General features: G+C 56.9%; 56 protein-coding genes and 2 tRNA genes (2 of these 58 only partly in view). 23 read left to right on the forward strand and 35 right to left on the reverse strand.

Features of this window, described 5'->3' with window-relative positions; translation table 11 throughout:
• A protein-coding gene (locus BQ9846_RS12525) for a ribonuclease J (protein WP_075881289.1) crosses the window boundary here: on the forward strand, positions 1-386 show its final stretch. 1,195 nt of this gene lie to the left of the window's left edge; 386 of the gene's 1,581 nt are visible here — the last part of the coding sequence; the start codon falls outside the window, past its left edge; it ends in the stop codon at positions 384-386.
• Between the two features lie 6 nt (positions 387-392).
• Here the strand turns inward: BQ9846_RS12525 and moaE are convergent, their stop codons facing one another.
• The 10 genes from moaE to BQ9846_RS12575 all read right to left on the reverse strand — a co-directional run bounded on the left by moaE (position 393) and on the right by BQ9846_RS12575 (position 8,365).
• On the reverse strand, positions 393-845 hold the full coding sequence (gene moaE / locus BQ9846_RS12530; protein WP_075881290.1) for a molybdopterin synthase catalytic subunit MoaE: 453 nt from the start codon (positions 843-845) through the stop codon (positions 393-395).
• 1 nt (position 846) lies between these two features.
• Positions 847-1,653: a cyclic pyranopterin monophosphate synthase MoaC gene (moaC, locus tag BQ9846_RS12535; protein WP_075881291.1), complete on the reverse strand. Its 807-nt coding sequence runs from the start codon at positions 1,651-1,653 to the stop codon at positions 847-849.
• A 74-nt stretch (positions 1,654-1,727) separates the two neighbouring features.
• Positions 1,728-2,306, reverse strand: coding sequence for a molybdopterin-guanine dinucleotide biosynthesis protein B (gene mobB, locus BQ9846_RS12540; RefSeq protein ID WP_235818960.1), 579 nt, complete (start codon positions 2,304-2,306; stop codon positions 1,728-1,730).
• 48 nt (positions 2,307-2,354) lie between these two features.
• Positions 2,355-3,548 (reverse strand): uracil-xanthine permease family protein, encoded by a 1,194-nt coding sequence (locus BQ9846_RS12545; RefSeq protein ID WP_210433208.1) that lies wholly within the window; start codon positions 3,546-3,548, stop codon positions 2,355-2,357.
• A 156-nt stretch (positions 3,549-3,704) separates the two neighbouring features.
• The gene (gene upp / locus BQ9846_RS12550; RefSeq protein ID WP_075881293.1) at positions 3,705-4,334 is read right to left on the reverse strand and encodes a uracil phosphoribosyltransferase; all 630 of its coding nucleotides are present in this window, start codon (positions 4,332-4,334) and stop codon (positions 3,705-3,707) included.
• A 95-nt stretch (positions 4,335-4,429) separates the two neighbouring features.
• Entirely contained in the window at positions 4,430-5,113 is a 684-nt protein-coding gene (ung, locus tag BQ9846_RS12555) for a uracil-DNA glycosylase (protein WP_075881294.1), read from the reverse strand.
• Between the two features lie 37 nt (positions 5,114-5,150).
• Positions 5,151-5,630 (reverse strand): xanthine phosphoribosyltransferase, encoded by a 480-nt coding sequence (gene gpt, locus BQ9846_RS12560; protein WP_075881295.1) that lies wholly within the window; start codon positions 5,628-5,630, stop codon positions 5,151-5,153.
• 7 nt (positions 5,631-5,637) lie between these two features.
• Positions 5,638-6,183 (reverse strand): adenine phosphoribosyltransferase, encoded by a 546-nt coding sequence (locus BQ9846_RS12565; RefSeq protein ID WP_075881296.1) that lies wholly within the window; start codon positions 6,181-6,183, stop codon positions 5,638-5,640.
• A 33-nt stretch (positions 6,184-6,216) separates the two neighbouring features.
• On the reverse strand, positions 6,217-7,515 hold the full coding sequence (locus BQ9846_RS12570) for an NCS2 family permease (RefSeq protein ID WP_075881297.1): 1,299 nt from the start codon (positions 7,513-7,515) through the stop codon (positions 6,217-6,219).
• Between the two features lie 223 nt (positions 7,516-7,738).
• The gene (locus tag BQ9846_RS12575; RefSeq protein WP_075881298.1) at positions 7,739-8,365 is read right to left on the reverse strand and encodes a riboflavin synthase subunit alpha; all 627 of its coding nucleotides are present in this window, start codon (positions 8,363-8,365) and stop codon (positions 7,739-7,741) included.
• Between the two features lie 493 nt (positions 8,366-8,858).
• On the opposite strand from BQ9846_RS12575, the gene BQ9846_RS12580 reads away from it, so the two are divergent.
• The 4 genes from BQ9846_RS12580 to BQ9846_RS12595 all read left to right on the forward strand — a co-directional run bounded on the left by BQ9846_RS12580 (position 8,859) and on the right by BQ9846_RS12595 (position 12,003).
• Positions 8,859-9,917, forward strand: a complete 1,059-nt coding sequence (locus tag BQ9846_RS12580; RefSeq protein ID WP_075881299.1) for a methionine ABC transporter ATP-binding protein — start codon at positions 8,859-8,861, stop codon at positions 9,915-9,917.
• The gene (locus BQ9846_RS12585) at positions 9,898-10,551 is read left to right on the forward strand and encodes a methionine ABC transporter permease (protein WP_075881300.1); all 654 of its coding nucleotides are present in this window, start codon (positions 9,898-9,900) and stop codon (positions 10,549-10,551) included. Before BQ9846_RS12580 ends, BQ9846_RS12585 begins: the two co-directional genes overlap by 20 nt.
• A 92-nt stretch (positions 10,552-10,643) precedes the next feature.
• Positions 10,644-11,441, forward strand: a complete 798-nt coding sequence (locus BQ9846_RS12590) for a MetQ/NlpA family ABC transporter substrate-binding protein (RefSeq protein ID WP_075881301.1) — start codon at positions 10,644-10,646, stop codon at positions 11,439-11,441.
• 79 nt (positions 11,442-11,520) lie between these two features.
• Positions 11,521-12,003, forward strand: a complete 483-nt coding sequence (locus tag BQ9846_RS12595; protein ID WP_075881302.1) for a GAF domain-containing protein — start codon at positions 11,521-11,523, stop codon at positions 12,001-12,003.
• Positions 12,004-12,085: 82 nt separating this feature from the next.
• Here BQ9846_RS12595 and BQ9846_RS12600 read toward each other — a convergent pair.
• The 3 genes from BQ9846_RS12600 to BQ9846_RS12610 form a co-directional block, all read right to left on the reverse strand.
• A tRNA-Val gene (locus BQ9846_RS12600) sits at positions 12,086-12,162 on the reverse strand.
• Between the two features lie 47 nt (positions 12,163-12,209).
• Positions 12,210-12,286 (reverse strand) — tRNA-Val (locus tag BQ9846_RS12605).
• A 95-nt stretch (positions 12,287-12,381) separates the two neighbouring features.
• Complete coding sequence (locus BQ9846_RS12610; RefSeq protein ID WP_075881303.1) at positions 12,382-13,758, reverse strand: class II fumarate hydratase; 1,377 nt, start codon at positions 13,756-13,758, stop codon at positions 12,382-12,384.
• A 251-nt stretch (positions 13,759-14,009) separates the two neighbouring features.
• Here BQ9846_RS12610 and BQ9846_RS12615 point away from each other — a divergent pair, with 251 nt between their 5' ends.
• The gene (locus BQ9846_RS12615; protein ID WP_075881752.1) at positions 14,010-14,384 is read left to right on the forward strand and encodes a phasin family protein; all 375 of its coding nucleotides are present in this window, start codon (positions 14,010-14,012) and stop codon (positions 14,382-14,384) included.
• 63 nt (positions 14,385-14,447) lie between these two features.
• Here BQ9846_RS12615 and hda read toward each other — a convergent pair whose 3' ends face one another.
• Together hda and BQ9846_RS12625 are read right to left on the reverse strand one after the other, a co-directional pair.
• A complete protein-coding gene (hda, locus tag BQ9846_RS12620; protein ID WP_075881304.1) occupies positions 14,448-15,152 on the reverse strand; it encodes a DnaA regulatory inactivator Hda in 705 nt (234 codons plus the stop codon).
• Positions 15,149-16,267, reverse strand: a complete 1,119-nt coding sequence (locus BQ9846_RS12625) for an AI-2E family transporter (protein WP_075881305.1) — start codon at positions 16,265-16,267, stop codon at positions 15,149-15,151. Before BQ9846_RS12625 ends, hda begins: the two co-directional genes overlap by 4 nt.
• A 216-nt stretch (positions 16,268-16,483) precedes the next feature.
• Between BQ9846_RS12625 and purM the strand changes: the two genes are divergently transcribed.
• Together purM and purN are read left to right on the forward strand one after the other, a co-directional pair.
• Positions 16,484-17,551, forward strand: a complete 1,068-nt coding sequence (purM, locus tag BQ9846_RS12630) for a phosphoribosylformylglycinamidine cyclo-ligase (protein WP_075881306.1) — start codon at positions 16,484-16,486, stop codon at positions 17,549-17,551.
• Entirely contained in the window at positions 17,548-18,294 is a 747-nt protein-coding gene (gene purN, locus BQ9846_RS12635; protein WP_075881307.1) for a phosphoribosylglycinamide formyltransferase, read from the forward strand. Before purM ends, purN begins: the two co-directional genes overlap by 4 nt.
• Positions 18,295-18,381: 87 nt before the next feature.
• Here purN and dcd read toward each other — a convergent pair whose 3' ends face one another.
• From dcd to BQ9846_RS12660, 5 genes are all read right to left on the reverse strand, one after another.
• On the reverse strand, positions 18,382-18,948 hold the full coding sequence (gene dcd, locus BQ9846_RS12640; protein WP_075881308.1) for a dCTP deaminase: 567 nt from the start codon (positions 18,946-18,948) through the stop codon (positions 18,382-18,384).
• 10 nt (positions 18,949-18,958) lie between these two features.
• The gene (gene apbC, locus BQ9846_RS12645; protein ID WP_075881309.1) at positions 18,959-19,759 is read right to left on the reverse strand and encodes an iron-sulfur cluster carrier protein ApbC; all 801 of its coding nucleotides are present in this window, start codon (positions 19,757-19,759) and stop codon (positions 18,959-18,961) included.
• A 99-nt stretch (positions 19,760-19,858) separates the two neighbouring features.
• A complete protein-coding gene (locus BQ9846_RS12650; protein ID WP_075881310.1) occupies positions 19,859-20,665 on the reverse strand; it encodes an enoyl-CoA hydratase-related protein in 807 nt (268 codons plus the stop codon).
• Entirely contained in the window at positions 20,662-22,827 is a 2,166-nt protein-coding gene (locus BQ9846_RS12655) for an acetate--CoA ligase family protein (protein ID WP_075881311.1), read from the reverse strand. The genes BQ9846_RS12650 and BQ9846_RS12655 overlap by 4 nt, the downstream gene beginning before the upstream one ends.
• Before the next feature lie 60 nt (positions 22,828-22,887).
• Positions 22,888-23,733: an enoyl-CoA hydratase/isomerase family protein gene (locus BQ9846_RS12660; RefSeq protein WP_144049421.1), complete on the reverse strand. Its 846-nt coding sequence runs from the start codon at positions 23,731-23,733 to the stop codon at positions 22,888-22,890.
• 284 nt (positions 23,734-24,017) lie between these two features.
• Here BQ9846_RS12660 and BQ9846_RS12665 point away from each other — a divergent pair, with 284 nt between their 5' ends.
• The 3 genes from BQ9846_RS12665 to BQ9846_RS12675 all read left to right on the forward strand — a co-directional run bounded on the left by BQ9846_RS12665 (position 24,018) and on the right by BQ9846_RS12675 (position 28,713).
• Positions 24,018-24,944, forward strand: a complete 927-nt coding sequence (locus BQ9846_RS12665; RefSeq protein WP_075881312.1) for a MurR/RpiR family transcriptional regulator — start codon at positions 24,018-24,020, stop codon at positions 24,942-24,944.
• 230 nt (positions 24,945-25,174) lie between these two features.
• Positions 25,175-26,359 carry a TRAP transporter substrate-binding protein DctP gene (gene dctP, locus BQ9846_RS12670; RefSeq protein ID WP_083651574.1) on the forward strand — a complete coding sequence of 395 codons (1,185 nt, stop codon included), beginning with the start codon at positions 25,175-25,177 and terminating at the stop codon, positions 26,357-26,359.
• 155 nt (positions 26,360-26,514) lie between these two features.
• Positions 26,515-28,713 carry a TRAP transporter large permease subunit gene (locus BQ9846_RS12675; protein ID WP_075881313.1) on the forward strand — a complete coding sequence of 733 codons (2,199 nt, stop codon included), beginning with the start codon at positions 26,515-26,517 and terminating at the stop codon, positions 28,711-28,713.
• Positions 28,714-28,786: 73 nt separating this feature from the next.
• Here BQ9846_RS12675 and BQ9846_RS12680 read toward each other — a convergent pair whose 3' ends face one another.
• Complete coding sequence (locus BQ9846_RS12680; protein ID WP_075881314.1) at positions 28,787-29,764, reverse strand: NADPH:quinone reductase; 978 nt, start codon at positions 29,762-29,764, stop codon at positions 28,787-28,789.
• A gap of 174 nt (positions 29,765-29,938) precedes the next feature.
• Here BQ9846_RS12680 and BQ9846_RS12685 point away from each other — a divergent pair, with 174 nt between their 5' ends.
• From BQ9846_RS12685 to BQ9846_RS12695, 3 genes are all read left to right on the forward strand, one after another.
• Positions 29,939-30,733 (forward strand): glycerophosphodiester phosphodiesterase family protein, encoded by a 795-nt coding sequence (locus tag BQ9846_RS12685; RefSeq protein WP_075881315.1) that lies wholly within the window; start codon positions 29,939-29,941, stop codon positions 30,731-30,733.
• Positions 30,733-31,593: a deoxyribonuclease IV gene (gene nfo / locus BQ9846_RS12690; protein WP_075881316.1), complete on the forward strand. Its 861-nt coding sequence runs from the start codon at positions 30,733-30,735 to the stop codon at positions 31,591-31,593. Before BQ9846_RS12685 ends, nfo begins: the two co-directional genes overlap by 1 nt.
• 103 nt (positions 31,594-31,696) lie before the next feature.
• The gene (locus BQ9846_RS12695) at positions 31,697-33,115 is read left to right on the forward strand and encodes an amidase (RefSeq protein ID WP_075881317.1); all 1,419 of its coding nucleotides are present in this window, start codon (positions 31,697-31,699) and stop codon (positions 33,113-33,115) included.
• A gap of 52 nt (positions 33,116-33,167) precedes the next feature.
• Here BQ9846_RS12695 and BQ9846_RS12700 read toward each other — a convergent pair whose 3' ends face one another.
• The gene (locus tag BQ9846_RS12700) at positions 33,168-33,599 is read right to left on the reverse strand and encodes a hypothetical protein (RefSeq protein ID WP_075881318.1); all 432 of its coding nucleotides are present in this window, start codon (positions 33,597-33,599) and stop codon (positions 33,168-33,170) included.
• Between the two features lie 221 nt (positions 33,600-33,820).
• On the opposite strand from BQ9846_RS12700, the gene BQ9846_RS12705 reads away from it, so the two are divergent.
• Both BQ9846_RS12705 and BQ9846_RS12710 read left to right on the forward strand, forming a co-directional pair.
• On the forward strand, positions 33,821-35,554 hold the full coding sequence (locus tag BQ9846_RS12705; protein WP_075881319.1) for a proline--tRNA ligase: 1,734 nt from the start codon (positions 33,821-33,823) through the stop codon (positions 35,552-35,554).
• Positions 35,523-36,104 carry a transglycosylase SLT domain-containing protein gene (locus BQ9846_RS12710; protein WP_422821886.1) on the forward strand — a complete coding sequence of 194 codons (582 nt, stop codon included), beginning with the start codon at positions 35,523-35,525 and terminating at the stop codon, positions 36,102-36,104. Before BQ9846_RS12705 ends, BQ9846_RS12710 begins: the two co-directional genes overlap by 32 nt.
• A 154-nt stretch (positions 36,105-36,258) precedes the next feature.
• Here BQ9846_RS12710 and ccoM read toward each other — a convergent pair whose 3' ends face one another.
• The gene (gene ccoM / locus BQ9846_RS17160; RefSeq protein WP_328585369.1) at positions 36,259-36,369 is read right to left on the reverse strand and encodes a cytochrome c oxidase subunit CcoM; all 111 of its coding nucleotides are present in this window, start codon (positions 36,367-36,369) and stop codon (positions 36,259-36,261) included.
• 185 nt (positions 36,370-36,554) lie between these two features.
• Entirely contained in the window at positions 36,555-37,070 is a 516-nt protein-coding gene (locus tag BQ9846_RS12715) for an FKBP-type peptidyl-prolyl cis-trans isomerase (RefSeq protein WP_075881320.1), read from the reverse strand.
• 95 nt (positions 37,071-37,165) lie between these two features.
• On the opposite strand from BQ9846_RS12715, the gene BQ9846_RS12720 reads away from it, so the two are divergent.
• Complete coding sequence (locus BQ9846_RS12720) at positions 37,166-38,554, forward strand: AmpG family muropeptide MFS transporter (protein ID WP_075881321.1); 1,389 nt, start codon at positions 37,166-37,168, stop codon at positions 38,552-38,554.
• An 11-nt stretch (positions 38,555-38,565) separates the two neighbouring features.
• On the opposite strand, the gene BQ9846_RS12725 is transcribed toward BQ9846_RS12720, so the two are convergent.
• Both BQ9846_RS12725 and BQ9846_RS12730 read right to left on the reverse strand, forming a co-directional pair.
• Positions 38,566-40,383 (reverse strand): SEC-C metal-binding domain-containing protein, encoded by a 1,818-nt coding sequence (locus BQ9846_RS12725; RefSeq protein ID WP_075881322.1) that lies wholly within the window; start codon positions 40,381-40,383, stop codon positions 38,566-38,568.
• An 80-nt stretch (positions 40,384-40,463) separates the two neighbouring features.
• Positions 40,464-41,711 carry an ABC1 kinase family protein gene (locus tag BQ9846_RS12730; protein ID WP_075881323.1) on the reverse strand — a complete coding sequence of 416 codons (1,248 nt, stop codon included), beginning with the start codon at positions 41,709-41,711 and terminating at the stop codon, positions 40,464-40,466.
• A 145-nt stretch (positions 41,712-41,856) separates the two neighbouring features.
• Between BQ9846_RS12730 and BQ9846_RS12735 the strand changes: the two genes are divergently transcribed.
• Entirely contained in the window at positions 41,857-43,773 is a 1,917-nt protein-coding gene (locus BQ9846_RS12735; RefSeq protein WP_075881324.1) for a DNA topoisomerase III, read from the forward strand.
• Positions 43,774-43,809: 36 nt separating this feature from the next.
• Here the strand turns inward: BQ9846_RS12735 and BQ9846_RS12740 are convergent, their stop codons facing one another.
• Entirely contained in the window at positions 43,810-44,214 is a 405-nt protein-coding gene (locus BQ9846_RS12740; RefSeq protein WP_075881325.1) for a DUF2784 domain-containing protein, read from the reverse strand.
• Between the two features lie 162 nt (positions 44,215-44,376).
• Here BQ9846_RS12740 and BQ9846_RS12745 point away from each other — a divergent pair, with 162 nt between their 5' ends.
• The 3 genes from BQ9846_RS12745 to BQ9846_RS12755 all read left to right on the forward strand — a co-directional run bounded on the left by BQ9846_RS12745 (position 44,377) and on the right by BQ9846_RS12755 (position 46,079).
• Positions 44,377-44,640, forward strand: a complete 264-nt coding sequence (locus BQ9846_RS12745) for a BrnT family toxin (protein WP_075881326.1) — start codon at positions 44,377-44,379, stop codon at positions 44,638-44,640.
• On the forward strand, positions 44,630-44,899 hold the full coding sequence (gene brnA / locus BQ9846_RS12750; protein ID WP_075881327.1) for a type II toxin-antitoxin system BrnA family antitoxin: 270 nt from the start codon (positions 44,630-44,632) through the stop codon (positions 44,897-44,899). Before BQ9846_RS12745 ends, brnA begins: the two co-directional genes overlap by 11 nt.
• Positions 44,900-45,149: 250 nt before the next feature.
• Complete coding sequence (locus tag BQ9846_RS12755) at positions 45,150-46,079, forward strand: ketopantoate reductase family protein (protein WP_075881328.1); 930 nt, start codon at positions 45,150-45,152, stop codon at positions 46,077-46,079.
• Here BQ9846_RS12755 and mmsB read toward each other — a convergent pair.
• The 8 genes from mmsB to BQ9846_RS12795 all read right to left on the reverse strand — a co-directional run bounded on the left by mmsB (position 46,061) and on the right by BQ9846_RS12795 (position 54,414).
• Positions 46,061-46,957 carry a 3-hydroxyisobutyrate dehydrogenase gene (mmsB, locus tag BQ9846_RS12760; RefSeq protein WP_075881329.1) on the reverse strand — a complete coding sequence of 299 codons (897 nt, stop codon included), beginning with the start codon at positions 46,955-46,957 and terminating at the stop codon, positions 46,061-46,063. The two genes, BQ9846_RS12755 and mmsB, sit on opposite strands and share 19 nt — an antisense overlap.
• Positions 46,958-47,010: 53 nt before the next feature.
• Entirely contained in the window at positions 47,011-48,129 is a 1,119-nt protein-coding gene (locus tag BQ9846_RS12765; RefSeq protein WP_075881330.1) for an enoyl-CoA hydratase/isomerase family protein, read from the reverse strand.
• A 34-nt stretch (positions 48,130-48,163) separates the two neighbouring features.
• A complete protein-coding gene (locus BQ9846_RS12770) occupies positions 48,164-49,318 on the reverse strand; it encodes an acyl-CoA dehydrogenase family protein (protein WP_075881331.1) in 1,155 nt (384 codons plus the stop codon).
• A 193-nt stretch (positions 49,319-49,511) separates the two neighbouring features.
• A complete protein-coding gene (locus BQ9846_RS12775; RefSeq protein WP_422821896.1) occupies positions 49,512-50,441 on the reverse strand; it encodes a branched-chain amino acid ABC transporter permease in 930 nt (309 codons plus the stop codon).
• A gap of 89 nt (positions 50,442-50,530) precedes the next feature.
• The gene (locus BQ9846_RS12780; RefSeq protein ID WP_075881333.1) at positions 50,531-51,418 is read right to left on the reverse strand and encodes a branched-chain amino acid ABC transporter permease; all 888 of its coding nucleotides are present in this window, start codon (positions 51,416-51,418) and stop codon (positions 50,531-50,533) included.
• A 90-nt stretch (positions 51,419-51,508) separates the two neighbouring features.
• Entirely contained in the window at positions 51,509-52,732 is a 1,224-nt protein-coding gene (locus BQ9846_RS12785; RefSeq protein WP_075881334.1) for an ABC transporter substrate-binding protein, read from the reverse strand.
• Positions 52,733-52,855: 123 nt separating this feature from the next.
• Positions 52,856-53,611: an ABC transporter ATP-binding protein gene (locus BQ9846_RS12790; protein ID WP_075881335.1), complete on the reverse strand. Its 756-nt coding sequence runs from the start codon at positions 53,609-53,611 to the stop codon at positions 52,856-52,858.
• Positions 53,608-54,414: an ABC transporter ATP-binding protein gene (locus BQ9846_RS12795; protein WP_075881336.1), complete on the reverse strand. Its 807-nt coding sequence runs from the start codon at positions 54,412-54,414 to the stop codon at positions 53,608-53,610. The genes BQ9846_RS12790 and BQ9846_RS12795 overlap by 4 nt, the downstream gene beginning before the upstream one ends.
• 322 nt (positions 54,415-54,736) lie before the next feature.
• Here BQ9846_RS12795 and BQ9846_RS12800 point away from each other — a divergent pair, with 322 nt between their 5' ends.
• The gene (locus BQ9846_RS12800; RefSeq protein ID WP_075881337.1) at positions 54,737-55,201 is read left to right on the forward strand and encodes a MerR family transcriptional regulator; all 465 of its coding nucleotides are present in this window, start codon (positions 54,737-54,739) and stop codon (positions 55,199-55,201) included.
• Positions 55,202-55,230: 29 nt separating this feature from the next.
• Positions 55,231-56,207, forward strand: the 5' portion of a protein-coding gene (locus BQ9846_RS12805) for an isovaleryl-CoA dehydrogenase (RefSeq protein ID WP_075881338.1). 193 nt of this gene lie beyond the right edge of the window; only the first 977 of its 1,170 coding nucleotides appear in the window; its start codon is at positions 55,231-55,233; the stop codon falls past the right edge of the window.

Consider the following 56,207-nt stretch of genomic DNA (forward strand, 5'->3'; position numbering starts at 1 on the left):
ACAGCCGCGGGCTGCAATGCGAAGCGCGCTATCCGCAGCCGCCCTGCATTGTGAACCAAAATAATGTGACACCCCACCCAGGACTTGAGGCACCAAGCCATAACCAGCGGCGCGGCAGCCTTTACCTTGCCCTGCCCGTCACCGCAAGCGAGACGGGGTGGTGGCGTATCGGTCGCTTGATGCTGGATAACGCCGGGGCAAGCCCGCTGGATGAAGACAGTTTTAGCGATTGGTTGGACGAGCAGCTAGAAGAGATTCATGCCGATACGCTTGCAGAGCTGCGCCAAGAATTGCAGCCAAGGATAATTGCGTGGCTTGCTGAGCATATGCAGCACCTGCCCGAGGTGCACTTGCAAATCATGGCGGCAGAAATGCCAACCTCTTGATCCCCCTTACCAGCGGGCGGCATCGAATTGATCAGTGTCACGCTCTTTCACCCAGTAGTCGCCTTGCTTGGCGTGCTCTTTCTTCCAGAATGGCGCCTGGGTTTTTAGGTAATCCATTATAAAATCACAGGCCTCAAACGCATCGCGGCGGTGCGCACTGGCCACGGCAACCCGGACAATCGGGTCACCGGGCGCCAGGTAGCCAATACGGTGGACAATACGTACCCCCTGCAAGGACCAGCGCTGCCACGCTTGCTTGCCGATATCCTCTAGCGTGCTCTCGGTCATGCCTGGGTAGTGCTCAAGGGTCAACCCTGTGACATCGGGAGACTCGTTAAAGTCGCGCACCAATCCGGTAAAACTCACCACAGCGCCTATATCGGTGCGCTGGGCAAGCAAATCGTCATAGCCATACGCCATATCGAACGGCACGGACTGCACAGTGACACGAATATCCATGTTATCCCCCGGTGACAGGCGGAAAAAACGCCACTTCGTCATCGTCGGTGACCGGCGCACTGTCGTTGGCCATTACTTGGTTGACAGCACACAGCGTGCGGCGATCACTCAGCGCGGCAAACACGTCGCTACGCTTCGCCAGCGCCGCTTTGAGGCCACCAATGTCACGCGTCTCCATTTCATCCAAGCCGATCACGGCCTCGCTGACGCCCAAGCGCTCGCGTAGCTCGGCGAGAAATTTCACGCGCACGCACGGTGAGGCGCAGCGCTCGCCAATACTGACTTCCCCTGTGGCACTGGTGCCGGTCACAATGGGAGAAACAGCGTCTTCCACATCGTGGCGACGATAGTCACCGCTTTTCCCACCTTGTTTGCTCTCAAGCTGGACTGCCTCGATGCGCATCGATTTATCCACGGCTTTGCACATGTCGTAAAGGGTCAAACACGCGACCGAGACCGCCGTTAACGCCTCCATCTCAACGCCGGTTTGTCCACTCAAGCGACACATCGCTTCAACGTGAACACACCCATGCTGCTCATCAATCTCGAAATCAATCGCGACTTTGGACAGTGCGAGCGAATGGCACAGCGGAATCAATTCATGGGTGCGCTTAGCCGCTTGAATACCGGCAATACGCGCCGTTGCAATGACGTCGCCCTTCGGCAGCGCCCCTTCCGTCAAGAGCTTGAGCGTTTGCGGCTGCATCAGAATGCGCCCAGATGCCACGGCCTCACGGCGAGTTGCTTGCTTGTCGCCCACATCCACCATATTGGCTTCACCTCGGGCATTAAGATGCGTCAGCTGCATGTAAAGTCACCTTAAATCGCTTTAGCGGATAGCATAACAGGCCCAGTGAATGCTCGGCACCCCACCCACGCTCTTTAAGCGTTTGCTTCTCGCGATGCCAGCGCCCACTGCTTCACCCAGAGAGAAATGGCTTCAATATCGTCAATATCGAGCCGCGTGACACCCTTTCTTAGTATGCGCCCATCTTCCGCTTTAAGCGCTGCGGCTCGCACCCACTCATTATCGAGTATGACCGACTCCCCGACGCCGTCGCGGTAGAGCACCAGCTTTGGCAACGGCCAGTCCTTAAACCCCTCAACGATCACCAAGTCAGGTTCATGCGGCACCATTAGGCTGAGCAAGTGATTAAGGTCGGGCTCCTGCTGACCAGGGGTTTCCCGCATCAGGGCAAACCGCTGATGCGAGGCAACCAACATGGGAGACGCCCCTGCTTGGCGTAGCTCATAGCTATCTTTACCCGGCTTATCGACGTCGAAACGGTGATGGGCGTGTTTCACTACGCCCACATCAAGTCCCGACTCGCGCAAATGTGGCAATAACTGGGTGAGCAGCGTGGTTTTGCCCGTCCCACTCCAGGCGGCAACGCCCAAAACGGGGAAAGGCATAGGCGCCACAGCGGCTATATGGGCGGATGACGAAGATGATAACGACATCGTGGCAGGCTCCTGGGTTACCCTAATCAAATTTTGCCAGATAAATAATTACTTATCCTCGCTAGCACCGGGCAACACCCAATTCAGCACAATACCCACCACGGCTGCAAGGCTTACCCCCTGCAGCGTGAATTGGTTGCCTCCGAACTGCATACCGCCAATACCAAAGACCAGTATCAGCGACACCACCACCAAGTTGCGCGGCGCCGTCAACGAATGCCCAGCGCGAACCAGCGTGTTCATCCCCACTACCGCTATAGAGCCGAACAAAAGCGTCATGATCCCGCCCATTACCGGCCCGGGAATGGTCTGCAAAAGCGCGCCCAACTTAGCGACAAAGGCCAGAAGAATGGCGACAACGGCTGCCACGATCATATACATAGGGTTAAACGCACGGGTTAACGTCACCGCCCCGGTGACTTCCGAGTAGGTGGTATTGGGCGGGCCACCAAATAGGGCCGCCACGGTGGTTGCCAAGCCATCGCCTAAAAGTGTTCGATGCAGCCCCGGTTTCTCCAGGTAGTTATTGCGTGTCACCGAGCCAATCGCGATCATATCGCCGATGTGCTCAACCGCCGGCGCGATGGCGACAGGAATCATGAACAAAATCGCCGCCCAGTGGAACTCCGGTGCGGTGAAGCTAGGTAACGCAATCCAACTGGCTTCTGCAACCGGGGAGAAATCCACCACGCCCATCATCAGCGCCAGGGCATAGCCCGTTACGATCCCGCCCATAATCGGCACCAAGCGCAGCAACCCGCGCCCGAAAACGGCGAGCACCAGTGTCACCAAAAGGCTCATCATCGACAGGACAATCGCCCGTGTATAGTCGATGTTTTCGCTCGTTTCGCCGGTGGCCATATCCACTGCCACCGGCGCAAGCGCAAGGCCAATCACCATAATCACCGGCCCTACCACCACAGGGGGCAACAACCGATGCAACCAGCCGGTACCCTTTAGGCGTACCGCCTGGGAAATCACCACATAAACCAAACCGGCTGCCATCAACCCCCCAAGCGTTGCCGGAATACCAAAGTTGGCGATAGAGCCCTGAATAGGCGCAATAAACGCAAACGAAGAGGCCAAAAACACCGGTACGCTCTGCCTGGTGACGGCATGAAACACGAGCGTGCCCGCCCCGGCGGTAAAAAGCGCCACACTCGGATCAAGGCCGGTTAGCAGTGGCACCAAGACTAGCGCCCCAAAGGCGACAAAAAGCATCTGGGTGCCGGTTAATAACATTTTGGGCCATGAATCGGTTTGCGCTGTCGTATCTGTCACGTGGGGCCTCCTCCGTATCGAGTCCAATTAAATATCAAACCGCGTTAGATCATTATCAGGCGGGCAAAAAAATGCCCCCAACGCACGGGGCGAAAGGGGCAATCGAGCTAGGTGCGCTTACCGCGTACCAAAAATTTTATCGCCGGCGTCGCCAAGGCCGGGGACGATATAGCCGTTCTCGTCGAGTCGCTCGTCAACAGCGGCGGTGTAAATCTCAATATCGGGATAGGACTCCTGCACGCGCTTAATACCTTCGGGTGCGGCCACCAGCACGATCACCTTCATGCTTTCACAACCACGCTCACGCAGCATATCCAATGTCGCGACCATCGACCCTCCCGTCGCCAGCATCGGGTCGATCACGATGGCCATACGCTCTTCAATGTCGTTGGCAAACTTAGCAAAGTAAGGGACCGGCTGTAGCGTTTCCTCATCACGATAGAGGCCCACCACGCTAACACGCGCGCTGGGGATCAAATCCGTTACGCCCTCTAGCATGCCTAAACCGGCACGCAGAATCGGCACGACCGTGACTTTTTTCCCTTTAAGACGCCGCGTGGCGATTGGCTCGCCGTTCCAGCCTTGAATTTCGTGATCTTCGATTTCGAGCCCTTGCGTGGCCTCATAAGTGAGAAGCTTTGCCACTTCGCCGGCTAACTCACGGAAGCTTTTGGTGCTAAGGCCAGCTTCGCGCATCAGCCCCAGTTTATGCTGAACAAGCGGATGATTAATGGCATGAACACTCATGGGACTTCCTCGCTACAGGCATTAATTCAACGACTTTCGTCGTCTCGACACGACTACAAAATTGCGCGCCATTCTACCCACAACCGCCCCTAAGGTTAAGGGGTTTCTGGCAATTGCCACTCAATCTGGTCGCGTCCTTGCGATTTAAGGAATTCATTCGCTTGAGAAAAGTGACGCGAGCCAAAAAACCCCCGGTGCGCCGACAGCGGCGAGGGGTGCGGCGCCTCAAGCACGCAATGACGCTGCCGATCGATCAAGCTTTTCTTCTGTCGCGCATGACCGCCCCACAACATAAAAACGCAAGGGGGGGCTTTTTCACTGACCACTTCTATCACACGGTCGGTGAATCGCTCCCACCCTTTTCCGCGATGCGATGCTGCATTGCCCTGCTCAACGGTCAAGGCTGTGTTAAGCAGCAAAACGCCCTGCTTGGCCCAGGCTTCGAGATTACCGTGTTTAACGGGGTCAAACCCGACATCCGCGGCAAGCTCTTTATAGATATTGGCAAGCGATGGCGGTACCGGCACGCCCGGCTGCACGGAGAAGCAGAGCCCGTGCGCCTGGTTCGGCCCGTGATAGGGGTCCTGGCCTAAAATCACGACCTTGACCGCTTCAAGAGGTGTTAGCTCAAAAGCGCGAAACCAGTTCGATGAGTGCGGGTATATCACCTTTTTCGCCGCTTTCTCATCCGCGAGAAACTGCTTGAGCGAGTGCATATATTCAGCATGAAACTCATCGTCTAGGGCTTCACCCCACTCACCGGGTAACGGGTTCTTCATCGCCTTGCCTTGTTCTCTATGCGCCACGGTTATGAGATTACTTTTTAACCTGATCGACGAGCGGCTCGACGTAGGCCACGCCCATATCCCAGGGGAATTGGATCCAGCACTGCTGAGCCACTTCCGTCAGGTACTGGTCGACAAGCGGCCGCCCTTCTGGCTTGGCGTAAATCGTGACAAAGTGCGCTTTAGGCAGCATTTCCCTCACGGCCTTGGCCGTTTTGCCGGTATCCACCAGGTCATCAACCAGAAGCCAGCCGTCGCCGTCATGGTCGACCCCTTTCAGCACATTCAAGCCACTCTGCTCCATGTGGTCATAGCTTTTAATGCAGACCGTATCGATCAAGCGCACATTCAGCTCGCGGGCGATCAGCGCGGCGGGGATCAATCCTCCACGCGTAATGGCCACAATGCCTTTAAAATCGCGCTCAACCAGCTGATGACACAGTTGGCGAACATCGCGGTGGAGCTGATCCCAGGAAACCGTGAAATGCTGGTGGTAGCGGTGAGAACTCATAGAGGATTTACTCGTCTTCGGTGAAAGAACAGACCGCGAACACACCGAAGCCTGAATCGCGAATTTTTTGCGATCCACCTAATTCAGGCAGATCAATGATGGTGGCAGTTTCCACCATGTGGCCACCGCAGCGCTGGATTAAATTCGCCGCGGCCAGCATCGTGCCACCAGTGGCAATGAGATCGTCCATTAGCAAAATACGATCGCCCTGGTTGAACGCATCGGCGTGCAGCTCGACCTCTGAGTGGCCGTATTCCAGGGTGTAAGTTTCACTGACTGTTTTAAACGGCAGCTTCCCTTTCTTGCGTACGGGCACAAAGCTACAGCCAAGCTCATACGCTAACGGCGCCCCAATGATAAAACCCCGCGCGTCAATCGACGCGATGGCATCTAAGTTCATCTCTTGATAACGGTGCACGAAGCTGTCGATCAGCTTGCGAAAGGCGGCACTGTTTTGCAGTAACGGGGTAATATCGCGAAAATTTACCCCCGGTTCAGGCCAATCCGGCACCGTGCGGATAACGGACTTAATATAGTCGCCGTAGATGCTCATCGCGTCTCTCGTTTGGTCGGTAAATGTCGAGTTTTAGTCTAAGAAGAAGAATTTAGCCACGAACAGCAGCGCCAATAACACCACTGCAATATTCAAATCTTTAAAGCGGCCAGACAGCGCTTTAATCGCCACGTAGCTGATAAAGCCTAGCGCAATGCCTTCGGCGATAGAAAACGTCAGCGGCATGGCCAAGGCCGCAATCAAAACAGGGGCCGCCTCGGTAGCGTCATCCCAGTCAGCGTGGGACAGGCTACCCGCCATCAGTACCGCGACATACAACAGTGCACCGGCAGTGGCATAGGCGGGAATCGAGCCTGCCAGCGGAGCAAAGAAGAGGCTCAATAAAAACAGCGCCCCCACCACAACGGCCGTCAGCCCCGTGCGTCCACCCGAGGCGATGCCTGCCGTGGATTCGATATAGCTGGTCGTGGTTGAGGTCCCCAGCGCTGCGCCCGCCATCGACGCGGTACTATCCGCCATCATCGCGCGGCCAATTCGCGGCAACTTACCGTCCTTGTCCAGCAGCTTGCCCCGTTGCGCGACACCCACCAGCGTGCCGGAAGTGTCGAAAAGATCGACAAACAGAAAGGCAAAAATCACGCTCAGCATGGCGACATCCAACGCACCCACAAGGTCCATCTGCATCAGCGTCGGGGCAATCGACGGCGGCATCGACATGAGGCCGCCGTACTCATTATGCCCCAGTAGCATGGCGACGATTGTCACGCCCAAAATACCGATCATTACCGCACCGGTGACGTTTAGATAGGCCAAGGCGGTGATCACAAAAAAGCCGATCAGCGCATAAATCGCCGACGGCTCGCTAAGATCCCCAAGGGCAACGTAGGTGGCTGGATTTGACACCACGATGCCGGCATTTTTAAGCGCCACCATGGCCAGGAAAAGCCCGATCCCCGCCGCGATGCCTAAACGTAGCGACAGCGGAATCGAGTTGATGATCCATTCGCGAATCTTAAAAATACTCAGCAAAAAGAAGCAAAAGCCCGATAAGAAAACCGCGCCAAGCGCCGCTTCCCAGGTGTATCCCATCCCCAGCACGACACCGTAAGTAAAAAAGGCGTTCAACCCCATACCCGGTGCCTGGGCGATTGGATAGTTGGCCCAAATCCCCATCACCAAACAGCCGATAGCCGCGGCCACACAGGTCGCCACAAAGACGGCACCGTAATCCATTCCCGCCTCGGAAAGGATGCTGGGGTTCACGAAGATGATATAGGCCATCGTCAGGAAGGTCGTAACCCCGGCGATCACCTCGGTTTTGATACTCGTTTTGTGCTCAGTGAGCTTGAAGTGTTTATCAAGAAAGTTCATAGGGTTTCTCTATCCTTCGCGCCAACGCGTCGGATCTCTAGGTGCAAGAAAAGCCGCACATCTTATCGAAAGGCACTTGTTATCGAAAGACAATTTGCGATAAGAGCGCCAAAATGCGGCCGAGCGGTTTGGGCATTTGCCCACTTACTCATGATGAGCAAAGAGTGACTAGCAAACTTTAGGCCATTAACTAACCATTCGGTCAAGAACTTCCCAAAGCTATCTACAGGCGGCTCGCCAAAACGCGCTCCACCGTTTCCACGATCACCTGGGTTTGCGGGTCAATTTCGATGTTGACCTCATCGCCCACTTTACGCTCGCTTAGCACCGTCCGCGTTAACGTCTCAGGGATCAGGTTGACGCTGAACTCCACGCCATCCCCCTCATTCGCGCGGCGCACGTCCCCCACGGTCAGGCTAATACCGTCCACACCAATATAGCCTTTTTCAAAAACAAACCGACTGACGCGTTCCGGTAGCGCAAACCACAGGCGACGGTTGTTGGGCGCTTCTTCTAACTCGACCATCTTAGCCATGCAGATAACATGACCGGACATGGCATGACCGCCAATCTCATCGCCAAAGCGCGCGGCACGCTCTATATTAACGCGCTGCCCGGGTGAAATTGCACCAAGGTTGGTCAACCGAAGTGTTTCCCGCATCAAGTCAAAGCTTACGTTGTCGCCCTCGATTGCCGTCACGGTCAGGCAAACGCCGTTATGAGCCACCGAGGCGCCTATCTCAAGCCCTTCGCGCATCGAAGCCGGCATCTCCACCACGTGAGTACGAAATTTATCCAGTTCGCGCACCGCAACCACAACGGCAGTTCCTTGAACAATCCCAGTAAACATCGCTTTCCCCTAACGGTTTGCAATCAGCAAGTTTTTAAATGACACGCCTTTCTTGCCAACACTCGGCAAAAATCGAGGCTCATTGTGCCACTTTTATGCGCCCTGCACTTCCTCGACAATGCGTGTCTGGGAATTTTTCCCAACAGGTGCCAAAGTAGCCCGCACCCAGCACCAAATGCACCCAGCAAAAGCGTATAAAAAAGAAAATAAACCTATAACAATCCTCAATCACGAAAAATAGCGCTAACAAAATTTGACACGGATCGAAGGGGTCATTAGACTTTTGCCGCACATATAAAGACGCCGATTTGTACCCAGATTGCGGGCGTCTACCTAGCGAGTCGTTGGGTAAAATGCAGCTAAAAGGGTGTGTCCAGCGTTGATGGCCACCCGTTTAGGGTGGCCTTTTTTTGTTTCCCGCCCTACGCTCTCCCCTCGCACTCTATTGTCGGCCCATTGATGTCTTTGGCCTCCCATAAGGCAGACGCGATTTATGATCGAACTTAAAAACGTCAGTAAAACCTACTTTACCAAAGCGCGTGGTAGCGACGCGGGCGTCGTGCATGCACTAAAAAACGCCGACTTGCACATCCCCAAGGGCACCATTCACGGCGTAATCGGCTTGTCGGGCGCCGGTAAATCCACCTTGATACGCTGCGTCAATCTGTTGGAGCGCCCGACGGAAGGCAGCGTCGTGGTCAATGGCCAGGAAATGACGCGTTTGAATGCGCAGGAGCTCAATCAGGCGCGACACCGCATTGGCATGATTTTTCAGCATTTTAACCTGCTCACGACACGCAATGTGTTTGACAACGTCGCCTTGCCACTGGAGTTGATGGGGCGCTCCAAAAGCGCTATTCGTAAGCGCGTCCTGCCGCTTTTAGAGCTTGTAGGCCTTAGCGATAAAACCCGCCAGTTTCCTTCCCAGCTCTCCGGCGGGCAAAAGCAACGCGTCGCCATTGCCCGGGCACTGGCCAGTGAGCCCGCGGTGCTACTTTGTGACGAGGCGACGTCAGCCCTTGACCCCCAAACCACCGGCTCTATTTTGGAGCTGCTGCGCGATATCAATCAAACTCTCGGCATCACCATTTTGTTGATCACGCATGAAATGGAAGTCGTGAAGTCGATCTGTCATCGCGTCAGCCTGATTTCCGGCGGGGAGCTTGTGGAGAACGCAGTGGTCGGCGATTTCTTCACCGCCCCGCGTACACAGCTTGGCCGTGAGTTTTTGAACGACTTTCTCCAGCTCTCGCCGCCCAAAGAGCTGGTGGAGCGGTTAGAGGACACACCGAGCGAGGCGACGCACCCGGTGGTCCGCCTCACCTTTTCCGGCGATGCCGTCTCCACGCCGCTTATTTCTCAGCTCGCGCGCGAGTGCGGCGTTGACGTCAGTATTCTTCAAGCCAAAGTGGAGTCGATTCAGGAGCGCACCCTGGGCCTGATGATTGCTGAGCTACTGGGAACACCGGAACAAACCGAACAGGCGATGAACTATCTTGAATCTCACCAGCTACAAGTAGAGGTATTGGGTCATGTCCAGCGCAATGATTAACCTTATTCTGCAGGCAACGCTGGATACGCTCTATATGGTAGCGGTATCCGGCGTGATCTCGACGCTTCTCGGCATACCACTTGGGGTAATGCTCTATGTCACTCGGCCACAGCAAATCTTGCCTAGGCCGATACTCAATTCCGTGCTTGGGGTGATCACCAATATCGGCCGTTCGATCCCGTTTATCATCCTGATGGTGGCCATCATTCCCTTTACGCGAATGCTGGTGGGCACGTCTATCGGCATTAACGCTGCGGTGGTCCCACTGACCATTGCCGCTATCCCTTTTGTCGCCCGCCTGGTGGAGGGCGCACTCAACGAGCTATCCCCGGGGTTGGTGGAAGCCGCACAGGCGATGGGCGCGACACCCTGGCAGATTATTCGCAAGGTATTACTTCCCGAAGCACGCGGTGGCATTATGACGGGCCTGACGATTACGTTGGTGACGCTAGTCAGCTACTCGGCCATGGCAGGTGCTGTGGGCGGCGGTGGTCTCGGAGACTTGGGCATTCGTTACGGCTACAACCGTTTCAATCCTACTATTATGCTTATTACCGTGGTGATTTTGGTGGTCATGGTGCAAGGCTTCCAAAGCATTGGTGACTACTTGGTGCGCAAAAGTGATCGCAAATAACAATCACCAATATAGCTAAAAAGCATTAGACAGCCTGTTTTTATTACCTCAAAATAACCTTAATGCACAACGCGTTAAATTAGGAGGCACAGATGAAAAAGCTTTTGATCGGCGGTCTTTCCGCTTTTGCGTTAACCCTCAACGTGGCGAATGCGGACTCACCCAGCATTAAAGTGGGTACCGTGGCGGGACCGGAAACCGATGTCATGCAGGTTGCAGCAGAGATTGCCCAGCGCGAGTACGGCCTGACTGTCGAAATCATCGAGTTCACCGACTACGTCACGCCCAACGCGGCACTCGCCGATGGCAGCCTGGACGCCAACGCTTACCAACACGAGCCCTACATGCAGGCCATGGTCAACGACCGCGGCTATGACTTCGCCATCGCCGGCTACACCTTTGTGTACCCGATTGGTGCCTATTCGGAAAAGTACGACAGCATCGACGAATTACCCGAAGGGGCTCAAATCGCGCTACCCAACGACCCTTCCAATGAAGGGCGCGCGCTGATTCTCATGCATAACCAGGGTCTGATTACGCTAGAAGACCCGACAAACCTGGAAGCAACCCCCATTGATATCCTCGCCAACCCCAAAAACTTCCGCTTCCGCGAGATTGAAGCCGCGCAGCTTCCCCGCGTACTGCCGGATGTCGATTTGGCCTTTATCAACAACACCTTTGCTCAGCCGGCAGGACTAAGCCTCGATGACGCGCTGATCCAAGAGGGCCCCGAGTCCCCCTACGTCAACCTGATCGTGGTCCGCGACGGCGACGAGGACCGTGACGAAATTCGTCAACTGGTCAACGCTTACCAAACGGAAGCCGTTGTCGAAAAAGCCTCAGAGCTTTTTGGCGGCGCTGCCGTTCCCGGTTGGGTCGACAAGCAATAAGCCATCGATAAGGCTTCGCTTTCAAGCACGATCACCAGGCCGGCAATGCGCCGGCCTGGTGCGTTTTTCAGGAAACGATATGACACACACCACCGATTACGCCTTACTTAATAAACAGCTCCACGCTCTGCTGGACACCCGCGACTGGCTGACCAATAGCGCTCAGCTTAGCGCGTTCATATTTGAGCAAATTCCTGATCTTAACTGGGTAGGGCTTTATCTACACCGCGAACCAGAAACCCTCTGCCTCGGCCCGTTTCAAGGCAAGCCCGCTTGCCACCCTATTCCCTTTAGTAAAGGCGTTTGCGGTGCGGCGGCACGCAGTAGTCAAACCCAGCGGGTGGGTGACGTTCACGCCGTGGCCGACCACATCGCCTGCGATGCGGATTCACGCTCCGAGCTTGTGATCCCGATCGTGGCGGACGAGACGCTTTGGGGCGTACTCGACCTCGATAGCCCCAAGCTCGAGCGCTTCAGCGCAGCGGATCAAGCAGGGCTTGAGTCCCTCGTGGCTCTTTTTACCCAGCGCACAGAACTTCCGCGTTTTATCGAAGCGCCCTGACTAAGCCATCTACAGCCATCTACAAACAAATGCCCTGTGCAAACACAAACGCCCCAACCGCATAGCGGCTGGGGCGTTATCTTGGTAGGACCAGGCGGATTTGAACCGCCGACCTCCACGATGTCAACGTGGCGCTCTAACCAACTGAGCTATGGTCCTGAAAACGGGTTGCAGCAAAGACTTGCCTGCCAAAGGAGCTATCCTATTGGTAGGACCAGGCGGATTTGAACCGCCGACCTCCACGATGTCAACGTGGCGCTCTAACCAACTGAGCTATGGTCCTGCCGCTCCACAACGGATGCGTATTCTACGGCTTTATGACTGAAATGCAAGCACTTTGCGCTTGGCTTTGTCAGCACTCATCCATGAAAGGCAAGCTCACTCCGGCACGCCCCCTTCGGTCAGTTTTTTCGGGTCGAGTAAGCGCTCAAGCGTAGGCCGGTCAAGGTCCGTCTCCTCCTCGGCGACGTCGATAATCGGGCGTCCGGCTTGATACGCTTTTTTGGCAATCGCCGCCGCCGCGTTATAGCCGATGGTGCTATTGAGCGCAGTGACCAAAATCGGGTTTCGAGCCAACGGCTCACGCAGTTGATCTTCCCGCACGTTAAATGTCGCAATCGCCCGATCCGCCAGCAAGCGCGCCGTATTGCTCATCAGCGTAATGGAGGTCAGCAAATTCGAGGCCACCAACGGTAGCATCACATTGAGCTGAAAATTGCCGCTCTGCCCGGCCACGGTGATCGCCGTATCCAGACCGATCACTTGCGCCGCCGCTTGCGCCGCCGACTCCGGAATCACGGGGTTGACCTTGCCCGGCATAATGGAGCTTCCCGGCTGCAGCGCTTCAAGCTCAATTTCGCCCAGCCCGGCAAGGGGGCCGGAATTCATCCAGCGCAAATCGTTGGCGATCTTCATCACCACACAGGCTAGCCCTTTCAGTTGGCCAGAAAGCTCTACCGCCGCATCCTGCGACGCGAGGCTGGCGAAATAGCTATCATTGGGCACAAAGCGTAATTCGGTCTGTTCGCTCAAATGCTCGGCCATCATGGCACCGAACTCCGCCGGGGCGTTAATACCGGTCCCTACCGCGGTTCCCCCTTGGGCCAAGCGTTGTAGGCGCGTCATGGCGCTCTCGATACGCTCAATCGCTTGGCTTAACTGGCTCACCCAGGCACCCAGCTCCTGAGCCATGGTGAGCGGCATGGCATCCATCAAGTGCGTGCGACCGGTTTTGACCACGTCTTCCAACTCGCTGGCGCGCAGGCCAATTGTCTGGCGTAAATGTGTTAGGGCCGGCAGAAGCTGGTGGTCAAGTGCAATCGCTGCGGATACATGAATCGCCGTCGGAATCACATCGTTGCTCGACTGCCCCATATTGACGTGGTCGTTGGGCAGCACCTCTACGCCCGAGCGGCTCGCGAGATTGGCCACGACCTCATTGACGTTCATGTTGCTTGAGGTGCCGGAGCCTGTTTGAAATACATCCACCGGGAAGTGCTCGTCATGCTTGCCGTCGATGACCTCCTGCGCGGCGTCTTTAATAGCGCTGGCACGCGCCTCATCGAGCAACCCCAGCGCATGGTTGGTGTGGGCCGCCGCGAACTTAATCCGCGCGATGGCATGGATAAACGCGGGCGGCATGGGCTGATGCGATACAGGGAAATTATTCACAGCGCGCTGGGTCTGGGCGCCATAAAGCGCGTCACTGGGAACGCTCAACTCGCCCATACTATCGCGCTCGGTACGTGTCGACATGGTGCACTCCTTTTCCTCAATGAAACGAACAGACGTCACTCTCAGCCTAACGCGCTTACCCCAGTAAGCAAATGTGCCGTGAACCGCTTGGCTCTGCCTCTTATTCGGCGATTTAAGATCACACCGCAAATAATGTTGCACTGCACAAAATAACCCTCTATACTGCAACGCAACATGACGAGGATTGAATGGATCTGCCCATCACAACCTTCGTCTTAACGCCACAAACGATCGCCCTAGGAGGGTTTATCATGCGCACTATTAACACTAACGAAATGACTCAGCAGTTCGACAATATGTTCATGGCCCCGGCTCGCGCTTTCGCTGCCTTGAATGTCGATTTCGCTGAAAAGATGTTCAACGCTCAGCTCGACGCCAGCAAAGCCTACTTTGACAACAGCGTTGCCCAGGCGCGCAGCTTCATGAACGTTAAAGACGCTGAAGGCCTGCGTTCTTACATGGAAGGTCAGCAGAAAGTCGCTAAAGAGCTCGCCGAGCGAGTCAAAAGCGATGCCGATAAAGCCGTCGAACTTCAGCAGGACTTCATTCAGAAGAGCCAGAAGCTGACCGAAGATAACGTCAAGCAAGCGCAGGAAACCGCGAGCAAGATGAGCAAATCCGCTTAATCTTCAAGCCCCGCGCTTCAAAACCGCCAATGGCCCCGCCGTTGGCGGTTTTTTTGTGCTTCCCTACCAGCCAAGTGCTTGCTTCACAAAGGGGATGGTCAGCTTTCGTTTTGCAGACAGCGACGCCTGATCCAGGGTCTCCAGCGCGCGGCACAGCTCGCTGAGCTGGCGCGGGCCGCGGTGTAAAATATAGCGCCCAACATCGTCGGGCAGCTGCATCCCGCGACTTTTCGCCCGCAGTTTGAGCGCCTCCAGGCGCTCGTCGTCGTCCAAGGGGTGAATATGGAACGTCACCCCCCAGGTGAGCCGCGAAGCAAGGTCGGGTAGCACAACCGGTAGCTGGCGCGGTGGCGCATTGGCGGCAATCACTAAGCATTTGCCCGCATCGCGCAAACGATTAAATGCGTGGAACAGCCCCTCTTCCCAACGCTTACGCCCCGCCACACACTCCAAGTCGTCGATCACCACCACATCTAAGCGCTCAATCTCTTCCAACATAAGCGGTGGAAAGTGGCCCAAATCGGCCAGGGGTAAATACAGGGCGCGTTTATCATGATCGGATGCGGCGTGACACGCCGCTTGAAGCAGGTGACTTTTACCGCTGCCGGCACTCCCCCAGAGGTACAGATACGGCTCTCCCTGAGCGTCTACTTGGCTCACTAAGGCTTGAACCAGCGTGGCATTCGGCTCGCTGGTGTAATAGTTCTCGAAGGTCGCATCGTCGCGTAAACCGACGCCCAAGGGTAACTGTGCCGGCGCTCGGCTCATGGTGACTCCCTATCGTCATAAAGATCCTGATTGAGCTTGCGCTTCTCTGATGCCCCGCTTTCAGATACCGCTTTGGCATCATAGAGCGAGCTGCTCATATAGCGGTCATAAGCTTCGCGCAAGAGCACCATAATCACCGCGGCGGCAGGCAGTGCTAACAATACACCGATAAAGCCAAACAGCTCCCCGCCGGTCAGCACGGCAAAGATCACCGCTACGGGATGCAGGCCAATTTTGTCGCCTAGCAGTTTGGGCTGAAGCACAACGCTCTCGATCACCTGACCTATCGAAAACACCACGATGACGCCCAATATCGCCCAAAAAGTACCCATCTGAAAAAGAGCCACGATCAAGGCAATGCTCATCCCGACGATAAAGCCCAAAAACGGCACAATGCTGGCCAACCCGGAAATAAAACCAATCAAAAGGCCAAAGTTTAACCCCATTAAACTCAAACCTAGCGCGTAAATAATGCCCAAACAGAGCATAACCAACAGCTGCCCGCGTAAAAATGCCGAAAGCACTTCATCACAGCGGGCGACCAGTCGGTGGGTATCTTCGACCCATTGGCGGGGAATTAGGTTGGCGATATTATCAATGAGCCGGTCCCAGTCGAGCAGTAGGTAAAACGTCACGACGGGAATCAATGCCACGTACGTGACCCATGAGACAAGCGCCATGCTAGAACGCCCTACCTGCCCTAGCGCCTGGGCGAGATAGCCCCCCGCATCCTGCCAGTTCTGAAGCAGCGTTGCGCGTACATTGGCGATTTCCGTCTGCAAATCGTAGCCCGTCCAGTCGCGCAGTTTAGGGGCTAATACCGTTTCCACCCACGCCAAAATGGAAGGCAGGGCTTCGCCGAGCTGTTTCACCTGCTGAACAATCAGTGGCACCACAATCAGCAAACTTACGAGCAGAATCAGAAAGAGCACGAGAAAGACACTCGTCACGGCCAACGGACGCTTCATCCCCCAACGCTCAAAGCGATTGGCCAATGGGTCGGCGAGATAGGCGAGAATCATGCCAGCGACAAACGGCATGAGAACCGCGTCGAGCAAATAGATCATTCCCGCTATAGCAACTAACAGCAGGACTCCCCACCAAGAATGACGCATGCGTCGACTCCTCCGTGAACAAAAGGCTGATTTAGCCTGGCGCGTAATACGGCTTACGGCGATATGGCTTGCAGCGATGCGGCTTTCGCCACTGGGTGTTACAATCCGCCCCGTTATCGCATCGGCGCTGGCGCTTTGCCGGCATTAGCATGGTGACTTACCTCGCGACGCTCACCACGACTTTCACCGCTAATTATTTGCTCCACAGGACCTGCTATGACCGAGACCTCCTCTTCATCCACCAAGCCCTCGCTAAGCTACAAGGATGCGGGCGTTGATATTGACGCCGGCAATGCCCTTGTTGAGCGTATTAAGCACGTAGCAAAGCGTACCTCACGCCCCGAGGTCATGGGTGGCCTAGGTGGTTTTGGCGCCCTGTGTGAGCTGCCCAAAAACTATAAAGAGCCGGTATTGGTCTCAGGCACCGATGGCGTGGGCACAAAATTACGCCTTGCGATGGACCTTGGCAAACACGACACCATTGGTATCGACCTTGTCGCCATGTGCGTCAACGATCTGATTGTCGCCGGCGCCGAGCCGCTGCTCTTTCTTGACTACTATGCCACGGGAAAGCTCAACGTGGATATCGCCGCCGATGTGGTCGAAGGCATTGGCGCCGGTTGTGAGCAGGCAGGCTGCGCGCTCGTCGGTGGTGAAACCGCCGAAATGCCGGGCATGTACGAAGGCGATGATTACGATCTCGCGGGGTTTTGTGTTGGCGTTGTTGAGAAAGCCAACATCCTGGATGGCAGCCGCGTCAGCGAAGGCGACGTGCTTTTAGGACTTGCCTCTTCGGGCCCCCACTCCAACGGCTACTCGCTGATTCGCAAAATTCTGGATGTCAGCGAGGCACCACTCGACACCGTTGTTGACGGCAAAGCCTTAAGCGATGCCCTGATGGCGCCGACGCGGATCTACGTCAAGCCGCTGCTCTCCTTGATGCGCGAAACAGATACCCCCGTGCACGCCCTCTCGCACATCACCGGCGGCGGGCTTTTGGAAAATATTCCACGCGTGCTTCCCGATCACTTGGCCGCGCATATTGATATCGCCAGCTGGCAACGACCGGCGGTTTTCGACTGGTTGAAGCAACAAGGTAACGTCGACGAAACCGAAATGCACCGCGTGCTTAACTGTGGCATCGGGATGGTGATTGTGGTCCCGCAGGCACACGCTGATAAAGCCCGAGCCCACCTGCAAGCCCAAGGGGAGAGCGTGTATACCTTGGGGCGCATCGTGGCCCGCGAAGGCGAGGCCGTGACGCTGGAGAACCTGCCGGCATGAGCAGCACCGACGACACCAATGACACGCTCAATGCGTTTCAGCCCGAACCCATGGACACTCGCCGCGTTGTCGTGCTGATTTCCGGCAGCGGCAGCAACCTACAAGCGTTGATCGAGGCGCAGTCTCACGACCGCCTGGGCGGCGACATCGTCGCGGTGATCTCCAACGAGCCGGACGCCTTCGGATTAAAGCGCGCCCGCGACGCCGGCATCGATGCGGTGGCGCTACCACACCGCGAATACGATAGCCGCGAGGCTTACGACGGCGCACTCATCAAAGTCATCGAACGCCACGAGCCGGATCTTATCGTGCTGGCGGGCTTTATGCGCATCTTGACCCCCCGCTTTGTGCAGCGCTTTCTCGGGCGGATGCTGAATATCCATCCGTCGCTGCTGCCCGCCTATCAAGGCTTGAACACCCACGCCCGCGCCCTGGCGGACGGTGTTTCAAAGCACGGTTGCAGCGTTCACTTTGTGACCGAAGAGCTCGATGGCGGCCCGGTGGTGATACAGGCTGAACTCAACGTCAGCGCCGACGACAGCGCAGAAACCCTGAAAGAGAAAGTCCACGCCCGTGAACACTTGATACTGCCAATTGCCGTTAACTGGTTTTTAGATGGCCGCCTGCAATATAGCGGCACGGGCGCCACGCTAGATGGCACTCCGCTACCCCCGCAGGGCTTACAGTTAAGTCACGAGGACGCGGCCGAAGAGCTGGATGAACTCAGCGACGAGAGTGAATAACGCGCGCTAACATCAGCGCATAAAAAAAACGGCGCCTATTGTTAATGACATAGGCGCCGTTTTATTTTCACGACTGCTTAGCTTTTCTCAAGTGCGCGGCAACGTCACTCCTAGCTGCCCCATATACTTGCCGCCCCGATCTTTATACGACGTCTCACAAATCTCATCGGACTCCAGAAAGAGCATTTGCGCCACGCCTTCATTGGCGTAGATTTTCGCCGGCAGGTTGGTGGTGTTGGAGAATTCCAGCGTGACATGCCCTTCCCACTCGGGCTCAAGCGGTGTCACATTGACGATGATGCCGCAGCGCGCGTAGGTCGACTTCCCCAAGCAGATGGTCAGCACGCTGCGCGGAATACGAAAATACTCCACCGTCCGCGCCAAGGCGAAGGAGTTGGGCGGAATCACACAAACATCGCCTTTCACATCGACAAAGCTTTTATCGTCGAATCCTTTAGGGTCTACCACCGCCGAGTGAATATTGGTAAATACCTTAAACTCATCGGCGCAGCGCACGTCGTAGCCATAGCTTGATGTACCGTAAGAAATCACCCGCTGGCCGTTAACATAACGCACCTGCTCCGACTCAAAAGGCTCAATCATGGCGTCGCTTGCCGCCATGCGACGAATCCATTTATCCGATTTAATGCTCATTGCTTCGCTATCACTCACTAAAAGAAATCGTCGGGCCCTGCTCGGCGGCGGCATCAACCTGTTTTGCCACCCCTTTAGCAATCTCGGCAAATGCTTGGCTCACCGCGCTGTCCGGCTCGGAAACCACGCTTGGATTGCCGGAATCGGCCAATTCGCGAATCGAAAGGCTCAGCGGCAAACGGCCCAACACCTGTGTTTCGTACTCATCGGCGATGCGTTCCCCACCGCCGGTACCAAAAATAGGCGCTTCGTGACCGCAATTTTCGCAGTGGTAGGTGCTCATGTTCTCGACAATACCCAGCACCGGCACATTGACCTTGCGGAACATCTCGATGCCCTTGCGTGCATCAAGCAGCGCAATATCTTGTGGCGTGGTGACGATCACCGCACCGGAAACCGGTACCCGCTGAGAAAGCGTCAACTGAATATCACCGGTGCCGGGCGGCATATCGATGAGCAGGAAATCCAAGTTATCCCACTTCGTCTGGGTTAATAGCTGCTGGAAAGCCCCCACCACCATGGGGCCGCGCCATACCATGGGTTCCCGGGTGTTGACCAGAAACGCCATCGACATGGCTTGAATGCCGTGGGCCTCAAGGGGGAAAAATGTATCCTCCCCGGCGGCCTGCGGGCGGGCGCCCTCTTTCACGCCGAGCATTTGCGCCTGACTCGGGCCGTGGATATCGGCGTCCAATACGCCCACGCGGTAGCCTTGGGCAGAGAGCGCTAGCGCTAAATTGACCGTTACCGTGGATTTACCCACGCCGCCCTTGCCCGAGGCAACGGCGACGATATGTTTTACCCCTTCCATACGTGGCACTCCTCGTCATTTGGTAAAGCGTTCCACTGCGATGATACGCGCAAGCGGTAGATTCATAAACTACGAACGCGTTTGACGAGGCGGCGGTGGTCAGCGCCGCTTTTTCTCCATGCTCTCCAGCATCTTGTTTACCGCTTCCAAATGCTCCGGCTCGTTATGGCACATGCCTTGGAACGTCGCGCACACATCAAGAAAGGCTTTCAGCTGCATATCGGGCGCCATCTTCATCAGCCGCTTGGTCAAGCGTGTGGCTTTGGGCGGCTGCACGGCAATCCGCTCGGCGTGCGCCATGGCGACATCCATCAGCGCCTCGGGTTCGGCTACCTCCAGCACAATGCCATACGCTTTGGCTTCTTCCGCGTCGATGACACGCCCGGAGAGCGTAAGCTCAAAGGCACGCTGATAGCCGATCAGACGCTGCATGAACCAGGCGCCGCCATCGCCGGGAACAATCCCCAAATTGAGAAATGTTTCGCCAAACTTGGCCTTGGTTGAGGCAACGCGGATATCGGCCATGTTCGCCAAATCAAAGCCCGCTCCAATCGCCGGGCCGTTAACCGCCGCGATGACGGGCACTTCCACCGCCGAAAGCGCCAGCGGCATGCGCTGAATACCGCGCCGGTAGCGCTCGGCTACCTCGGCGACGTTACCGGCAAAGTCACCGCCGCGGTTCGCCATGTCTTTGATATTGCCGCCAGCAGAGAACGCGGACCCCGCGCCGGTGATCACTAACACCGACACATCGTCGCAGCGGTTGACCCACTCGGCCACCGCGACGATATCGTCAACCAGCGCCGTGCCGGTCAAGGCATTACGAACATCGTGACGGTTAAGGGTTAACGTCGCGATACGCCGGTCAAGGGTTAACGTGGCGTCGTGTAACGTTGGCAGGGTCATAAAGGCTCCTCAACAATAATGCGCGCATCCACCACGGCGTAGCCGTCGGGATAGGCAATCACCGGATTCAAATCGAGTTCAGCAATGTGGGGGTAGGCCTCTACGATACGCGAAACGCTCAATAGAAGCGCCACGAGAGCCTCTTTATCGATCGCCGATGCGCCGCGCACGCCCTCGAACACTTTTTTCGCTTTGATCTGCTCCACCATGGAGGCGGCATCAAAGCGGCTCAGCGGCACCGCACGGAAGGCGACGTCTTCAAGAATCTCAACGAACACGCCGCCCAGACCAAACATCAGTACCGGACCAAAAATAGGGTCGCGCATCATGCCGATGATCACCTCAACGCCCTTTTCCGCCATGGGGGTGACCAGTACGCCCTCGATCTCCGCCTGTGGGTCGTAGTCGTGGGCCGACGCCACGATCTGCTCGAAACCCGCTTTCAGCGCCGCCTCTCCCACGAGATTTAGCTTAACGCCGCCCGCGTCGGATTTGTGCAGAATATCCTTGGAGACCACCTTCATCGCCAGCGGCTGTTGACCAAACTCGCGGGCGATGTCGGCTAGCTCCTCGACGCGACGAGCAACACGCTCATCGGGCACGCGAACCCCGTGCTCGGCGAGTAGCGCCTTGGCCTCAAACTCCAGCAAATTGCGCCCCTGGGTTTGCGCTTGAAGCAGGAGCATTCGCCCTTTTTCCGTCGCCTGAACCGGCTCTTTGGCTTCCACGACATCGCATTGCGCTAGATACTCGCCTCGCTCCCCGAGTGCGGCGAGGACGCGTACCGCGTGCTCGATCGAGGCATAAATTGGCAGCCCCGCTTCGTGCAAGCGCCGCAGCGCCGGCGGCTTCACCGGTGCATAGAGGCTATAGACGACCAGCGGTTTCGTCGTTTTATGCGACAGCTCCACCATCGCCTCCGCTCCGCGCATCTCATCACCCAGCAGGGATTCCGCAAAGCGCAGGCTGTAGCCGCCAAACATACCCACGAGGAAAACGCTGTCGACGTTATCGTCGGCGGCGACAGTCTCCATACAGGTGGCAAGTAGCGATGGGTTGGCATCGGACGAGCCCGCCACGTCTACCGGGTTAGCGGTGGCGGCTTGCGGGAGCAGAATTTCGCGCAACTTGGCGCGTGTGTCGTCAGAGAGCTCGGCGAGTGTCAGCCCGGCTTCGGCCAAGCGGTCGGAGGCGATGGTGGCCTGACCGCCGCCGTCGGCAATCACCGCCACGCGCTTGCCGTGGGCTTTCTGCAACAGGCCCAAGCCTTCCGCGACGGGCAGAATTTCATCGGAGTACTGCACGACACTCACGCCCGACTGGCGCAGCAGGTCGACCGTCATTTGATAACTCCCCGCAAGCGCACCGGTATGGGAGCTAGCGGCCTTCTGCCCTTGCTCGGTGGAGCCCGATTTGTACACCACCACCGGCTTCATCGCGGTGACATCGCGGGCGACTTGAAGGAATTTGCGCCCGTCACGGAAACCTTCCACATACAGCGTGGCGACCCGGGTATGCTCATCTTCGCCTAGGTAGCGCAGGTAGTCGTTAAAGCCGATATCGCTCTGGTTACCCGGGCCAATGTAAGTACTAAAGCCCACTTGACCATTGTGCTGCGCCTCTAGCGCCAGCGAGAGCAGCATGTTGCCCGACTGCGAGACAATACCTATATCACCCGGTTTGACATGATCCAGCGCCAGCAAATTGACCCGGTGATGGAGGTTGAATATCCCCGAGGTGTTGGGGCCGATAATGCGCACGCCGTGGGCGCGCGCTTTGGCCATCATTTCCTGCTCAAGGCTCGCCCCGGCCTCTCCCATTTCGCCAAAGCCGCTGGCGAGAATCACCGCTCCTTTAATCCCACGCCGGCCACACTCGGTAATTAACTCCGGCACGCTGGCCGCCGGGGTACAAATCAGCGCAAGTTGCGGATTGCCTGGTATCGCCGCGATCGATGGCCAGGCTTTCACCCCCAAAATCATATCGGCCTTGAGGTTAACCGGGTAAATCTCTCCCCGGTAACCGTCCTTAATCAGCCCCACCATGGCTTTGTAGCCACGTTTTGTGGGGTCGGCGGAGGCCCCCACCACGGCGATACCGGAAGGCGCTAAAATATCGTGAAGCGGACTACGTACGGGAAGATGCCCTTCAATCGGATTCATAACTCACCCTTTTTACCTTGTGCAAACCAGCGTCTCTTTTGGTGTCGCTAACCAAGGGCGCTACTGCCCTTTAAAGCGCGGCTTGCGCTTTTGGGCGAAAGCGTCCACGCCCTCCTGCCAATCATCGGTGGTCGAGCAGGTGAAAACGGCATCTAGCTCCTGCTGTAGATGACTGTCGATATCATTGGCGCTGGCAAGGTTGACCAGCCGCTTGAGCATGGCCATCGATACCGGCGCTTGCTCGGCAAGCCGCGCACCTAGCACATGCGCCTCCTTTAGCAATTGATCCTGGGGGTAAGCGGCTAATGCCAGTGCAATACGCACGGCTTCCACACCGTTAATTTTCTCGCCAGTGAAAAGCAGCCGACGCGCCTGGGTAAGCCCGACAATCTGGGGCAATATCTTGGACACACCGCCACCGACGCAGGTGCCAATGCTGGTTTCGGGAAAGCCGATCAGCGCGTCTTCGGCCATGATGATGAAATCGCAGGCAACGGCCATTTCAGCCCCTGCGCCCAAGGCGTAGCCATTAACCGCTGCCACGACGGGCTTTTTCAGCCGGTAGATCGCTTCACAAACATCGTTGCCTAGCTGCAAATACTCACGACGCTGGTAAAGAGTACGCGCGGCGCCGCCATGCTCTTTCATGTCCGCACCAACGCAGAATGCCCGCCCCTGGCCGGTTAACACCACCGCACGCACGTTTTCTGCCTGCTCGGCCAATCCGAGCGCATCGATCAACTCGGTATAAAAGGTCTCGACCACCGCGTTTAGCCGGTGTGGCCGGTTGAAACGGATTTCGAGCACCTGCTCTTGCAGAGAAACCAGCAGCGTTTCATAGGCGGGAAGTGCTTCAGCCGTTAGCGTAAAGCGGGAAGAGGCAGCGGAGAGGGTCGAACGCGACATGATAGTCATCAAAGCTTGCAACAGATGGGAAAGCGGTAACGTGCGTATAGCGAGCGCACAGCGTTAAAACATTTGTGCCAATAAATATAAAAAATGAGCACATACGTTTTGTACGGATAATAGTTAAGACCTTACTTTACGTCAACACGCCTGTACCGATATTTTCACCATTAAGGAACAAATGTATCAGCTGTATGCAATACGACGCCGCGCTGCCCTCTACCCTGAGCGTAGGTTACAATGCACGCGTTTTCGCATGCTGCTAAAGGAGTGAGGAGCCGTGCATGTCAAACCCTACTCAGCATGATCCGACGGAAACTCCGTCAGAAACGCCCCCGTCTGCCCGCCTCGATGAGATTAATCAACAACTGGCAGAGGCATATCCTGACCTTAGCCCTCAGCTCAAGCTGGCGGCGGGCTATGTACTCGAACACCCGATGGACATTGCCTTTCAATCGATTCGTAAATCCGCGGCGGCGGCAGCGGTTACCCCCTCAACCCTCGTCCGCCTCGCCAAGCGGTTAAACTTTGATAGCTACGAGCTATTTCGCGAAGTGTTTCAGTCGGCGGTACAGGCGGGGCCCGTTGAGCTCTCCGGGCGTGCCAGTAAGTTACGCAATTTGGCAAGCCACACCGATGATCAGGTGTTTCTCGATGTGGGCGATGCGGCTTTCGATAATATTGGCCGCTTGTTCACCGCCGATAATCAGTCGCGCGTTCGCGACGCCGCCAAGATGATTCTGGGCGCGCGTAAAGTCGCGGTAGTGGGGTTTCGCGATACGTTTGCTTGCGCCTACCACTTCGCTTACGTAGGCCGCATCGCCATGCCGGAGATTCATCTCATTCGCGGCTTGGAGGGAGGCCTTTTGACCGAACTTGACCGCTTCGATGAAAACGATGTGGTGGTCGCCTTTGGCTTTGAGCCCTACTGCGGCGAAACGGTCAGAGCCCTTGAAGTCACCCGTGCCAACGGGGTGAAAGCCATCGTTGTCACCGACACCATGCGCTCGCCGCTGGTGCCGGGTGCGCAGATCACCTTCAACGTGGCCAACGCCACGCCCCACTTTTTCCCGTCGATTCTGTCCGCAATTACGCTGATTGAAGCTATTCTGGCGGAGTGCGTCGCCTTCGGGCCGGATAACCTCGTCGACAACGTCTCGCAATTTGAGCAGCGGATGCGCCACATGGGGGCCTATGTCGACGTCGATTAGTCGACGAAAATGCTGGCACTTCTAATGGTGACCTTCGTCATACTATCGTCGAGCGTTGAAAATATTAATTGGCTCTAAACTCAGGACTGGCTAAATTCTGTCTAGGTAAAGCCATGCTTTGGCGTAAAGCATGGCTTTACCTGTGCCACAGGGAATGCCTTAGTGGTGCAATGTCCAATACGGGAATACCAAAAACAATTCGTGGTACCACCACTGCTGGAGCTTCCGAGATGCCCAATAATAAGCACGACATTAATACAGAAACGTCTATTTCCACTTCTACCGAGCTGCCCTCTTCTATTACCAACGCATCTAAGGCCCCCACCTCGCGGCGTAATTTTTTGAAAACCGCCGCTGTCGGTTCAGCCGCTGCGGTTGCCGCTCCGTGGATCGGCAATGTTCAGGCACAGGAAGGTATACGCATCCGGATGCAGTCCTCCTGGCAACCCGGCACGACGGGCTACCGAATTTTTGAGCAGTGGGCGGCGGGCGTTGCCGAGGCAACAGGGGGAGAAGTCAACATTGAGCCCTTCCCCGCCGGTGCGGTCGCGGGCGCTTTTGAAGTGGCCGACGCGGTTCGCAACGGGGTGCTGGACGGCCAAAACTGGTTTACCGTCTATTGGCCAGGCAAAATGCCCGCCGGCGTTTTCCTCACCGCCTACCCCATGGGCCTTTCTGTTCCCCACCAGTGGGACATGATGTTCGGCGCTTACGGTGGCATGGGCATCGCCAAGGATCTCTACCGCAAGCAGGGCCAAGAGCTTCTCGGCTATGTGCATCACGACATGAACCTCATCCACTCCAAAGTACCGTTGCGCAGCTTCGACGACTTCAAGGGCGCAAAGATTCGCATGCCCGGGGGGATTGTGGCCGAAACCTTTGCCTCGATTGGCGCCCAAACCACGCTGCTACCGGGGTCAGAGGTTTACCCGGCACTTGAGAAGGGCACCATAGATGCCGCCGATTACGTTGGTGCCGCCGTTAACTACGAGCTAGGCTTCTGGCAGGTCGCCGACTACATCATCATGGGCCCGCCTTCTACGCCTTGCTTGCACCAAGCGGTCGACCTCATGGATATCTCCGTTAACCGCCGCACCTTCGAGCGTATGTCACCGCAGACCCAAGACTTAATGCACGATTTAGTGGCGGCCTACTCCCGGGAGCACTACGCAGCGATCCAGAAGGCCAACGCCGAAGCGTGGCCTAAGTACCGCGAGAAAGGCGTGGAGATCATCCACCTGTCCGAAGATGACGCGACCCGCTTCCGCGACGCCGCCATTCCGCTGTGGTTCAAGTGGGCCAACAAAGACCCCGACGCCGCACGCCTGTTTAAAGCCCACCTTGATACCATGATGGACCCTGCGGTGGCACTGATCACCGAGGAGGACATTCAGGGTTACGAGCTTAATCTCTAATAAGGCGTAACGCTTGGTATTGCGTGCTCAAAAGCGGGTGTTGCGAGACGAAATCGCAGCACCCGTTTTAGCCAATACTCACTATTTTCCGTATCCCCTCGACTCGATGATCCGGAGCCCTTGCCGTTAGGCGATGGTGTCACGGAGGAGTGTCCATGAACCTGAATATCGATTTTGTTCTTCCCCACTGGCTCTACTGGTCAGTGCTGATCTTTCTGCCCCTGGTGGTGATGTTTTTTGTCGACCGTAGCTTTCGCCGTGGGGCTACCGTAGACGGTGGCGACACCGCCGAAATCCCCGCGGGCGAAGAGAGTGAGGCCGCTTACAAGCCCCCGGGCAATGTATTCACCACCGTTGTTGACCGTATCTCCGGATTTTCCGGCCGCTATGTGGCCTACTGGGCGTTGATCGCCCCCTTCATCTTTGCTTACGAAGTGCTTGTACGCTACGCCTTCAACTCGCCGACTAACTGGGTCCATGAGTCGATGACGTTGATGTTCGGTATGCAATATTTGATTGCCGGCGCCTACGCCCTTCGCGAAGGTGGGCATGTGCGTGTCGACATTCTCTACAGCCGTGCCAAGCCGCTTAACAAAGCCGCACTGGATTTAGTGACCTCAGTTTTCTTCTTTATCTTTACCATCGCGCTACTGTTCACGGGCTGGAAGTTCTTTTCCCAGTCAGTCAGCGACGAGTACTTTTTTGGCGCAAGCTACGCCAACGAGACATCTTTCACCGAGTGGGCCATCCAGTTCTACCCAGTGAAATTCATGCTGTTCTTTGGCGCCTTGCTGCTGCTGTTACAAGGGCTTGGCCAGTTCATTCGCGACGCCCAGGCGTATCGCCATCACTGGCGCACGCATGATGGCAGTCGCACCTTCGCTCGCGTGTTGCTGATCATTGCTGTCCTGCTAGCGGCTTGGGTCGGCTTTGAGATCGTCAACATCGCGGTGACCGACTACGACAGTCTGGCGGGCAGTCTTGAAAACAGCCTTGGCTCGGTCGGTATTGGGGCTTTAACGCTGGTGATGTTTGGCTCTTTGATGGTAGTGCTGGTGGCGGGTTTGCCCCTGGCCTTCGTCACCGGGGGTTTAGGGGTAGCTTTCCTCTACCTCATCGGCGATCAGAACATGCTTAATCTGATGCCGTCGCGCATTTTCCCGATGATGACCAACTACCAGCTATCGGCGATTCCGCTGTTCATCTTCATGGCATCGGTGTTGGAGAAGGCCGGTATCATCGAAGAGCTATTTGACGTCGTCTACAAATGGATGGGCGGTCTCAGAGCGGGGCTGGCCATTGCTACCATTATCGCCTCCACCCTATTGGCCGCCATGGTCGGTGTTATCGGGGCAGCGGTGGTCACCATGGGGTTGATTGCCCTGCCGGCGATGCTCAAGCGCCACTACGACCCGGAGATCGCCATCGGCTCCATCATGGCCGGGGGCACTTTGGGCATCCTGATTCCGCCCTCGATTTTGGCCATCATCTACGGCGTTATCGCTCAGCAGTCGGTGGGCGAGCTGTATCTAGGCTCGTTGATTCCGGGCCTGTTGCTTGCCGCGATGTACGGTTTCTACTGCTGGATGCGCGGCACGCTGAACATCAAAATGGCGCCACCGATGCCGGTCGAGGATCGCGTCAGCATGAAAGAGAAGCTGCGCCTGCTGCGTAACATGCTGGCGCCGATTATCTTGGTCATGCTGGTCCTCGGGATCATCTTCACCGGTATTGCCACTCCCGTAGAGGCAGCCGGTATCGGTACCTTTGGCGCGCTGGTGGTGGCCGCGATGCACAAACGCCTAACATGGCCCAACCTACATGCCGCCTGTATGACCACGCTGGTGGCCTCGGCCATGGTGATGTGGATTATCTTCGGTGCCAGCATCTTCGTCGGCTTCTATATTCTGCAGGGCGGTCAAACCTTCGTGCAGGAGCTGATTTCCGGCGCGGGCCTTGGCCCCTATGCGGTACTGTTGCTGATGATGGTACTGCTGGTCGCGCTAGGGATGTTCCTCGACTGGGTGGGCATCCTACTGCTGGCCGTTCCCATCTTCGTGCCGTTGATCAAAGGAATGACCTTTGATGGCGTACTGGGATTACCCGGGGTGGATCCGACCGATGTCTCGCTTTGGTTCGGTGTGATCTATCTGGTCAATATGCAGATGTCGTTTTTGAGTCCGCCGTTTGGCTATGCCCTCTTCTACATCAAAGGGGTGTGTCCGCCGCATATCACCATGGCGCAGATTTTCCGCTCCTCCTTCCCCTTCCTTGGCATTCAGGCACTGGGGTTACTACTGGTGATACTCTTCCCGGCACTGGTCACATGGCTGCCTAACCTGGCGTACGGCTAGTCACTACTACTGCCTGCCAACCTACCGCCCTCGCTTTGCGAGGGCGGTTTTTTCGTTTTAGGTGAGGCGTACGTTAGGGCAATAACACCGTTGACCCGGTGGTTTTACGGCTTTGCACCGCATCTTGCGCCCTACCCGCCTCGGCAAGAGGATAGCGATTGGCCACGTCGACTTGAATCTTGCCACTCTCCAGCATGGCGAAGAAGTCGTCGCACATCATTTCTAAACGCTCACGGGTATCGGCATAACCATTAAGACTGGGGCGGGTCACAAACAGCGAGCCTTTCTGATTGAGAATACCGATATTCACGCCATCCACGGGGCCGGAGGCGTTGCCAAAGCTGACCATCAAAGCGCGCGGCTTTAGGCAGTCTAGCGACATTTCCCAGGTGTCTTTGCCCACCGAGTCGTAAACCACGTCGCACATTTCCCCATGGGTAAGTTCACGCACGCGCTCAACGACATCCTCTTCGGTGTAGTTAATCGTCGCCCAGGCACCGTTCGCCATAGCCAACTCGGCTTTCTCTTTTGAACTCACGGTACCGATCAGTTTTACACCGAGGGCCTTGGCCCACTGGCAGGCAATCGAACCGACTCCGCCGGCGGCAGCGTGGAACAGGATGGTTTCGCCGCCCTTGAGCGCGTAGGTCTGGCGTAGCAAATACTGCACCGTCAGCCCTTTCAACATACTGGCGGCGGCGGTTTCGAAATCGACGAAATCGGGCAGCAAAACGACTTTTTCCGCAGGCAGCGTATGGTGCTCTGCATAAGCGCCTAACGGGCCTTGGGCATAAGCAACGCGATCCCCCACGTTGAGATGTGTGACATCCTCGCCCACGGCCTCAACCACGCCGGCGCCCTCTGTGCCCAACCCCGAGGGCATGGAAGGCGCGGGATAAAGACCGGTACGAAAGTAGATATCAATAAAGTTAAGCCCCACCGCTTTATTGCGGATAAGCACTTCGCCAGGACCCGGCGCGGAGGGCGCCTCATCGACGATTTCCAGCACCTCTGAACCGCCGGTCTGGGAAAATTGGATACGTTGACTCATCGGGGCACTCCTTTTCGTTGGATATTCTGTTTCGACCGTATCTCGTCTGGTATCCAAACCGCTCAAGGGCAATAAATCAAGCGTCTTATGATGGATAACAACCCGCTGCGTCACGGGCACTGAGCGACCGCTAGCGTGCTAAACTCAATCGTCACAAGGAGCAAAAGCGTCCATATGCATAAAACCCACCCTAACATTACGCTAGCGCCTATCATCGGTCACCGAGGCAACAGCGCCGCTGCGCCAGAAAACACCCAGGCCGCGGTTATAGCCGCGCATGACGCGGGCATTGGTTGGGTAGAACTCGACGTGCAGCTTCTAGGCGATGGCACACCGGTCATTTGGCACGATAAAGACGTCGCGCGCTGTTCGGATGGGAAGGGAAATATAGGCCGTTTACACTGGGCGCAGGCGAGCAAGCTCGATGTAGGGGGCTGGTTTGGTGATGCCTTTCGCGGTGAACGCATGGCCAGTTTGCCCTCCATGCTAACGCTTCTCAACGCGCTCGATATGAGCGTCAATATAGAGCTTAAAATTAACCCAGGCCGCGACGTTAAAGCGCTCGTAGAGCGCGTCATGCCTTTGTTGCGATCAGCGCTCTCCCCTGAGCGGCTGATTGTCTCCTCTTTTGATGCGCAGGCCCTTGCGTACTGCCGCCACTATGGCAACGCAAGGGAGCTTGCACTGGGCAAACTCTTTCGCGCACTGCCCGCCGATTGGCGAACGCAGTGCCAGAGTATTGACGCCTACAGCGTGCACTGCCACTGGCCACGGCTAAAGCGCTATCAGATCAGCGCGGTTCGAGACGCGGGCTATCCACTACTTTGCTACACCGTCAACGACCCGAGTGCATTCCACCCCTACTGGGCATTGGGTGTGTCTAGCGTATTCACCGATGACCCGGTCACTTTTCAGCGTTACTTACTCAACCATTCAAACGAACTCAACCACCCAAACGCGAGGAAATAATGAAATATATTGGAGCTCATGTGAGCGCCGCCGGAGGTCCCGATCAGGCCGTCGCGCGCGCCGTTGAGATTGGCGCCGATGCGTTCGCCCTATTTACCAAAAATCAGCGCCAATGGAAGGGAAAGCCGCTGACCGACGAAGCCATCGAGGCGTTTCGCAAGGCCTGCAAGCAGCATGACTTTCAGCCTCAACAGATTTTACCCCACGATAGCTATCTGATTAACCTAGGCCATCCCGAGAAGGAGGGGTTGAGTAAATCCCGGGCCGCCTTTCTGGATGAAATGCAGCGCTGCGAGATGTTGGGCCTTTCGCAACTCAACTTCCATCCGGGTAGCCATCTGAAAAAAATTAGCGAAAGTGACTGCTTGGCACGCATTGCCGAATCGCTTAACGAAGCGCTCAGCGCGACGCAAGGCGTTACCGCCGTGATTGAAAACACCGCAGGCCAAGGCACCAATCTCGGCTGGCGGTTCGAGCACCTAGCGGAAATTATCGAGCAGGTAGACGACAAAAGCCGTGTCGGCGTGTGTATCGATACCTGCCACGCCTTTGCCGCCGGCTACGACCTTCGCACCGCCGACACAGCGCGTGCCACGCTGGATGAGTTCGAGCGCGTGGTGGGTTTCTCCTACCTGCGCGGCATGCACTTAAACGATGCCAAAAGCGACTTTGCCAGCCGGGTAGACCGCCACCACAGCCTGGGCAAAGGCAATATCGGCTTGGCCGGGTTTACCACTATTATGCAAGACGCACGTATTGACGGTATCCCGTTGATTTTAGAAACGGTCGAACCTGAAATATGGACCGATGAAATCCGCTGGCTGCGCTCCCAAGCGGCAAACGCAACCCCCGATAAGTAAGCAATATGCGTAAAGGCAGCGTCCTTGCACCTATTTTGCAGACCTAGAGGTACTTGCTTAGGCTTATACGCGTAACCTAGTCACGTTGCGCAAGGAGCTAAGAGTGAACAATACCGACTTAGGCGAAATGGATGCCCAATCTCTAAGAAGCGTCTTCAAAGCTCGTGACGCCTCGCCCCTGGAAGCCACCCGCGCCGCGCTTGAGCGCATTGCGCGCTTCAATAAAGAGGTCAATGCGTATGTTTTTGTTGATGAGGAGGGGGCCGAACGCGCTGCCAAGGAGGCCGAAAAACGCTGGCAAAAGGGCTCACCCCTCAGCCCCATCGACGGGGTTCCGGTTTCCCTTAAAGACCTTACCTGGGTAGAGGGCATGCCGTGTCGCAGCGGTTCGCTAACCACATCGGATGAACCCTGTGACACCGATGCGCCTCCCACTCGGCTGCTGCGCGAAGCTGGGGCGGTTATTCTAGGAAAGACCAATACGCCGGAGTTTGGCTGGAAAGGCGTTACCGATAATCGCGTCTTTGGCGCCACCGCCAACCCCTGGGATACCCGCTTAACCCCGGGCGGTTCGTCTGGTGGAGCAGCCGTGGCGGCGGCGCTGAATATGGGCGTGCTTCATCAAGGCGGAGACTCGGGCGGCTCGATTCGTATTCCCGCTGCCTTTACCGGCGTGTTTGGTTTTAAACCGACGTTTGGCTGGACACCACAGTGGCCCCCCTCCACGGAACCCACCCTGTCTCACCTTGGGCCCCTTACCCGCTCCGTAGAAGACGCAGCGGAGATGCTCAACGTCATGGGCCGCTACGACTATCGCGACCCCTACGCGAAACGCGGCCAACCCAACGACTGGGGGGAGGATATCGGCAAGGGCCTGAAGGGGTTGCGCATTGGTTTTTCAGCCGACCTGGGATACGCCGAGGTTGATCCCGAGGTCGCGTCCCTTGTGAGGCAGGCAGCCCATCACCTGGCCCAGCTCGGGGCGGAGATTGTCGACGTGGACCCCGGCTTTGCGTCCCCGCTCGATACCTTTCAGAAGATGTGGTTCACCGCCTCGCTGGAAAAGTGCTCGCAGATGAGTAACGCACAGCACGAGCAGCTCGACCCTGGCATGGTCGACAACGCCAGACGGGCCGAAAATTGGTCGGCACTTGAGCTTTTTCGGGCGCTCAAGAACCGCGCCACCCTCACCCAGCGCCTTGAATACTTTAATCAACAGTACCACTTGTTGATGACCCCTGCGGTCACCATACCCGCCTTTGAGATCAATCATCAGGTGCCGCCCGGCAGCAAAATGCGCGGCTGGGAGGAGTGGGCCTCCTTCAGCTACCCCTTTAACCTGAGTCAGCAACCCGCCGCTTCGGTACCCTGCGGGTTTACCCGGCAAGGCCTACCAGTCGGCTTTCAATTAGCAGGCGGCAGTCACGACGATATCCGTATCCTTCGCGCCAGCCATGCTTATATGCAAGCCCATCCCTCGCGTTTTCCCACCCGATTAAACCCTTCGCAGCGCTCGCAATAAAAAACGCCTCCAGCAGGCAGTCTGCTGGAGGCGTTTTCGCCCGTGCTAGCGTTTACATCGTCGCAAGTTTCTCGTCATCCAGCACGCCGGACATACGCACCAGCGCCATGGCAACATCCAGGTTTTCGACCTCTTCTACCATGAGTAACTCACTGTCCAGTCGTATCGGCTGTCCCGCTTTTTGCGACAGCAGTGTTTCCAGTTCGGCCATGTCGTTCACATCCTCCAGACGCTCCACGTCCAGGGATGCCGAGTCACGGCTAGGAAGGTAGATCGTGCCGTTGGAAAAATCCACGGCATAGGCGATCACGCCCGGCACGATAAAAAACAGCAGCCCCACACCATTGGCGATGGCGACTACCGGATCCACGTTGCCACCTATCTGCCCTTTACGCTCAGGGTAGAGAAGCGTTCCACAGCCGCTTAATGTCACCACAAAGGTGGCGACAACAGCGACCTTCAACCAGCGATACCGCGTTTGCATAGCTTTTTCCTCACCGAGGCAAAACGGTTTAATTAGGGAATTTCGCCAATACGCTTAAAAACGCCAATATACTAGCACAGCCTAACGCACGTTTGAGTTTTGCCGCTGTTAACGCTTCGCCGTACAATGTGCGCATTCGTTCGTTGCCAATCTCACCACGGCAACCCCACCGATCGCCGCTTTACATCCATCGCTAAGAATTTCAAGGGATACTTAACCCCATGCGCGCCAGCCAATTACTGATTGCCACTCTTAAAGAAACCCCGGCCGATGCAGAAGTGATCAGCCACCAGTTGATGCTGCGCTCGGGGATGATCCGCCGCTTAACCTCGGGGCTCTACACTTGGCTGCCACTGGGTTTGCGCACACTGCGTAAAGTTGAAACCATCGTTCGCGAAGAGATGGACCGCGCCGGGGCACAAGAGGTCTTGATGCCGGCAGTGCAACCCGCCGAACTATGGCAGGAATCCGGCCGTTGGGAGCAGTACGGCCCGGAACTTTTGCGCCTCAAAGATCGCCACGAGCGCGACTACTGCGTTGGCCCCACCCACGAAGAGGTTATCACCGATCTGGTGCGCAAGGAGATCGCCAGCTACAAACAGCTGCCGGTCAACTTCTACCAGATCCAGACCAAGTTCCGCGATGAAATCCGCCCGCGTTTCGGCGTGATGCGCTCGCGCGAATTCATCATGAAAGACGCCTATTCGTTCCACTTGGACGAAGCGTCGCTAAAAGCAACTTACCAGGATATGTACGACGCCTACTCGCGAATCTTCACGCGTTTAGGGCTCGACTTCCGTCCGGTCATTGCCGATAACGGCTCCATCGGCGGCACCGGCTCTCACGAGTTTCATGTGCTCGCGGATTCGGGAGAGGATGATATTGTCTTCTCAACGCAGTCCAACTACGCCGCCAACATCGAAAAAGCCGAAGCGCTTGCCGCCCCGCTGGATAGCAACCCAGAGCGCCCAGCCGCCAACGAAGCACTGCGTTTGGTCGACACCCCCAATGCCAAAACCATTGCCGCTCTCGTTGAGCAGTTCAAACTACCGATCGAAAAAACGGTAAAAACGCTGATGGTGCATGCCGCGGAAGGCGGTCTTATTGCGCTGTTGGTGCGCGGTGATCACGAGCTCAACGACGTGAAAGCGGAAAATCACCCGGCCGTTGCCGCCCCGCTGACCATGGCCTCCGAAGAAGAGATACGCGCGGCAATCGGCGCAGGGCCTGGCTCGCTAGGCCCGATCAACCTCAACACGCCGATCATTATCGACCGCAGCGTCGCGCTAATGAGTGACTTTGGCGCCGGCGCCAACGTTGATGATAAGCACTACTTCGGCATCAACTGGGAACGCGACGTCGTGCTGCCGGAAGTGGCCGACCTGCGCAACGTCGTCGAGGGCGACCCCTCTCCCGATGGCAAAGGCACGCTTTCTATCAAGCGCGGCATCGAAGTGGGCCACGTTTTTCAGCTGGGAAAAAAATACTCCGAGGCCATGAACGCCACGGTACTCGGTGACAACGGCAAAACCAGCCACCCCTGGATGGGCTGCTACGGCATCGGTGTCACCCGCGTGGTCGCCGCCGCGATCGAGCAGAACCACGACGAGGCGGGTATCATCTGGCCCAACGCCATTGCCCCTTTCCATGTGGCACTCGTGCCGATGAACGCCCATAAATCGCAGCGCGTACGCGAAGAGTCGGAGCGTCTCTACCATACGTTAACCGCCGCCGGACTCGATGTTCTCCTGGACGACCGCGATACCCGCCCGGGCGTTAAATTTGCCGATCTCGAGCTAATGGGCGTGCCGCACCGGATCGTGATCGGTGACCGCGGCTTGGATAATGGCAAACTTGAGTATAAAGGCCGCCGCGATACTGAGGTAACGATGGTTTCCGCCGAAGACGTTGTCGAGTTTTTACGTGAAAAAGCTGGGCTTGCCACGACGCAATAACGTATGGCCCGTGCTTGCGGCAGCGGGATGTATCAGCCTGGCGCCGCAAGCAGCCGAGCCGGCCGGTGGGGTACTACGCCCCACCTTTGAAGCCGCGTCTAAAGCCACTATCGATGATCGATATCAACAGGCGAGAGAGCGCTGGCTAGCGCTTATGGCGCCTGCTTTGACCCACTTTGTCGCAGACGCGTCTACACGCGATCAACTGCTTAAGCGCATCTATCAGGAGGCCCAGCTCGCGGGTTTACCCCCAGCATTGATACTAGCCTTGATTCAGGTGGAAAGTAGCTTTGATGCCAGCGCGGTCTCATCAGCCGGCGCGGTCGGGCTCATGCAGATCATGCCGTTCTGGATCGACGAGCTCGGCGTGCCCGCCGACGATCTCAAAGATCCGTGGCGCAATTTACGCTATGGCTGCACGATTCTAGCCCACTACTTGGCAGTCGAAAGCGGTGACTTTACCCGGGCGCTCGCCCGTTACAATGGAAGCCTGGGAGAGACCTGGTATCCAGAGCGAGTGCTCCGAGCATGGCAGGAAAACTGGCGCTAGGGCGGCGACAACATCATCAGCTAGTTAAGTCACGGACACTTTTTAGCATTTCTATGGCGAACATAAAAAAAACCGGCCCAAATGGGCCGGCAACTGGAAGCTTACCTGTTACAGTAAGCCTCCTCCCCTGACGACTGGTTGCTAAAAGGCTAGCTTACTTCTTGCGACGGGCGTCGTGTATAACAAAACCGATCCATCCCGCCATAAAAACGATGGCTAACCCAACAGCGCTTAATCCAAAAATAACGGCATCATCCCAGTACATGTGCTTGCTCTCCCGCCGCGATGTGATGTGTTCATGGTAGTCACGAATGCGCAGAGGAAAGCTGACCTGAATCAATTTTGCCGGTAGCGCCGCGGGTAGGTGCGAAACAATTTGATATGCGTCATTTTTCCCTTAGCAGCCGAAGCACGTTGTTTTGGGAACCGTGAGGCCTGACTATATTTGGCTTACAGCACCTTGCGATCTTCCACCTTGGCGTGATCAGTTCCCGGTGGTAGGGGGTGTCCCTTCGCCAACTCGGCCCGGGTGGCTTCGCGCACGTCCAGGATGCTCACCTGATACTGTAGCGTTCGCCCTGCCAGCGGATGGTTGGTATCCACGATCACCTGATCGCCGTCTACGCTAACCACCGTGACAATCTGCGGCCCCGCTTCACCTTCGGTTTGAAAGCAACTGCCAGGCTGTATGTCAGCGTTGCCAAACGAGGCTCGGCTCACCGGCTGCACCAATGACTCATTGCGTACGCCGTAAGCATCGGCGGGCATCAACGTCACGCTAAGTTCGGCACCAACCGCTTGGCCTTCGAGAGCGCGCTCAAGCCCCGGCACAATGTTATGATGGCCATGCAGATACTCCAGCGGTCGATGACGCGCCTGGGAGTCGTCAAGCACCTGTTTGCCATCGCTTTGCACGTCGCTCAATACGTAGTGCAGGGTCACCACCTGGTGCGCCGTAATCGACATGGAAAACTCCTCTCCGGTAAGCTGTCGGCGTTTTAAATCGTAGCGGCTCAGTTTACCACCTGCCCAAGCCAACGTCTTTCCAGGAGACTTTATCCATGCCGACCCCGAATCCCCAGCGTAGCTGGCGGGCTGCCCTGGCGATTTACTGGCAAGCGCCGGTTCTCACCATGCTGTTTTTAGGCTTTTCCGCGGGGCTGCCGTTTTTGCTGGTGTTCTCGACCCTGTCGGCATGGCTTCGCAGTGACGGCGTGGAGGTCGCGGCGATCGGCTTTTTCGCCTGGATCGGAATGCTCTATTCGATTAAGTTCTTTTGGGCGCCAGTAGTCGACCGCTTGCCGCTTCCTGTTCTCACGCGCACCTTTGGGCAGCGCCGGGGCTGGATGTTGCTCGCTCAAGTAATGATCGCTTCAGGGCTTATCGGGCTTGCCGGGCTCGAGCCGGTGGGAAACCTGGGTTGGGTGGCGGCGTTTGCGCTACTAGTGGCTTTTGGCTCGGCGACGCAAGATATCGCCATTGATGCCTTTCGTATCGAATCCGCTGACGAAGACGTACAAGCGGCCATGGCGTCGACCTATATCATCGGCTATCGAGGCGGGTTGATGGCCGCCGGCGCCGGTGCGCTCTTTGTCGCCTCGGCACTCTCGTGGGATGCGGCCTATTTGACCATGGCGACCCTGGTTGGGGTCGGCGTCATCACCGTGCTACTGCGCCCTGAACCGCCGCGCGCCGCCCTCAGCATCCAATTGATTCAGGAGCCCAAAGTGCGCGCTTTTATCCGCGCAAGCCAAGGCAAGCCAAAAGTCCTGCGCCGCTTAGGGGCTTGGAGCATCGGCGCGATTGTCTGCCCTTTTACCAATTTTTTCCGCCGCTATGGCGTCAAGGCACTCTGGATACTGGTGTTTATTGCCGTCTTTCGCATCAGCGATTTGGCCATGGCTTCAATGGCGAACCCGCTGTATATCGATCTGGGCTTTTCTCTCGCCACCATCGCCAGTGTCACCAATATCTTTGGCATCGCGATGAGCATTGGCGGCGGCTTATTAGGCGGTTTATTGGTCGCCCGCTTCGGCATTGGCCCGCTTTTGATCTTCGGCGCGGCGATCGTGATGCTTACCAATCTGCTGTTTGTGATGCTGGCGCTGGTGGGGGATCAACTCCCCATGCTGGTGCTCACCATCATGGGCGATAACCTTGCCAACGGCCTGGCCAGCGCGGTGTTTATCGCCTTTCTGTCGAGCCTCACGTCCCGCGCTTACACGGCCACACAGTATGCGCTGTTCTCTTCGCTGATGACGCTACCCGGCAAGTTTTTGAGCGGTTTCGGCGGGCTGGTGGTCAGCGCCCAAGGCTACGCCAGCTTCTTTGTGGTCGCGGCACTGTTGGGCCTGCCCGCCGTGATATTGGCCATCTGGGTCAATCGTGATGCCCAGTTAGTCCCGCCGTCCCAAGCGCGTAACAATGAGGCGCCGAATGGGGCGGCTTAAAAGGCGTTACTTTATCGGCGCGCGCTCAGCCACGCTAGCGCACCGGTAGACGAGCGCCACTGGTCGCGCATCAGTGTCCGATACTGCCACGCCTCTTCGCGACTACCCGGCTTGATGTCGCCGTCCCCGCTAGGGAGCGCAGGGCGTGGCTTATCGGCGCACAGCATCTCCAAGGCGTAGCGATTGTACTGCCTGGCCTCCTGCAGAGCCGCGTCGGCCTCCTCATAGCGAGCGAGTCGATAGAGCGCAAGCGCACGCCCGAGTAGAATGTTCAGTTTCATCGAGCCATCGTCGCTGCGTTCTTCAGCCAAGGCTAATGCGTCTTCATTACGCTCATCGCGCAGCAGCTGATCGAGCACCAGCTCGCGCAGCCCCAAGCTATCCTCCCGGTTGATGGCTAGAAGCTCCTCGGCAAGCTCACGTGAATGCTGGCGCGCGCCGCGCTCCATACCCACCACCAGCGCCAGGCCCGTACGCAGCAGGATGGCATTATCGGCGTCGTCCCAGCATAGGCTGCCATCGCCCTCGGCTCGGGCTTGCTGCAGCCAACGCGAAAGCCTTAAGGCCAAGGGCTCCAAAAGGCTCGGTGCCATCCACGGCAAACTGCCAAAGCGGCTTGTGAGCGCCAGTGTCAGGTCTTGTACCACCTGGGGGGAATCCAGCCACTCGGGGTGAGCACAGAGCAACGACATCCACTCCACCGCATTGCCCCAAGGGTCATCACGAAAGCCCAAGGCAAGCTCTTCATCCACCATCACCTGAAACGGCTCATGCCATTCGGCAAAGAGCGTGGCTTCGCGGGCGCTGACGTGATAGCGCAAACGACCACTCTCTGGCGCCACACTAATATCAAGCTTGGGTGCCGTGGGCAGCGCCGCGAGCAAGGATTGCAAGCCAATCAGCGGCGTGGCGAGATCCTCTTCGGCGCTTAGGAGCTGATCCGCTAACGTGGCGCCTGGGTTTTCCGCCAGCGCGGCGAGGAAGTCGAGCTGATCGTCATCCAGTTCGCCCTGACGCGCCAAGCGCCGATACCAGAAATTGGCCCGCTCTTTGGCCTCTTGCTCGTGGCCTTCGTGAAGCAGCAGCATCGCCTCGATATAGGCCAGCGTCGGCGAGTCGGGTAGCGCCTGCTGCGCGCGAACAAAGGCAGCGCGGGCACTATCAAGGTCATCGCTATCCAAATGCATCAAGCACAAACGCTCAAGCGCCACGCCGCGTAGAAACAGCGGCCCTCGATCCAGCACTTCATCTAAAAGCTCGGCGCGCTTACGGGTAAAGCCACGCTCTTGATAAATATCGAGCAAAATTTCAAACGCGGGCTCAGCCTGCTCGGGCAAACGCGACCAGTCGCTACCGTCAAAAAGGGATTCCAAGATCTGCATGGCCCGGCCCGTCTGCCCGCTCTCCGCGGCTATCAGGCCCGCTTCCAAAAGCGCCTGTGCCGGTGCGCGCTGACTTGCCAGGGCGGCTTTCAGAGTGGCGCCTTTCCAGTCGCGCAGGGACAGCATCCACATCATCTGATCAGGGATTTCGGTCGGGAATTCAACGCGGTAACAACACTGCTTGAACTTGCGCCCGGAGTCGCACCAGCAAGGCTCGTTACGCGCGGGGGTCGCGAGGGGTTCGCAAGCGAAATCCAGGCGCTCAAGCGGTGTTTGCGACCATAAAATCGGCGCCAACGCCTGGGCGATGGCGTCGTCGCCGTTGAAATAGTCGGCGCCCTCGGCGCGCACCCAAGTCATGAAATCGGGATAGTGCTCTTGTTGCCTGATTGCCGAGAGTGCCCCAGAGGCAAATCCCAGCAGCTGATCGACCCATACCGCCAGCATTGCCGTCTCCACGCGATGTTAAAAGCACCGTAGTTTAGCATGTTGGAAGGTTCATACGCAGCGGTACCTTTGGCTCGACGCTACGCTTCACGCGCCCACGCCAGAAGCGGCTGGGCACGTGCGTGCATATCGAGCCGCGCGCCAAGGCGTACCAAGTTCCAGTAGTGGCCATTCAGCGTCCGCGAGAGCAGCAGCGTATCGGCGGGTGGCTGCAGCCGATCCATCGCGGCCCACACCTTTGGGGTGAGCTCGCGAAGACGGCGGTGCACGCGCACATCGTCAAAGTTTTGCTTACCGGGGGCGAAAAGAGGTGCCACGCAATCAGCGGACTCCTTATAAAGGGAAAGCGGCGCGCCCTGCCCTTGGCGGCCGCCCATTTTGAGCAGTGCCTCGTCCATCGCCATGGGATCTTTGGCAAGCGTTGCTTCCAGAAGCTGCATCATCGCTTTCAGACGCGCCTCGGGTACCGGGATCACCGCGCCGAAGTCGTAAATCACCAGCCGCCCCTGGTCATCAGCGGCGAAGTTGCCCGCATGCGGGTCGGCGTGGAGTTCACCATAGGTAAAGAGCTCTTCGGTCACCCAGTCGGCCAATGTCGCCGCTATCTTCTGGCGCGTGGCATCATCGGCGCTTTCCAGTTCGCGCAGCGGCGTGCCCTCCACAAAACGCATGGCCAATACGTGCTTGCCTGTCAGTTCACACAGAGGCTCAGGAATCACCAAGCGCGGCTCATTGCGATAGCGCTCGCGATAGCGCGAAAGCGCCTCGGCTTCGGCGAGGTAATCCAGCTCTTTGCGCAGCCCAGCCGCCAGCTCTTCAAATAGCGCGTCCAAGCGAGCCTGAGGCACCTTGAACCAGCGCCCCAACCGCATGATGCGTTTGACCTGTTTTAAGTCGCTCTCCAGTACCTCGTCCAAGCCGGGGTATTGAATTTTGAGCACCACCGTATCACCGTCGTGGGTGACCGCGCGGTGCACTTGCCCCATGGAGGCGCTGGCGAAGGGGCGCTCTTCAATCTCCTGAAAGTGCGAATCAAGCTCACCGTACTGCGTCACCAAGGTTTCGCGAATGCGCGGCCAGGGCATCGGCTCGGCCTGACGCTGTAGCCGCGAAAGCTCTTCAACTAAATCCGGCGGCAAGAGGTCATCCCACTGCGACATGATCTGCGCCAGCTTCATGGCCGGGCCTTTCAGCTCAGAAAGACCTTCAAACAGCGCTTCGCCTAACGAGCGCCAGTCCGCTTGTCCACCCAATCGGGTTTTGAGCAGCGCACCGCCGGTGCGCGCGCCAAGCCCCATTAAACGCCGTGTCCTGCCTCGTTCGCGCATGCTGTTGCTCCGTTAAAAGCGATACTTGAAGCTTAACCAACTACACCCAATTATACAAAACCTATACGCCAAAAGCGCACGATGCACCGGCTCGCGTCTGTTACCATGAGCGCCACTCTCTCCATCGAGGCACCCCACGTTCGCCATGCGCTTGATCATCGCTGAAAAACCCAGCCTTGCCCGCGCCATCGCCGAGGCGCTACCCGGCAGCATGAACCGCCAAGACGGTGCGATTACCTGTGGAACTACCACCGTGACATGGTGTATCGGTCATCTGCTCGAGCAGGCCCCACCGGATGCCTACGACCCCGCTGATAAGCAGTGGCGGCTCGACCGCTTGCCGATTGTGCCCAAACGCTGGAAGCTCACGCCGCGGCCTCAAGCGCGAGGCCAGCTGGCGGTGATTCGCAAGCTTTTAAAGCAGGCAAAAGAGGTGGTTCACGCCGGCGACCCCGACCGCGAAGGCCAGCTACTGGTTCAGGAAGTGATTGAGCACCTAGGCTATCGCGGCCCAGTGCAGCGGCTATTAATCAGCGACTTGAACCGCCCTGCCGTTAGCCGCGCGCTGACGGTGATGAAAGACAATATAGCTTTTCAGCCCCTTTACCGCGCCGCCGAGGCCCGCGCTCAAGCGGACTGGCTCTACGGCATTAACCTCACCCGCGCCTGGACGCTCACCGGGCGCCAGGCCGGCTTCGATGGCGTGCTCTCCATCGGTCGGGTGCAAACACCGGTGTTGGGGCTGATCGTGCGCCGCGATAATGCGATTCGCGATTTTGTGCCTTATCCCTTCTATCCGCTTTGGGTGGATCTGCAGATAGCGAAAGGGCAACTGCGCGCTTGGTGGGTTCCCAAGGAGACTCAACCTCTGGATGAACAGGGACGCCTGATTGATCGTGCGCCCGCCGATGCCCTCGCCGCACGGCTGCCCGGCGCCACCGGCCAGCTCACTACCCTCAATCAACAGGAGAAACGCCAAAACGCCCCGCTGCCCTACTCGCTTTCGGCATTGCAGGTGGACGCCGCTCGCCGCTTCGGCCTCTCCGCCCAAGCGGTACTCGATACCTGCCAAACGCTGTATGAGCGCCACCGCCTGATTACCTATCCGCGCTCTGATTGCCGCTACCTGCCAGAGGAGCACTTTGCCGGCATGGGCGCGGTACTTAGCGGTGCCTGCCAGCAGGATGCCACGCTTAGCGGCTGGCTTGCTGGCGCGGACTTCACCCGCCGCTCAAAGGCCTGGGACGATAAAAAAGTCGGCGCCCACCATGCGCTTTCCCCTACCGGTAAAACCCCGGATTTCAACGCCCTATCGAAGCAGGAAGGCAACGTGCTGCGGCTGATTATTCGCAACGTAGTCGCGCAGTTCTATCCACCGCTTCGCACCTTCGAGGTCAAAGCCGAGTTCACGCTGCTCGGGGAGGCCTTTCGCGCCAGCGGCCAGCAAGTACTTGATCCCGGCTGGAAGCCGCTTTTTACCACCCGCGAAGAAACACCACCGCTCCCCCCACTGACGCAAGGCGAGCCCTGCCAAGCACAAGATGCCGGGGTAGAGGTGCGCGAAACCCGCCCGCCGGAACCGTTCACCGACGCCAGCCTCATCAAAGCCATGATGAACATTAGCCGCTACGTCGATGACCCTGACGTGCGCCGCACCCTCCGCGACACCGATGGCCTAGGCACCGAAGCGACCCGTGCGGGCATCATCGAAACACTGGTGAAGCGCGGCTACCTGGTGCGCAAACAGAAAGCCCTGCGCGCCACCCAGCTTGGCAGCGCCTTGATCGCAGCGCTACCCAGCGCGGTAAGCACGCCTGAGCGCACCGCCCTTTGGGAGCAGCGCTTGCAAGCGATCGCTGATGCGCAAGACGACCCCGCCACCTTTCAGCATGCCCTGCTTAACGACCTCTTGGCCCTACTCAAACAAAGTGATGCCGGCAGGTTGAGACAGAGTTTGCGCACCGCACAAGGTGAAGCAGGAGCCCCCGCAAAACGCCCCGGTAAAGCGAAGAAGCGCTATACAAAAAATAAGCGCGCTGAAACGCGAAGAAAGGCGCGGTAAGAGAGTTTTTGAGCGGTAACGATGACCACTCGTTCATTAGCCATTGCGTGTTCGCGGCCGCACCACGAACCAGCTGGCCAGCACCAGAGCGGCAAAAGCCGTATACACCAGGGTAAAGACCCAGTCCGGCGGATTGAAGTAAATCAAGTTATGCAGCCAGTGCTGAATAAAAGAGCCGGAGTAGGTCGCCTCACCGGCCTTATCCCTAAGCGCCATTTCCCAGGTAGTTAACGGGCAAATAACGCCTATCCAGGTTTGCACCACCACGACCCCAATCGCGCCGAGATGAATAAAACGGAAGACTCTATTTCTCACCCACTGCCAGTCGAGAAAATAGCCCACGTACACAGCCACTAGCCCGAAGATGACAAAGGCGATAAACAGCACGTGGATGATCAAAACGGTGTCGGCCAATACACTAAACAAGAGCGTTGTTGGCATACTGAGACATCTCCTCCTTACCCGTTATTTTCTTGGCAAAAACTGTCATTCTCACACGGCTTTGATTACAGTCTAGCCCCCCATTTTTGTATCGCTAGCATAGGAAGTTCAGCCTAAATGAACTCTCTTGCCGATTGAGTAAAAAAGGAATATTTTGTACTCATGGATGAGTTTGAATTTGACGGAACCAAAAGCAAAACCAATCTGGACAAGCACGGCATTGACTTCGTGGCTTCCCAGCAGTTGTGGAAAGATCCATATTTGCTGGAAGTAAAGGCAAAGTGCGTGGATGAGCCCCGATATCTGCTGATTGGCAAGATGGGTGACAAACACTGGTCGGCCGTTGCGGCATACCGTGAAGGGCGTATTCGCCTGATTTCGGTTAGGCGTTCCCGCAAGAAAGAGGTTGAGCTTTATGAAAACTAAAGATTTCGACAAGAAGTTTGATGAGGGGCAGGAAGACGTTGTTGAGGATCTTGAACTGTCTTCCGCCAGGCGGGTGAATCAGGAGCAAAAGCGAATCAATGTTGATTTTCCGGCCTGGGTCGTAGAATCTCTGGACCGTGAGGCTGCGCGTATTGGCGTTACCCGTCAATCCATTATCAAGGTCTGGTTGGTTGAACGTTTGCAGGCGGAGGCCGCCCACAAGCCGTTTAATCAGGGCAACGCAGGCGGCGTCCACTAACGGAGAGGCATAACTACGGAGAATCCGTCCGGTTCATTCGGCTAAAGGAAAGCCATCCGAAAGTGTTGGTTCATGACAGGATTGGTGGAAAGATGGCCAGACTCAGCGTGCGGTGAAGGCAGTCATTGCGGAAGTTCTGGATAAAGATCTACCGGAGAGCTATGACAGGATCGCGTTTAAAGAGAAATGTGACAACGTCTTTGAACTGGTGGTTGAGTTCGCTGCTCATCGACAGAAATGGGTGGCGTAGGTGACCCACTGGATACTCGGCCCTGGCGCCATTGGACGCCTTTTGGCCCATTTGCTAGCGCCCCACGCAGACGTCACGCTGATTGGGCGCCGTCTGCTACCGGTTCAACAAACGCTGACCACCCCAGAGGGTGAGCGCCTCGCCCAGCACCTCTCCATCACAACGGCGGCGGCGTTGCACGCGGATAAGCCGCCCCCACCGGCGTTTGTGCATATCACCACGAAAGCCATGACCGCTGAGCCGGCGCTCGAGAGCATCGCCGGCGTTATACCCAGCACGACGCCGCTAGTGCTATGGCAAAACGGTTTTTATGTTCAGCCGCGCCTGACGCACGCGTGGCCGGGGCCGGTACTCTGCGCCACGACGACCGAGGGCGCCTACCTCACCGGCGAGGACGGCGTGGTGCATGCCGGGCGCGGGCAGACGTTTATTGGTGACCTGAATAATCAGCATGGCACCCTGGCACAAACGCTGGCTGAAGCGTTATCGCACGCAGGCTTGAGCAGCACAGCGGTCAGCGATATTCGCCAGCGCCTGTGGCAGAAGCTCGCGGTCAACGCGGCTATCAATCCGCTGGTGGCTCTGCAAGGAATTCGTAACGGTGAGTTGCGTCAAGCCGACCATGCCGCCCGTGTTGACGCGGTTGTAAAAGAGATTGCGCGGATCATGCACGCCGAAGGTATCGCGCCACCCTCTAATGCCCGTGAAGAGCAGGCGTGGCGTGACTGGGTATGGCAGGTCGTGAATAACACCGCCAACAACAAAGCCTCGATGCTGCAGGATATAGAAGCCAACCGTCCCACCGAGCGCGGGGCGATATTAGGCCCTCTATTAGAGAGCGCCAAGCGCCACCGGCTCACCTACCAGGAACTGGCGGCGCTTGATCAAGCACTGACACACAAAGAGGCGGCTCAGGCATCCTTGTCTTGATAGAACTGCATCAGGCTTGAGAAATCGAGCCCACCGTTACCGTTGGCTTTGTGCAAATTAAACAGCGACCGTGCAGCCGAGCCCATGGGTACGGGAGAGGCGCTCTGCTGGCTGACATCCATGGCTAGACCCAAGTCTTTAAACATCAAGTCCACCTGGAAGCCACCCTGATAGCCATTAGAGGCAGGCGCGTTTTCCATAACGCCCGGGTAGGGGTTGTAGACGTTGAGCGCCCAGTTGCCGCCGGAGCTCTGCTTCATAATTTCAGACAGCACCGCCGGGTCGAGGCCGTTTTTCACCCCCATATTGATCGCTTCGCAGGTGCCCGCCATCAGAATCGACAGCAGCATATTGTTGCACACCTTGGCGATTTGTCCGGCACCGTGATCACCGGCGTGGAAGATATTCTTGGCCATCGCCTCCAGCACTGGTTTGGCCTTGGCAAACTGCGCCTCGCTGCCGCCCACGATGAACGTGAGCGTGCCGGCTTTGGCACCCCCCACGCCGCCGGAAACCGGCGCATCCACAAAACCGATGCCCTTCTCTTCACCTGCGGCCGCCACGGCACGCGCCGTATCGGCATCGATCGTGGAGCAGTCGATGATCAACGCATCCGAGTTGACTATATCGAAAAGCGGCGCTTCACCATCCACATACAGCCCACGCACGTGCTTACCCGCCGGAAGCATGGAGATAACAAACTCCGCCCCCGAGGCGGCCTCCTGTGCGGAATTCGCTACGCTACAGCCTTGCGATTTGGCGGTCTCCAGCGCTTGGGAGGAGAGATCAAAAGCGCGCACCTCGTGCCCCGCTTTTGCCAAGTTGGCGGCCATCGGGCCGCCCATGTTACCCAGGCCGATAAATGCAATCGTTGCCATTGTGTCGCGTCCTTATTGTTGTCTGCTTGATGTAAATATGTCGCCCTAAAGGCTCACTCGCCAAGATCGGCCAACGGGTTTTCCGCCCAAGGTGGCGTCAACAGCCCTTCGATAAAGCTGCCTTCCACCTCAGCGACGCTTGAATAGGTCCACTGGGGCTTACCGTCTTTATCGACCAGAAGCGCGCGCACGCCTTCGGGGAATTCACGGTGGCGACAGCACTGCACCGAAAGCTCAAGCTCGGACTGAAACACCTGGGCGAGTGACATATACTTCGCCCGTTTAAGCTGCTCATCGATCAGCTTGACGGAAACAGGGCTGCCGTGGGAGAGCGTTTTCTGCGCTTTACCAAACCACTTGTCGTCACTTTCCACTGCTAGGATCGCCGCAACAACCTGCTCGATGGTGTCGTGATCAATCAACTCGCGTATCAGCGGGCTGAACTTATAGACCGGTGCCTCCATCTCCTTGAATACCGGTTGAGATTGGCGTTCCAGCTCGCGCAGCACCTTATTCACCACGCCTTGGGCATCGGCGCGCTCGTCGTCGCCCCAACTGGCATCGGTTAGCTGATCAATGAGTTCTGCGCGTTTGTCACTGGCGATCATGCGATCGGCAAGCCCTAGGTGATGGGCATCGACGGCATTAATCTGGCTACCGGTAATCGCCAAAAACTCGCCAGTCCCATTAGGCAGGCGGTTCAAGAACCAGCTTGCGCCCACGTCCGGGTAGAGACCGATGGTGACTTCCGGCATCGCCAAGCGAGAGGTTTCCGTCACGATACGGTGGCTGCTTGCATTTAAAAGCCCCATACCGCCGCCCATGACGATGCCGTTGCCCCAACAAATCACCGGCTTTGCAAAGGTGTGCAGGCGGTAATCGAGACGATACTCGCGCTCAAAGAAGTTTTGCGGAAAATCAGGGTCCGCTTCACCAATAATGCCTTTATAGAGATTGACCACGTCTCCACCGGCGCAGAAAGCTTTCTCACCGGCGCTGTCGAGCAGAATCGCCACCACCTTGTCGTCCTGCTCCCAGCGCTCAAGACGCGGTAATATTTCATCGATCATTTCAAGCGTCAGCGCGTTGAGCGAACGCTCGGCATTTAGCTTGATTTCGCCGATGGTATGCCCATCGTGGGTCGGGTGTTCAGTAAAAATCACACTGCTCATTCAGCGCTCCTTCTGGGTTACGGTCTAGCAGAGCTTATAGCTCAGTAGCGCCCTCCGCCAAGACGCGACGAGAAATGATTAAGCGCATGATTTCATTCGTCCCCTCCAGAATGCGATGGACACGCGTATCGCGAACATAGCGCTCCATCGGGTACTCCTTGATGTAGCCGTTGCCGCCGTATAGCTGCAGCGCCTCATCGCAGACGTTAAAGCCTACATCGGTGGCAAAACGTTTCGCCATCGCACAGTACGCACCCGCATCGGCGTGGCCGGCATCCAGCTTGGTGGCCGCCAAGCGAACCATCTGCCGCGCCGCCACAAGCTCGGTGACCATATCCGCCAAGCGGAACTGTAGCGCTTGGAAGTCCGCCAGTTTTCTGCCGAACTGCTTACGCTCCAGCATGTATTCGCGCGCCTTATTAATCGCCTGCTGCGCCGTGCCGATGGAGCACGTCGCGATATTGATACGCCCACCGTCCAGGCCCTTCATGGCAATTTTAAAGCCATCGCCCTCTTTACCCAGCATATTGCTGGCGGGAACACGAACATCTTCAAAGGTGATCATCCGCGTTGGCTGGCTATTCCAGCCCATTTTGTCCTCTTTGCGGCCGTAGCTGATGCCCTCGCTCTTGGCATCCACGGCAAAAGCGGAAACACCGCTTGCCCCTTCACCGCCGGTGCGCGCCATCACCACGAGAAAATCGGTGCTGCCCGCACCGGAGATAAACATCTTGCTGCCGTTGAGGACGAAGTCGTCGCCGTCGCGCTTGGCCGTGGTCTTTAGCGAGGCGGCATCGGAGCCGGCATTGGGCTCGGTCAGGCAGTAAGACCCCAACAGCTCACCGGTGGCAAGCTTCGGCCCCCACTCCTGCACTACTTCGGGCTGGCCAAAATCCGCCAACATCCAAGTCACCATGTTGTGGATGGTGAGATAGGCGGTGGTGGACGTGCAGCCCATAGAGAGCTGCTCAAAAATAATGCTGGCATCCAGGCGCGAAAGCCCCAGTCCCCCGACGCTTTCCGGCGCGTAAAGCGAGCAAAAACCCAGCTCTCCCGCCTTGCGGATCACGTCAACGGGGAAGATGGCGTCTTGATCCCACTCGGCGGCGTGCGGCTCTAACTCATTCTGGGCGAAAGCGCGTGCCATGTCGGCAAAGGCGATTTGATCTTCGTTTAGCTCAAAATTCATGGGGTTCTCCGCTTCGATCAGCCGGTGGCTGACAAGTTGCTTTTATCGTTATCGGCTAGCTAATTGACGTTTACGTTAACTTATTATTTTGTGCTTTCACAAGCAACGCCTTTTAGCCTGCGACCTTTGGCTATGCCCTTATAAAAAAGGCGCCACGCGGGCGCCAAAACAACGGACAGACGAGCAAACAGGGTTATTTAAAGTTTTTGTTATACATACGCGCCAATTCACCGATGATACCGCTACGAAAGCTCAATACGCAGACCACGAAGATAATTCCGAGGATCACACTCACCCAGTTGCCAAGTGGCGACTGCCCCAGCACGTGCTGCAAGCTGACCACGATACCCGCACCAGCGATCGGCCCCAAGAGCGTCCCAACACCACCGAGTAGCGTCATTAGAATGACCTCGCCCGACATGTGCCAGTGCGCATCGGTCAAGGAGGCGAGCTGAAACACCACGGTTTTGGTCGAACCGGCAAGGCCTGCCAACGCAGCGGAGAGGACAAACGCCATCAGCTTATAGGCATCGGTGTTATAGCCCAATGAAACGGCGCGGGGCTCGTTTTCACGGATCGCCTTGAGCACCTGGCCATAAGGCGAATGCACCGTGCGCTGAATCAGCGCGAAGCCGAACAGAAAGACAGCAAACACGAAATAGTACATCGCAAGGTTGCTGCTTAGATCGATGACACCAAATAGCGCTCCGCGCGGGACGCCGTGGAGCCCATCTTCACCGCCGGTGAAAGGCGCCTGGATATAGACAAAGAACACCAGCTGAGCGAGTGCCAGGGTCACCATGGCAAAGTAAATACCTTGACGGCGAATCGACAGCACCCCAAACACGGCCCCTAGCGCGGTAGCCACCAAGGTACCGGCAATAATCCCCAATTCCGGCGTTAACCCTGGGTAGCTTGCCAATAGGTAGCCGGTAATATATCCACCAGTGGCCAGAAACGCGGCATGGCCGAAGGAGAGCAAGCCCGCGTAACCCAGTAGCAAGTTAAACGCACTGGCGAACAAGGCAAAGCAGAGCACCTTCATCAAAAACACGGGGTAGGCAACAAAAGGAGCGACAAGCCCGATCGCCACCAGGGCAAGATAAAACATATTGCGGCGCATTTTGGCGCGACGCTGGCGCTCTAGCACCGCCGACGGCAACGTCGTTGCTTGCGGCGCTGCTTGCGAAAGAGATTGAGAGTCAGCCATGGTTAAGCCTCCTTACCGAACAGCCCAGCGGGGCGTAACATGAGCACCAGGATCATGACTAAGAAGATCACGGTATTAGCAGCTTCCGGGTAATACACCTTGGTCAGCCCCTCGATAATCCCCATGGCCAAGCCGGTCACGATGGCGCCAAAGATGGAGCCCATGCCGCCAATGACCACTACCGCAAACACCACAATCAGAAGACTAGACCCCATGGTCGGGGAAACGGGGTAAAGCGGTGCGGCAAGCACCCCGGCAAAGGCGGCCAACGCCACGCCGAAACCGTAGGTCAGCGTAATCAATAGCGGCACGTTAACGCCAAACGCCTGCATCAACTGAGAGTTTTCCGTCCCGGCGCGCAGATACGCCCCCAGACGAGTGCGCTCGATCATAAACCAGGTAAATAGACACATGGCCAAGGCGGCGACCAGCACCCAGGCACGGTAGGTCGGCAGGAACATAAAGCCTAAGTTCAAGCCGCCTTGCAGCGCTTCAGGCGTGGTATAACGCGCGCCTGATACGCCAAAGAAATTGATCAGCGTGCCTTCGAAAATGAGTGCCAAACCAAAGGTCAAAAGCAGGCCGTATAAGTGGTCCAAGTGCGCAATCCGACGCAACAGATAACGCTCAAGCAGCATGCCAAAGGCGCCCACCACAAGCGGCACTAAAAACAGCGCCAACCAGTAGTTAACACCTAGATACTCAAAGCCCAACAGCGCGGCAAATGCCCCGAGCATGTACTGCGCCCCGTGGGCAAAGTTAACGATTTTAAGCAGGCCGAAAATTACCGCCAGACCCAAGCTGAGCAGCGCGTAAAAGGCACCGTTTACCAGGCCCAGCATGAGCTGCCCCATAAACACCGCCAAAGGCACGCCAAATATCATCGTCATGTTATGACTCTCCTCGCCGTCAAGCGGAGGGGCATGACCAGCAGGCCATACCGCCTCCTTTTTTACTTATCACTGATCAGTGGTGCTGGCTTAGTTCTGCACCAGGTCACACTGACTTTCAGACAGCGGACGATAGGCTTCGTCGGCGGGAATGGTGCTCAGAATCTTGTACAGATCCCACTCACCGGTGGACTCTTCCGGCGTTTTCACCTGGGCGAGATACATATCGTGGACCATGCGACCATCTTCACGAATCTGGCCGTTACGGGCGAAGAAGTCGTTGATCGGCTCGGCAGCCATCTGCGCACGCACGGTTTCAGGGTCATCGGTACCCGCGGCTTCTACCGATTTCAGATAGTGCATGGTGCTGGAGTAAACACCCGCTTGTACCATTGTCGGGCGCTTGCCAACGCGCTCAAAGTAACGATCCGACCACTCACGCGCCTGATCATCCATATCCCAGTACCAGCCGGTGGTGAGAAGCAGGTTTTGCGTCGCTTCAAGCCCCAACGCATGGACGTCGTTAAGGAAGATCAGAAGACCCGCGAGCTGCTGGCCCGACTGCGTCAAGCCGAACTGACTGGCGGTGGTGATCGCGTTAACCGTATCAGAACCGGCATTGGCAAGCCCGACGATATCAGCGCCTGAGCCCTGTGCTTGCAGAATGTAAGAGGAGAAATCATTGGTCGGGAAGGGATGACGCACGCCTCCCACCACTTCACCGCCGTTCTCTTCCACGACCTTGGTGACGTCGGCTTCCAGCGCGTGACCAAAGGCGTAATCGGCGGTGAGCATGAACCAGGTTTCGCCGCCCTGCTCAACAACCGCCTTTGCCGTGCCGTTAGCGAGCGGATAGGTGTCATAAACGTAGTGGATGTGGTTGGGTGTGCAGTGCTCATTGGTGATGCTTGAGGCCGCTGACCCGGAAATAATCGCCAGGCCATCATTCTCCTCCACCACTTTGGACACCGCAATCGAGACCGATGAGGCCACCATACCACCGACCATATCGACGTTTTCTTGATCGATCCAGCCGCGCACGGTGTTGGCACCCACATCGGCGCTGTTGCGGTCATCGGCGCTCATGACTTCGATAGGGACGCCGTTGACGCTGCCCCCGAAGTCTTCAATTGCCATGACCATGGCTTCCAAGCCGCCTGGGCCGGCAAGATCACGATACGTACCCGACATATCCGCCAGATAGCCAATACGCACTTCATCATTGCTCATCTGCGCTTGCGCGGCGCTAACGGCAAAGGTGGAAGCGGCAGCCAGCGCGATGCTGGTAGTGAGTGCTTTTTTCATAAAAGTCATGTTCGTCTCCTACCCCAGAAGGGTATTTGTTGTTGTATTGCGACGCATCAAGTTGTTATGCCGAGTTGGCACACTCATGCGCTTTTACGAATTAGCTGCGTCGGCAGCTTTCTTACTAAAGCGTTACACCCCCAACATGGTGTTGAGATGTTCACGCCGTGATGGCAGCTGCGCCGCCGTAATCTCTTCGACAATTTGGCCGTGATCCATCACAAAGTGACGATCGGCCAAAGGAGCGGCGAAGCGGAAGTTCTGCTCCACCAGCACAATGGTCATACCGCGCTCTTTGAGCATCATCAGCACTTCGCCAAGCTTCTGCACAATGACCGGTGCCAAGCCTTCGGTAATTTCATCGAGCAGCAGAATGCGCGCCCCGGTGCGCAAGATGCGCGCCATGGCGAGCATTTGCTGCTCACCGCCCGAAAGGCGGGTGCCCTGGCTTCTGCGCCGCTCATAAAGATTCGGGAACATGGTGTAAATTTCGTCCAACGTCATTCCGTCGGAGCGAACCGTGGGCGGCAACAGCAGGTTTTCGTGAACGTCAAGGCTGGCAAAAATACCGCGCTCTTCGGGGCAGTAGCCGATACCTAAACGCGGGATGTGGTGTGGCTTCATGCCTAGGGTTTCGTTGCCGTTGACCATAATCGATCCGGTACGTCGCCCCACCATGTTCATGATGGATTTTAGCGTCGTGCTACGCCCGGAGCCGTTACGCCCTAACAGCGTGACTAGCTCGCCGCGTTTGACGTCAAAATCCACGCCATGAAGGATGTGCGATTCGCCGTAAAAGGCATGCAGATCCTGGATGCGCAACATCTCCGCGCCCTGCGGCCGAGTCGCGTCCAGCTGTTCCGGGGTTAGCTGTTCTGCGGTATTCATGCTTGCGCTTCCTCTTCCTCGGCCTCTTCGCTCCCCATATACGCTTCACGCACCAAGGGGTTACTTGAGACGCTCTCGTAGTCGCCCTCCGCCAGCACCGACCCACGCGCCAGCACGGTAATGCGATCACACAGGCGACTGACCACGCTCAAGTTGTGCTCAACCATCAACACGGTGCGCCCTTTGGAGACACGCCGGATCAACTCCACAATGCGGTCGACGTCTTCCGCGCCCATGCCTTGGGTTGGCTCGTCAAGCAGCATCATCTTGGGCTCAAGTGCCAGGGTGGTCGCCACTTCGAGCGCCCGCTTGCGCCCATAAGGCATTTCGACGGTTAGCGTATCGGCATATTCCGCCAGCCCGACTTCGTCTAGCAGCTCCATCGCCCGCTCATTGAGGTGATCAAGCGATTTTTCCGACTTCCAGAAATGGAACGAGGTGCCCAACTCTCGCTGCAGCGCGACGCGCACGTTTTCAAGCGCCGTCATGTGGGCAAATACCGCTGAAATTTGAAAGGAACGCACCAACCCCATCCGCGCAATCTGGTTAGATTTCATGCTGGTAATGGGTTTGCCGCGATAAAGAATCTCACCGCGTGTGGGCGGTAAAAATTTAGTGAGCAGGTTAAACACCGTGGTCTTGCCCGCGCCATTCGGGCCGATCAGGGCATGAATGTGCCCTTCCTGCACCTGAAGATTGACGTCGTCGACCGCAGTGAAGCCACGGAACTCTTTGGTTAGCCCCCGGGTTTCAAGGGCAAAGTTTCCACTGGCAGCTGTCTCACGAGCTTCGTCTGCACTCATAAAGTAACAAGCCTCTTTGTTGTTATTGTGCTGACTTTCACCGAACCGAAAGAAATTCGCTTGCCGGCGCTCAAGCCTTACCTGAACGTAAGGTGTAGGTGCAAACTAGCAACGCTTAAGGGGTTGTGACAATTACAACTTTGGTATACGCAACCTCCTATACAGCTCCAAAAAATGCACTAATTTTATAAAAAACAGAAACTTAACTATTTTCAACGCAATCAAATATCGCACCATTAGCACTTTACGTTAACGTGAACTTGTTTTAGCCTCAGTGACAATGTTCCATAGGGACACTTCCCCTATTGCGAGAAACAACATTATGAGTAAAACCTACTCCATTAGCGAGCTGGCCAATGAGTTTGATGTCACCACTCGCAGCATCCGTTTTTACGAAGATCAAGAACTTCTTCATCCCTCGCGGCGTGGCCAAACGCGCGTCTACAGCAGCAAGGACCGAGTGCGCCTCAAACTGACGCTGCGCGGCAAGCGGTTAGGTTTTTCTCTGGCGGAGATCCGCGAGCTGTTTGAGCTTTGGGATGAAACCCGCAGCGGCAGCGAAAAGCAGCTGCATCTGATGCTAAGCAAAATCTCTGAACGCCGCGCGGCGTTGGAGCAGCAGATGAAAGACATCACCATGGTGCAGCTAGAGCTAGAGAGCGCTGAGATTCGCTGTCGCCAGGCGCTAGAAGAACTGCATCAAAAATTAGAAGAAGAAGAGCGCTCGGCGGATAGCCGCAAAACAGCCAATCCTAAAGGCGCATCAACCTCCGCGACCATGCATTAACGCTACCAACCAAGCAAAGGTGATTGACCATGTTTACCCACTACTCTGAACTCGATTTTGGCCTTGACGACGAACTCAATATGCTGCGTGAGCAGGTCAACGCCTTTGCTCGCGACGAGATCGCCCCGCGCGCCGCTGAAATCGACGAAAAAAACGAATTCCCCAACGATCTGTGGCAGAAGTTTGGCGATATGGGCCTTTTAGGCATTACCGTCTCGGAAGAGGACGGCGGTAGCGGCATGGGCTATCTCGCCCACTGCATTGCCATGGAAGAGATTTCACGGGCCAGCGCCTCGGTGGCGCTCTCCTATGGCGCCCACTCTAACCTGTGCGTCAACCAGCTTAAGATCAACGCCTCAGCCTCCCAGAAAGCCAAGTATCTCCCCAAACTGATTAGCGGCGAGCACGTAGGGGCGCTGGCGATGTCGGAGCCGGGTGCAGGGTCCGATGTCGTCTCCATGCAGCTACGGGCGCGCAAAGAGGGTGATAAGTACATCCTCAACGGTAATAAAATGTGGATCACCAACGGCCCCGACGCCGATGTGCTCGTGGTCTACGCCAAAACCGACCCGGACGCCGGCTCAAAAGGCATCACCGCTTTCATTATCGAAAAGGGCATGCCGGGCTTCTCCACCGCGCAAAAGCTAGACAAGCTGGGCATGCGCGGCTCCAACACCTGTGAGCTGGTATTCCAGGATTGCGAAGTCCCCGAGGAAAACGTACTAGGCGACATCGGTAAAGGCGTGCGCGTCTTGATGAGCGGCTTGGACTACGAGCGCACCGTTCTCGCCGCCGGCCCCATCGGCATCATGCAGGCCGCCATGGATGTGGTGGTGCCCTATATCCATGAGCGCAAGCAGTTCAACCAGTCGATCGGCGAATTCCAACTGGTGCAGGGCAAAATCGCCGATATGTACACCACCATGAACGCCTGTCGCGCCTACCTCTACGCCGTCGCCAGCGCCTGCGATAAAGGCCAAACGTCGCGTAAGGACGCCGCCGGTGT

The organism is Vreelandella massiliensis, assembly GCF_900155385.1.
GTDB classification, from domain to species: domain Bacteria; phylum Pseudomonadota; class Gammaproteobacteria; order Pseudomonadales; family Halomonadaceae; genus Vreelandella; species Vreelandella massiliensis.

Coding starts and splice junctions, on each gene's coding strand:
- BQ9846_RS12660 (WP_144049421.1), bottom strand. CDS start 23,733: ATGTCGCGTTCGACCCTCTCCGCTGCCTCTTCCCGCTTTACGCTAACG.
- brnA (WP_075881327.1), top strand. CDS start 44,630: ATGAAAACTAAAGATTTCGACAAGAAGTTTGATGAGGGGCAGGAAGAC.
- BQ9846_RS12565 (WP_075881296.1), bottom strand. CDS start 6,183: ATGAGCATCTACGGCGACTATATTAAGTCCGTTATCCGCACGGTGCCG.
- BQ9846_RS12765 (WP_075881330.1), bottom strand. CDS start 48,129: ATGAGCAGTGTGATTTTTACTGAACACCCGACCCACGATGGGCATACC.
- BQ9846_RS12700 (WP_075881318.1), bottom strand. CDS start 33,599: ATGCAAACGCGGTATCGCTGGTTGAAGGTCGCTGTTGTCGCCACCTTT.
- BQ9846_RS12575 (WP_075881298.1), bottom strand. CDS start 8,365: ATGTTTACTGGGATTGTTCAAGGAACTGCCGTTGTGGTTGCGGTGCGC.
- BQ9846_RS12775 (WP_422821896.1), bottom strand. CDS start 50,441: ATGCGCCGCAATATGTTTTATCTTGCCCTGGTGGCGATCGGGCTTGTC.
- purN (WP_075881307.1), top strand. CDS start 17,548: ATGAGCAGCACCGACGACACCAATGACACGCTCAATGCGTTTCAGCCC.
- BQ9846_RS12625 (WP_075881305.1), bottom strand. CDS start 16,267: ATGCGTCATTCTTGGTGGGGAGTCCTGCTGTTAGTTGCTATAGCGGGA.
- BQ9846_RS12685 (WP_075881315.1), top strand. CDS start 29,939: ATGCATAAAACCCACCCTAACATTACGCTAGCGCCTATCATCGGTCAC.
- BQ9846_RS12745 (WP_075881326.1), top strand. CDS start 44,377: ATGGATGAGTTTGAATTTGACGGAACCAAAAGCAAAACCAATCTGGAC.
- ccoM (WP_328585369.1), bottom strand. CDS start 36,369: ATGTACTGGGATGATGCCGTTATTTTTGGATTAAGCGCTGTTGGGTTA.
- upp (WP_075881293.1), bottom strand. CDS start 4,334: ATGAGTGTTCATGCCATTAATCATCCGCTTGTTCAGCATAAACTGGGG.
- hda (WP_075881304.1), bottom strand. CDS start 15,152: ATGAGCCGAGCGCCGGCACAGTTACCCTTGGGCGTCGGTTTACGCGAC.
- BQ9846_RS12650 (WP_075881310.1), bottom strand. CDS start 20,665: ATGACCCTGCCAACGTTACACGACGCCACGTTAACCCTTGACCGGCGT.
- BQ9846_RS12585 (WP_075881300.1), top strand. CDS start 9,898: ATGTCCAGCGCAATGATTAACCTTATTCTGCAGGCAACGCTGGATACG.
- BQ9846_RS12715 (WP_075881320.1), bottom strand. CDS start 37,070: ATGTCGATTACGGCGCACCAGGTGGTGACCCTGCACTACGTATTGAGC.
- BQ9846_RS12665 (WP_075881312.1), top strand. CDS start 24,018: ATGTCAAACCCTACTCAGCATGATCCGACGGAAACTCCGTCAGAAACG.
- purM (WP_075881306.1), top strand. CDS start 16,484: ATGACCGAGACCTCCTCTTCATCCACCAAGCCCTCGCTAAGCTACAAG.
- BQ9846_RS12705 (WP_075881319.1), top strand. CDS start 33,821: ATGCGCGCCAGCCAATTACTGATTGCCACTCTTAAAGAAACCCCGGCC.
- BQ9846_RS12675 (WP_075881313.1), top strand. CDS start 26,515: ATGAACCTGAATATCGATTTTGTTCTTCCCCACTGGCTCTACTGGTCA.
- BQ9846_RS12615 (WP_075881752.1), top strand. CDS start 14,010: ATGCGCACTATTAACACTAACGAAATGACTCAGCAGTTCGACAATATG.
- BQ9846_RS12595 (WP_075881302.1), top strand. CDS start 11,521: ATGACACACACCACCGATTACGCCTTACTTAATAAACAGCTCCACGCT.
- apbC (WP_075881309.1), bottom strand. CDS start 19,759: ATGGAAGGGGTAAAACATATCGTCGCCGTTGCCTCGGGCAAGGGCGGC.
- dctP (WP_083651574.1), top strand. CDS start 25,175: ATGCCCAATAATAAGCACGACATTAATACAGAAACGTCTATTTCCACT.
- mobB (WP_235818960.1), bottom strand. CDS start 2,306: ATGTCGTTATCATCTTCGTCATCCGCCCATATAGCCGCTGTGGCGCCT.
- BQ9846_RS12545 (WP_210433208.1), bottom strand. CDS start 3,548: ATGTTATTAACCGGCACCCAGATGCTTTTTGTCGCCTTTGGGGCGCTA.
- BQ9846_RS12770 (WP_075881331.1), bottom strand. CDS start 49,318: ATGAATTTTGAGCTAAACGAAGATCAAATCGCCTTTGCCGACATGGCA.
- BQ9846_RS12800 (WP_075881337.1), top strand. CDS start 54,737: ATGAGTAAAACCTACTCCATTAGCGAGCTGGCCAATGAGTTTGATGTC.
- BQ9846_RS12725 (WP_075881322.1), bottom strand. CDS start 40,383: ATGCTGGCGGTATGGGTCGATCAGCTGCTGGGATTTGCCTCTGGGGCA.
- BQ9846_RS12780 (WP_075881333.1), bottom strand. CDS start 51,418: ATGACGATGATATTTGGCGTGCCTTTGGCGGTGTTTATGGGGCAGCTC.
- BQ9846_RS12590 (WP_075881301.1), top strand. CDS start 10,644: ATGAAAAAGCTTTTGATCGGCGGTCTTTCCGCTTTTGCGTTAACCCTC.
- BQ9846_RS12655 (WP_075881311.1), bottom strand. CDS start 22,827: ATGAATCCGATTGAAGGGCATCTTCCCGTACGTAGTCCGCTTCACGAT.
- moaC (WP_075881291.1), bottom strand. CDS start 1,653: ATGCAGCTGACGCATCTTAATGCCCGAGGTGAAGCCAATATGGTGGAT.
- BQ9846_RS12570 (WP_075881297.1), bottom strand. CDS start 7,515: ATGAACTTTCTTGATAAACACTTCAAGCTCACTGAGCACAAAACGAGT.
- BQ9846_RS12795 (WP_075881336.1), bottom strand. CDS start 54,414: ATGAGTGCAGACGAAGCTCGTGAGACAGCTGCCAGTGGAAACTTTGCC.
- BQ9846_RS12785 (WP_075881334.1), bottom strand. CDS start 52,732: ATGACTTTTATGAAAAAAGCACTCACTACCAGCATCGCGCTGGCTGCC.
- BQ9846_RS12790 (WP_075881335.1), bottom strand. CDS start 53,611: ATGAATACCGCAGAACAGCTAACCCCGGAACAGCTGGACGCGACTCGG.
- BQ9846_RS12740 (WP_075881325.1), bottom strand. CDS start 44,214: ATGCCAACAACGCTCTTGTTTAGTGTATTGGCCGACACCGTTTTGATC.
- mmsB (WP_075881329.1), bottom strand. CDS start 46,957: ATGGCAACGATTGCATTTATCGGCCTGGGTAACATGGGCGGCCCGATG.
- BQ9846_RS12735 (WP_075881324.1), top strand. CDS start 41,857: ATGCGCTTGATCATCGCTGAAAAACCCAGCCTTGCCCGCGCCATCGCC.
- BQ9846_RS12680 (WP_075881314.1), bottom strand. CDS start 29,764: ATGAGTCAACGTATCCAATTTTCCCAGACCGGCGGTTCAGAGGTGCTG.
- BQ9846_RS12610 (WP_075881303.1), bottom strand. CDS start 13,758: ATGTCGACACGTACCGAGCGCGATAGTATGGGCGAGTTGAGCGTTCCC.
- dcd (WP_075881308.1), bottom strand. CDS start 18,948: ATGAGCATTAAATCGGATAAATGGATTCGTCGCATGGCGGCAAGCGAC.
- ung (WP_075881294.1), bottom strand. CDS start 5,113: ATGAAGAACCCGTTACCCGGTGAGTGGGGTGAAGCCCTAGACGATGAG.
- nfo (WP_075881316.1), top strand. CDS start 30,733: ATGAAATATATTGGAGCTCATGTGAGCGCCGCCGGAGGTCCCGATCAG.
- gpt (WP_075881295.1), bottom strand. CDS start 5,630: ATGAGTTCTCACCGCTACCACCAGCATTTCACGGTTTCCTGGGATCAG.
- moaE (WP_075881290.1), bottom strand. CDS start 845: ATGGATATTCGTGTCACTGTGCAGTCCGTGCCGTTCGATATGGCGTAT.
- BQ9846_RS12730 (WP_075881323.1), bottom strand. CDS start 41,711: ATGCGCGAACGAGGCAGGACACGGCGTTTAATGGGGCTTGGCGCGCGC.
- BQ9846_RS12580 (WP_075881299.1), top strand. CDS start 8,859: ATGATCGAACTTAAAAACGTCAGTAAAACCTACTTTACCAAAGCGCGT.
- BQ9846_RS12720 (WP_075881321.1), top strand. CDS start 37,166: ATGCCGACCCCGAATCCCCAGCGTAGCTGGCGGGCTGCCCTGGCGATT.